The organism is Pseudomonas sp. GW821-FHT02H06 (assembly GCF_059421525.1).
In genome coordinates this window covers 57,459-101,301 of the sequence record NZ_JBWKVD010000019.1, presented here as the reverse complement: position 1 = coordinate 101,301, position 43,843 = coordinate 57,459, and the positions used below count along the sequence as shown (strand labels likewise).

At 58.4% G+C, this 43,843-nt stretch carries 47 protein-coding genes, 3 tRNA genes and 3 pseudogenes (1 of these 53 running past the window's edge); 29 read left to right on the top strand and 24 right to left on the bottom strand.

Features of this window, described 5'->3' with window-relative positions; translation table 11 throughout:
* Window positions 1–560: 560 nt before the first annotated feature.
* The gene (locus AC07VF_RS23485) at window positions 561–878 is read right to left on the bottom strand and encodes a hypothetical protein (protein ID WP_495009965.1); all 318 of its coding nucleotides are present in this window, start codon (window positions 876–878) and stop codon (window positions 561–563) included.
* Window positions 879–1,642: 764 nt separating this feature from the next.
* Between AC07VF_RS23485 and AC07VF_RS23480 the strand changes: the two genes are divergently transcribed.
* Together AC07VF_RS23480 and AC07VF_RS23475 are read left to right on the top strand one after the other, a co-directional pair.
* Complete coding sequence (locus tag AC07VF_RS23480) at window positions 1,643–1,906, top strand: hypothetical protein (protein WP_495009966.1); 264 nt, start codon at window positions 1,643–1,645, stop codon at window positions 1,904–1,906.
* Between the two features lie 261 nt (window positions 1,907–2,167).
* Window positions 2,168–2,899, top strand: a complete 732-nt coding sequence (locus AC07VF_RS23475; protein WP_495009967.1) for a hypothetical protein — start codon at window positions 2,168–2,170, stop codon at window positions 2,897–2,899.
* 321 nt (window positions 2,900–3,220) lie between these two features.
* On the opposite strand, the gene AC07VF_RS23470 is transcribed toward AC07VF_RS23475, so the two are convergent.
* The 3 genes from AC07VF_RS23470 to AC07VF_RS23460 all read right to left on the bottom strand — a co-directional run bounded on the left by AC07VF_RS23470 (window position 3,221) and on the right by AC07VF_RS23460 (window position 5,665).
* Window positions 3,221–4,681, bottom strand: a complete 1,461-nt coding sequence (locus AC07VF_RS23470) for a hypothetical protein (RefSeq protein ID WP_495009968.1) — start codon at window positions 4,679–4,681, stop codon at window positions 3,221–3,223.
* A gap of 344 nt (window positions 4,682–5,025) precedes the next feature.
* Window positions 5,026–5,364, bottom strand: a complete 339-nt coding sequence (locus tag AC07VF_RS23465; RefSeq protein ID WP_495009999.1) for a LexA family protein — start codon at window positions 5,362–5,364, stop codon at window positions 5,026–5,028.
* A gap of 4 nt (window positions 5,365–5,368) precedes the next feature.
* Entirely contained in the window at window positions 5,369–5,665 is a 297-nt protein-coding gene (locus AC07VF_RS23460; RefSeq protein WP_495009969.1) for a hypothetical protein, read from the bottom strand.
* Between the two features lie 98 nt (window positions 5,666–5,763).
* On the opposite strand from AC07VF_RS23460, the gene AC07VF_RS23455 reads away from it, so the two are divergent.
* Together AC07VF_RS23455 and AC07VF_RS23450 are read left to right on the top strand one after the other, a co-directional pair.
* Window positions 5,764–6,468 (top strand): SOS response-associated peptidase, encoded by a 705-nt coding sequence (locus tag AC07VF_RS23455; RefSeq protein ID WP_495009970.1) that lies wholly within the window; start codon window positions 5,764–5,766, stop codon window positions 6,466–6,468.
* Entirely contained in the window at window positions 6,468–7,475 is a 1,008-nt protein-coding gene (locus tag AC07VF_RS23450) for a hypothetical protein (RefSeq protein WP_495009971.1), read from the top strand. The genes AC07VF_RS23455 and AC07VF_RS23450 overlap by 1 nt, the downstream gene beginning before the upstream one ends.
* Window positions 7,476–7,611: 136 nt before the next feature.
* Here AC07VF_RS23450 and AC07VF_RS23445 read toward each other — a convergent pair.
* Window positions 7,612–8,163: pseudogene (locus tag AC07VF_RS23445) on the bottom strand (SGNH/GDSL hydrolase family protein); the annotation flags it as partial.
* A 133-nt stretch (window positions 8,164–8,296) separates the two neighbouring features.
* Window positions 8,297–8,620: a hypothetical protein gene (locus AC07VF_RS23440; RefSeq protein WP_495009972.1), complete on the bottom strand. Its 324-nt coding sequence runs from the start codon at window positions 8,618–8,620 to the stop codon at window positions 8,297–8,299.
* Window positions 8,621–9,062: 442 nt separating this feature from the next.
* Between AC07VF_RS23440 and AC07VF_RS23435 the strand changes: the two genes are divergently transcribed.
* From AC07VF_RS23435 to AC07VF_RS23420, 4 genes are all read left to right on the top strand, one after another.
* Window positions 9,063–9,266 carry a hypothetical protein gene (locus AC07VF_RS23435; protein ID WP_495009973.1) on the top strand — a complete coding sequence of 68 codons (204 nt, stop codon included), beginning with the start codon at window positions 9,063–9,065 and terminating at the stop codon, window positions 9,264–9,266.
* An 80-nt stretch (window positions 9,267–9,346) separates the two neighbouring features.
* The gene (locus AC07VF_RS23430) at window positions 9,347–9,661 is read left to right on the top strand and encodes a hypothetical protein (protein ID WP_495009974.1); all 315 of its coding nucleotides are present in this window, start codon (window positions 9,347–9,349) and stop codon (window positions 9,659–9,661) included.
* Between the two features lie 94 nt (window positions 9,662–9,755).
* On the top strand, window positions 9,756–10,103 hold the full coding sequence (locus AC07VF_RS23425; RefSeq protein ID WP_495009975.1) for a YfdP family phage-associated protein: 348 nt from the start codon (window positions 9,756–9,758) through the stop codon (window positions 10,101–10,103).
* 37 nt (window positions 10,104–10,140) lie between these two features.
* On the top strand, window positions 10,141–10,953 hold the full coding sequence (locus AC07VF_RS23420; protein ID WP_495009976.1) for a DUF2303 family protein: 813 nt from the start codon (window positions 10,141–10,143) through the stop codon (window positions 10,951–10,953).
* 42 nt (window positions 10,954–10,995) lie between these two features.
* Here the strand turns inward: AC07VF_RS23420 and AC07VF_RS23415 are convergent, their stop codons facing one another.
* Window positions 10,996–11,313 carry a hypothetical protein gene (locus AC07VF_RS23415; protein ID WP_495009977.1) on the bottom strand — a complete coding sequence of 106 codons (318 nt, stop codon included), beginning with the start codon at window positions 11,311–11,313 and terminating at the stop codon, window positions 10,996–10,998.
* A 113-nt stretch (window positions 11,314–11,426) separates the two neighbouring features.
* On the opposite strand from AC07VF_RS23415, the gene AC07VF_RS23410 reads away from it, so the two are divergent.
* Entirely contained in the window at window positions 11,427–12,176 is a 750-nt protein-coding gene (locus AC07VF_RS23410; protein WP_495009978.1) for a hypothetical protein, read from the top strand.
* Here the strand turns inward: AC07VF_RS23410 and AC07VF_RS23405 are convergent, their stop codons facing one another.
* Window positions 12,177–12,371, bottom strand: coding sequence for a hypothetical protein (locus AC07VF_RS23405; protein ID WP_495009979.1), 195 nt, complete (start codon window positions 12,369–12,371; stop codon window positions 12,177–12,179). It abuts the gene before it with no gap.
* A 127-nt stretch (window positions 12,372–12,498) separates the two neighbouring features.
* Between AC07VF_RS23405 and AC07VF_RS23400 the strand changes: the two are divergent.
* Window positions 12,499–13,355: pseudogene (locus tag AC07VF_RS23400) on the top strand (DNA adenine methylase).
* Between the two features lie 11 nt (window positions 13,356–13,366).
* On the opposite strand, the gene AC07VF_RS23395 reads toward AC07VF_RS23400, so the two are convergent.
* Both AC07VF_RS23395 and AC07VF_RS23390 read right to left on the bottom strand, forming a co-directional pair.
* Window positions 13,367–13,954 carry a hypothetical protein gene (locus AC07VF_RS23395; protein WP_495009980.1) on the bottom strand — a complete coding sequence of 196 codons (588 nt, stop codon included), beginning with the start codon at window positions 13,952–13,954 and terminating at the stop codon, window positions 13,367–13,369.
* 172 nt (window positions 13,955–14,126) lie between these two features.
* Window positions 14,127–14,309, bottom strand: a complete 183-nt coding sequence (locus AC07VF_RS23390) for a hypothetical protein (protein WP_495009981.1) — start codon at window positions 14,307–14,309, stop codon at window positions 14,127–14,129.
* 68 nt (window positions 14,310–14,377) lie between these two features.
* Here AC07VF_RS23390 and AC07VF_RS23385 point away from each other — a divergent pair, with 68 nt between their 5' ends.
* From AC07VF_RS23385 to AC07VF_RS23375, 3 genes and pseudogenes are all read left to right on the top strand, one after another.
* Window positions 14,378–14,914, top strand: a complete 537-nt coding sequence (locus AC07VF_RS23385; protein ID WP_495009982.1) for a hypothetical protein — start codon at window positions 14,378–14,380, stop codon at window positions 14,912–14,914.
* Window positions 14,836–15,150, top strand: a complete 315-nt coding sequence (locus AC07VF_RS23380) for a hypothetical protein (RefSeq protein ID WP_495031064.1) — start codon at window positions 14,836–14,838, stop codon at window positions 15,148–15,150. The genes AC07VF_RS23385 and AC07VF_RS23380 overlap by 79 nt, the downstream gene beginning before the upstream one ends.
* Window positions 15,151–15,192: 42 nt before the next feature.
* A pseudogene (locus tag AC07VF_RS23375) lies at window positions 15,193–17,389 on the top strand (DNA cytosine methyltransferase).
* Window positions 17,390–17,512: 123 nt separating this feature from the next.
* On the opposite strand, the gene AC07VF_RS23370 reads toward AC07VF_RS23375, so the two are convergent.
* Window positions 17,513–17,764, bottom strand: a complete 252-nt coding sequence (locus AC07VF_RS23370) for a hypothetical protein (RefSeq protein ID WP_495009983.1) — start codon at window positions 17,762–17,764, stop codon at window positions 17,513–17,515.
* Between the two features lie 578 nt (window positions 17,765–18,342).
* Here AC07VF_RS23370 and AC07VF_RS23365 point away from each other — a divergent pair.
* Both AC07VF_RS23365 and AC07VF_RS23360 read left to right on the top strand, forming a co-directional pair.
* Complete coding sequence (locus tag AC07VF_RS23365; protein ID WP_495009984.1) at window positions 18,343–18,552, top strand: DUF4224 domain-containing protein; 210 nt, start codon at window positions 18,343–18,345, stop codon at window positions 18,550–18,552.
* Window positions 18,552–19,583: a tyrosine-type recombinase/integrase gene (locus AC07VF_RS23360; RefSeq protein ID WP_495009985.1), complete on the top strand. Its 1,032-nt coding sequence runs from the start codon at window positions 18,552–18,554 to the stop codon at window positions 19,581–19,583. Before AC07VF_RS23365 ends, AC07VF_RS23360 begins: the two co-directional genes overlap by 1 nt.
* 81 nt (window positions 19,584–19,664) lie before the next feature.
* On the opposite strand, the gene AC07VF_RS23355 is transcribed toward AC07VF_RS23360, so the two are convergent.
* Window positions 19,665–19,751, bottom strand: a tRNA-Leu gene (locus AC07VF_RS23355).
* Window positions 19,752–19,981: 230 nt separating this feature from the next.
* On the opposite strand from AC07VF_RS23355, the gene sodC reads away from it, so the two are divergent.
* Window positions 19,982–20,500, top strand: coding sequence for a superoxide dismutase [Cu-Zn] SodC (gene sodC / locus AC07VF_RS23350; RefSeq protein ID WP_495009986.1), 519 nt, complete (start codon window positions 19,982–19,984; stop codon window positions 20,498–20,500).
* 175 nt (window positions 20,501–20,675) lie between these two features.
* Here sodC and AC07VF_RS23345 read toward each other — a convergent pair.
* The 6 genes from AC07VF_RS23345 to AC07VF_RS23320 form a co-directional block, all read right to left on the bottom strand.
* Window positions 20,676–20,749 (bottom strand) — tRNA-Cys (locus tag AC07VF_RS23345).
* 45 nt (window positions 20,750–20,794) lie between these two features.
* Window positions 20,795–20,870, bottom strand: a tRNA-Gly gene (locus AC07VF_RS23340).
* A gap of 61 nt (window positions 20,871–20,931) precedes the next feature.
* Window positions 20,932–21,492, bottom strand: a complete 561-nt coding sequence (pgsA, locus tag AC07VF_RS23335) for a CDP-diacylglycerol--glycerol-3-phosphate 3-phosphatidyltransferase (RefSeq protein WP_037009848.1) — start codon at window positions 21,490–21,492, stop codon at window positions 20,932–20,934.
* Window positions 21,493–21,524: 32 nt separating this feature from the next.
* Window positions 21,525–23,348, bottom strand: a complete 1,824-nt coding sequence (uvrC, locus tag AC07VF_RS23330) for an excinuclease ABC subunit UvrC (protein ID WP_495009987.1) — start codon at window positions 23,346–23,348, stop codon at window positions 21,525–21,527.
* Window positions 23,349–23,993, bottom strand: a complete 645-nt coding sequence (gacA, locus tag AC07VF_RS23325; RefSeq protein ID WP_065990451.1) for a response regulator transcription factor GacA — start codon at window positions 23,991–23,993, stop codon at window positions 23,349–23,351. It lies immediately after the preceding gene.
* Between the two features lie 191 nt (window positions 23,994–24,184).
* A complete protein-coding gene (locus tag AC07VF_RS23320) occupies window positions 24,185–24,535 on the bottom strand; it encodes a helix-turn-helix domain-containing protein (protein ID WP_192173960.1) in 351 nt (116 codons plus the stop codon).
* An 81-nt stretch (window positions 24,536–24,616) separates the two neighbouring features.
* Between AC07VF_RS23320 and AC07VF_RS23315 the strand changes: the two genes are divergently transcribed.
* From AC07VF_RS23315 to AC07VF_RS23260, 12 genes are all read left to right on the top strand, one after another.
* Window positions 24,617–24,847 carry a DNA-binding protein gene (locus AC07VF_RS23315; protein WP_495009988.1) on the top strand — a complete coding sequence of 77 codons (231 nt, stop codon included), beginning with the start codon at window positions 24,617–24,619 and terminating at the stop codon, window positions 24,845–24,847.
* Between the two features lie 395 nt (window positions 24,848–25,242).
* Complete coding sequence (locus tag AC07VF_RS23310; RefSeq protein WP_463581770.1) at window positions 25,243–25,395, top strand: hypothetical protein; 153 nt, start codon at window positions 25,243–25,245, stop codon at window positions 25,393–25,395.
* Between the two features lie 38 nt (window positions 25,396–25,433).
* Window positions 25,434–26,519 carry a 3-deoxy-7-phosphoheptulonate synthase gene (locus tag AC07VF_RS23305; RefSeq protein ID WP_495009989.1) on the top strand — a complete coding sequence of 362 codons (1,086 nt, stop codon included), beginning with the start codon at window positions 25,434–25,436 and terminating at the stop codon, window positions 26,517–26,519.
* A gap of 301 nt (window positions 26,520–26,820) precedes the next feature.
* Window positions 26,821–27,702 (top strand): esterase/lipase family protein, encoded by an 882-nt coding sequence (locus tag AC07VF_RS23300; protein WP_495009990.1) that lies wholly within the window; start codon window positions 26,821–26,823, stop codon window positions 27,700–27,702.
* Between the two features lie 108 nt (window positions 27,703–27,810).
* On the top strand, window positions 27,811–28,092 hold the full coding sequence (locus AC07VF_RS23295; protein ID WP_122624576.1) for a peptidylprolyl isomerase: 282 nt from the start codon (window positions 27,811–27,813) through the stop codon (window positions 28,090–28,092).
* Between the two features lie 212 nt (window positions 28,093–28,304).
* The gene (locus AC07VF_RS23290; protein WP_495009991.1) at window positions 28,305–30,173 is read left to right on the top strand and encodes an extracellular solute-binding protein; all 1,869 of its coding nucleotides are present in this window, start codon (window positions 28,305–28,307) and stop codon (window positions 30,171–30,173) included.
* Window positions 30,173–31,237: a microcin C ABC transporter permease YejB gene (locus tag AC07VF_RS23285; RefSeq protein WP_192131888.1), complete on the top strand. Its 1,065-nt coding sequence runs from the start codon at window positions 30,173–30,175 to the stop codon at window positions 31,235–31,237. The genes AC07VF_RS23290 and AC07VF_RS23285 overlap by 1 nt, the downstream gene beginning before the upstream one ends.
* Window positions 31,237–32,259, top strand: a complete 1,023-nt coding sequence (locus AC07VF_RS23280) for an ABC transporter permease (RefSeq protein ID WP_192173966.1) — start codon at window positions 31,237–31,239, stop codon at window positions 32,257–32,259. Before AC07VF_RS23285 ends, AC07VF_RS23280 begins: the two co-directional genes overlap by 1 nt.
* Window position 32,260: 1 nt before the next feature.
* Window positions 32,261–33,844 (top strand): ABC transporter ATP-binding protein, encoded by a 1,584-nt coding sequence (locus AC07VF_RS23275; RefSeq protein WP_495009992.1) that lies wholly within the window; start codon window positions 32,261–32,263, stop codon window positions 33,842–33,844.
* Between the two features lie 63 nt (window positions 33,845–33,907).
* A complete protein-coding gene (locus AC07VF_RS23270) occupies window positions 33,908–35,323 on the top strand; it encodes a sigma-54 interaction domain-containing protein (protein WP_346625944.1) in 1,416 nt (471 codons plus the stop codon).
* 257 nt (window positions 35,324–35,580) lie between these two features.
* Complete coding sequence (locus AC07VF_RS23265) at window positions 35,581–36,972, top strand: GntP family permease (protein ID WP_346625943.1); 1,392 nt, start codon at window positions 35,581–35,583, stop codon at window positions 36,970–36,972.
* A gap of 10 nt (window positions 36,973–36,982) precedes the next feature.
* Entirely contained in the window at window positions 36,983–37,753 is a 771-nt protein-coding gene (locus AC07VF_RS23260) for a 3-hydroxybutyrate dehydrogenase (RefSeq protein ID WP_282372223.1), read from the top strand.
* Between the two features lie 266 nt (window positions 37,754–38,019).
* Here the strand turns inward: AC07VF_RS23260 and AC07VF_RS23255 are convergent, their stop codons facing one another.
* Window positions 38,020–39,186, bottom strand: coding sequence for a PilT/PilU family type 4a pilus ATPase (locus tag AC07VF_RS23255; protein ID WP_495009993.1), 1,167 nt, complete (start codon window positions 39,184–39,186; stop codon window positions 38,020–38,022).
* Between the two features lie 232 nt (window positions 39,187–39,418).
* Between AC07VF_RS23255 and AC07VF_RS23250 the strand changes: the two genes are divergently transcribed.
* Entirely contained in the window at window positions 39,419–39,694 is a 276-nt protein-coding gene (locus tag AC07VF_RS23250; RefSeq protein ID WP_037009819.1) for a peptidylprolyl isomerase, read from the top strand.
* Between the two features lie 89 nt (window positions 39,695–39,783).
* Here AC07VF_RS23250 and kdgK read toward each other — a convergent pair whose 3' ends face one another.
* The 5 genes from kdgK to AC07VF_RS23225 form a co-directional block, all read right to left on the bottom strand.
* Window positions 39,784–40,725: a 2-dehydro-3-deoxygluconokinase gene (kdgK, locus tag AC07VF_RS23245; protein ID WP_495009994.1), complete on the bottom strand. Its 942-nt coding sequence runs from the start codon at window positions 40,723–40,725 to the stop codon at window positions 39,784–39,786.
* A 12-nt stretch (window positions 40,726–40,737) separates the two neighbouring features.
* Window positions 40,738–41,943 (bottom strand): amino acid deaminase, encoded by a 1,206-nt coding sequence (locus tag AC07VF_RS23240; RefSeq protein WP_495009995.1) that lies wholly within the window; start codon window positions 41,941–41,943, stop codon window positions 40,738–40,740.
* Window positions 41,944–41,988: 45 nt separating this feature from the next.
* Window positions 41,989–42,750 carry an IclR family transcriptional regulator gene (locus tag AC07VF_RS23235; protein ID WP_495009996.1) on the bottom strand — a complete coding sequence of 254 codons (762 nt, stop codon included), beginning with the start codon at window positions 42,748–42,750 and terminating at the stop codon, window positions 41,989–41,991.
* A 152-nt stretch (window positions 42,751–42,902) separates the two neighbouring features.
* Window positions 42,903–43,289 carry a RidA family protein gene (locus tag AC07VF_RS23230; protein ID WP_074883073.1) on the bottom strand — a complete coding sequence of 129 codons (387 nt, stop codon included), beginning with the start codon at window positions 43,287–43,289 and terminating at the stop codon, window positions 42,903–42,905.
* 24 nt (window positions 43,290–43,313) lie between these two features.
* Window positions 43,314–43,843 carry the 3' portion of an amino acid ABC transporter ATP-binding protein gene (locus tag AC07VF_RS23225; RefSeq protein WP_495009997.1) on the bottom strand. Its footprint extends 262 nt past the window's final position, so 530 of the gene's 792 nt are visible here — the last part of the coding sequence; the start codon falls outside the window, past its right edge; its stop codon occupies window positions 43,314–43,316.

The following is a 43,843-nucleotide window of genomic DNA, read 5'->3' as shown; positions in this document are numbered from 1 at the left end:
TGCCACCGACCGTTTACGAACGGACGATGGCCTTGAAACCACCTATCGAGGTGTCCGGAATTAGTTGACCACTACATTGCCCTCAAGTGCCTTTTTTCTGAATGGTGCCCCGAGCCGGAGTCGAACCGGCACATCCTTTCGGACGACGGATTTTAAGTCCGAAATCAAATCCATATTCTTCAACAGGTTAGCAAAGTTTTCGTTCCTCAATTCGGCGTTTTCTTCGTCCGTTCAGCCCTTTGTTTTCAAGGGGTGCAGACGAATTGCGGAAGGATTTTATCTTCCCTTTCTAGCCGCCCTGCCGTCCCAATCGTCCCTTTTATCTAGGGCGCTCTTCTATAACAGTACGGATGTATCGTCCCGTAGGGGTACGGAGATTAGAACACTCGCCCCTAGCACCCCATGCTTGGTGATATTCCTAAGCTGTTAATTCTATTGGAACTTTACAGGCGCTCGCTGCAAACGATGCCGTACTGATCCGCACCGAATACGCTAATCCCCGAAAATCCCCACGCTGTTTTCTTGCGGCGTCGTGGCGCTGCCTCTCCAATCGCATGCATTCACCCTGGACTTATCCAAGTGGCAGCCGCCTGTAGAAGAATTGAGATACCCACCAGAGCTGCTGCCCACCTAAGGAGGGCGCCATTACGATTTTCATCATTGGCCTTGCCCAATTCTAAAAGCTTGTTCTCAGCGTCGCTTGGGGTCCTAGGCCTGTCGTCTCTCGCGGACAGGTAAATCTCGGTCAGATAATCAACGGGAAGATCTTCTTCCGCTTTTCTGAGAGCAAGCGCACTGGTATCGACCCGTGTGGCAAGCCAGAGCGCGATCAACTGCACCGCGTACGAGAGTAAATTCAAAGCTTTTGCAGTAACCATGGGGACCTTGATTGCAGCCAACGGACGGTATTTTAAGGCCAGCCGCACTTGCAACCTAGCGACTGCTCGCCGCGCAGTGTACGCACTGTGGCTCACATTTTCCTCACGTGATTGTTACCTCCTCGGCGTCCTGCCGGTCACCTAAATTTATCCAGTCACCTCGACCAAGATTGCTGGCTCTATTCCGAGCGGGCTCGTACGCACCGATGACCAGATCGCAGCGCGAACGAAAGCAAAACGCGTTACAGGCGTTCCGCCAACGCCCCCCTTACCGAGTAAACTCGGATTTCAAGACCGTTATGGAAAAACCAGCGGGGCGCCACTTTGAGGGTAATTTGCGTTCCGATTCTTTTCCAAAACCACTGGGCTACAGACCGCATTCCACGCGGGGTGCGCTTTGAGTTTCGGAACTGATTTCCCCCACTCACAGATGCCCACTCCACCCCTCCGGGTTTGCACTAAGGCGGCTTCGTTTCGAGGCGAGCAGACGGCTCCCAAAGTAAAGTCGCGCGCATTGCGCACTTAGCACCCCATGCTGGAGACTATATCGACCTAACCTATTGATTTAAATAGGATACAACCCATTTCGAACGTGGCAAAACATCCGCTCCTTTGTGCTTACGCAAACGGAAACACGCGGCCTCCAGAGGAGGTATTGCGCAGCCTGTCACTGTGTGATGCCAAAAGCTATTGCAAATCCCGGTGCATTAATAACAACCTTGGCAGGGCGCGGAATCCTCTGGGCGCCTCAACAAGGAGTGAACATGTCTGTAATCACAAAGAGTGATTTGGCCTACAAATACACATGGAAGGCCGATGAAGGAGACAACCCTAATTACACGGGGAAGCTTGACCGTGACAAAGTCGATCGGGACGAAGGCTACGAGGTGCTGTACTTTCTGAACAGCATCTGCAAATCCAAAGAACAAGCTCTCCACGCTGAGAAATTGATCAAAACCAAGCTGCCTGGAACCGTGCAGAACAGAGACGCCGTTCTGAAGTGGCTGATAGATAATTGGCAAAAATAGCGTAAGCGCGCTGGGGGTCGCGAGCTTTCGAGCGGCCCTTCAGCACCGCCAAGCCACAGTGGCCGGGCAGAAAGTACCAGCACGCAAGACCTTCTGAAGCACGACACCTCGAAGCCACGGCGCAGACGGTCGCCTCGCCTGCAACGGCGAAGGTGGTCTGGACAGAGTCCAAAGACCTATGATGCCGTCACGCCTAATAGAAAGGCGCTCGATTATGCAGCAGGCTCGCGACTGGAATCGTCATGTTTATGAGGAGTTGATATGGTGCGTAAATCGAACAAAAGGAGGTTTTTTGATCAACCTCAACCAGTCATTAGGCGATGGGTTGCAATTAACGCTCTAAGAATCTCTCGCCCTTACATAGAGAGAATTTTCCGCTACTATCTTCGCATCAAGCTAATAATCCTTGAACGAAGGCGCTCAGCAGCTTTGACAAATGCGCTCAAAGTGACTGCGGAGAACTTCAAAAAAAGCAGGAGCGCGGTACATTTCGAACCGCTGAGTATATTCTTCAATCTGTCCCTGTTTTTCCTTTTGGCCGAAAAGGATATTCAAGCTGTCAAGATTGATGCATTGACACACCCCGATATTTGGAAAAGAAACCTCTCTCTGCGAATTATTTTGCTGATCATCCATGAGTGGGATATGGCTAAAGCTGCACCCGCAAGCAAACTGAAAGAAGCTTATAAGTTAGCCGGGATAAGCGATGATCTAATCAATGAAATGAATCTGGCTTTCCGGACTATTAACAAGGCGCACGTCAAAGCAAAGCATCTGCTATCTACAGCTAGGAATTCTACAATCGCTCATAGAGACCAAGACGCGATGCTTCAATATGAAATGATTATAAATCTTGACCAAGAATCAACGATGGCGGCGGCTTCAATGTTCTACGAAGGAGCTGATCTATTCGTTAAGGTCCTGCCTAAGCTCATGCTTGCGGCAAGCAGCACTAATTCATTACTTAAGCAATTTCGTGGATCTACCCAGTAAGGTTCTGGCGCTAGCTTGGCAGCGGGTAATAGCGACATAATTCCGAATGCGTCGATCCCAGTAGACTAGGGCAATGATCCCCGGGGGTTTGCTTACCCGGATCAACCCGCCTTTACCGGCTCTTACGCAACAGATGGTACAAAAGTGGTACGAGATCTTTAATCCCGCTGTAATCAGAAGCGAGAGCTTCCTCCCCTCCCAGACCCTCTGGCGAATGAGATCAGCAATGTCACCGGTGATATAATCACCGCGGGCTAACGATCACAGTTTTTGAAACACAGGCGGCTGGAGCTTCGAATTGAGTTAGCCAGCCTATCCCAATCAATTTACGAAGGCCCAGGACTTAAGCGCTACCCAGTTTCTGTAAGCTATATTCGTTTTTAGCCCTTCGCCAGTCCAATCCAAGACCGCAACCGAGATACCAATTTGAACCAGTACAAAAAAGAAAACCACCTTAGAGTAACGCCGCGTCCAGTTTAGATTTTTGTACTCAATTTCGGACGTGAGCAAGCTCCGACGTTTTTCAATGGCCTCTCTAACCAGCAAATTCTCCGACCTCTGCGCCGCTATCTCAGAGTTAGTATGGGAGTGATGGCGGTTATCAACAAAATACCAACCACGCTTAATAGCATCAAGCTCTTCATTGAGCCTGTCGATATCCATTGAACCTTTGTAAAGAGACCGCATAGTTTTTTTATTTATCTTCACACTCAATAGATACGGCGTAATCTGCTGAGTTATGTGCTGATGCCTCTGTCGAGTCTCAATCAACATTGACAGATGAACAGGAGATGACAAAGAATCTGCGCTGTAGCCGAGCTCATTTCTACTTGCCGGCTCTTGGGACACCATATATAGGGCGTCCAACGATAGCTGCTGACTAGTGTGATCCTTCGCGAAACACTCAAACCTGTTACTGCCGATCCTTTGTTGAAGGCCGCCGAAGTTATGTCGACTTAAAAGACTGTAGTAGGGAAGCACACCCTGAGCGGGCTTTTTGTCCCCTAGATCAAGCCGCACACAATCCTCGGCTCTGCTCTCGTGCTCAAACCAAGGCACCTCATCAGGACAAAAAGCATTTGCAACAGTTATGCACTCCGGCGCCGTTTTTCCGACACCGCACTCATTGAGAATTGCTAGCGCAGTTTTTTTGGTCTCTAGCACTATGCGCTTAACTCTTCGAATTAGGATATCATCGCATTGCGACGATGGAGAGTGAATAGTGTATAACTGAAAACGCTTAAACGGGTTCAGGCTTTCAAATACATAGCGAGCTCTCAACTCACTCGTCGAAATACCCTTGAGGCTTTCACGCGCTGATTCTGAAACTTCAAAATTCAAAGTCACGTAGCAAACGCCCGCTGACATATGCATGATTGAAACATGCAAACCGCTGTTGACGTCACTCACCACGTCTAAACGTCTATGCCCTGTACGATTGTCAGAATTGATCGGTATCCATCCTGAGTGGGACGACCTGCCTGGAGCGCTGAAATTATCAATCGCTGCGGGAGGTCTGCTGCCCCCCCTGAGATCTCTACCGTGAAGCCATTTCCTTATGGCGGAACTCTCTTTACCGTTAATCCTCACCGTCACATCTGTCGTAACCCATACAGTGCCATTCTCGAAGACTCCAGCTGATGCAGGCATACGGGGCTCATTCCATCTGCCCACCTCCGAATCTAATTTTCGGAATTTATCTTTAAGCCTTGTACTAAACATATATGGAAATTTGCTCACCAGTTGCAAAAATACAGCGGTGGCGATGACGCGGATGTTCATGAAACCAATCCTTAAACATTTTTGGCTTTTATGCTTGCGCATCGGGTTATCCCAGAGCTAAGGGTCCGTGGCAGAGGTCCTGCCTTTGAGGGCGTCGGTGCTGGTACCACCCATCTTACGCCCCTGAGAAACACCCCATTGCATTCAACGTGCAAAAACCATCACTCGTCTGCCCGCGGCACTAAGGCTTCACGCATTGCTGGAAGACGGCCTAAGCCTACCCGATGCAGGGCCTTGGCGTGGCCGTACAACCCCGTGCCCAATGATTAATCGCACACTCGCGCCGAGTCTCATGCTCGAACAGGTCGTTCCAGATGTCAGTTCGCGAGCTTTGACGTCCATGCTCAGTTTCTCCAATGATCCCGAATGCTGTGGGTAACAACGCCCCAGATTTCGAAGTCGTCCCCTTCCATGATGAAGCGGTCGGGATATTTTCGGTTCGCCGAGCGCAATACCGCGTGGCAGCCCACAAAGGCCAGGTACTTGACCAGCGGTTGCTGGTTCACCACGCCGATGATGACCTGGCCTGCCTTGGCGTCGATCCCCTTGTCTACGATGAGCAGAGCACCACAGAAGATACCCGCACCCTCCATGCTGTCGCCTTCAACCTTCACCAGGTAGGTGCTAGGCGCGCGAATGTTCAGGAGCTGGTCCAGTGAAATATCCAGGTGGTCTGGAGCCATGCCGTCATTCAAAGCGGCACCACCACGACTGGAAGTAGAACGCCTCTTCGATCTGCTCGATGCCAGAAATAATCAGGCCCTGGGTACCCATGCTCGTCACGCTGGCATCGAGAAGCCTTGGCAAAGCATCCCGCGCGTGGCCAACGCTGTTCAGGATGAAGGCTTCCCGGGTAATGCGGCCCAGCGCGGAGCACTGAGACTCAACAATCTGCACGTCGCCTTTGAACGGCGGGAGCTTGCTGAGCTGGTCTTTCGGTACGGCGACGCCCAGCTGGCGGCGTGGAGTGATAAGGACGTACATGGGAAGGGTTCGCTTGCTGATACTGTATATGCGTACAGTTAACTAAGCGGGACGATTGCGGTCAACACTGTATAAGCCGATTTACGACAGGTGACCTCATGTGCGGACGCTACTCGATCTACGAGCCAATGGACCACTACCTCAAGACGCTTGCTCCAGAGCAGTTGGTCATCAATGGATACGACCTTTGGCTGATCGAGCGCTACAACGTCGCGCCAACGACTCGCGTCGAGATCATCAGGCCGACCGAGGAAGGATTGAGCGTGGACAAGGTGCGTTGGGGATGGTCGCCGTTCTGGGCAAAAGGTGAAGGGAAGCGCCCTGGCCCGATCAATGCCAGGGTCGAAACGGTGATGACAGGGAAGTACTTCAAGCAGCTCTGGCCGAACGGCCTTGCGCTCGCTCCGGCGAACGGCTGGTTTGAATGGGTCAAGGATCCGAGCGACCCGAAGAGGAAGCAGCCCTACTCCATCAGGCTGAAAGAGGAAGGCCCGATGTTCTTCGCCGCGTTGGCGGAAGTGCATCAGGGGCTAGAGCCCGACCCGCAAGACGGCTTCGTGATCATCACCGCCGACAGCGATCAAGGGATGGTCGACATTCACGATCGGCGACCGGTAGTGCTGAGCCCAGAGCACGCCCGGGAATGGGTGGACCCCGGAACGACACTGGAGCGCGCCGCCGAGATCGCAAAGGAGTGCTGCAGGCCGACTGACGAATTCACCTGGTTCGAGGTTACCAAGGATGTCGGGAACGTGCGGAATCAAGGGCCACGCTTGATCGAGCGAAAAAAAAGGGCGGCATAATGCAGCCGTTTCTTACTGCTGATACAGTCACCACAACGGATGAGGATGCGCCAAGAATGACGAAAACCAGCCGAGTTATAGCCGTTGAAGCCCAAATCAACATCAAGCTATTATCAGACCATAATAAATATGAGGGCGAGCTAGACTTTGAAACTACTGACTCGCTGGGGCAAATTTTGTTCGTATCTATCTCGCTGGTCGATGAAATAGTCACCGTCAGGAACCCTGAACTGCGAATTGATGAAGACCTTTACGATGAGCTTAACAGAACGCTAGAGCCGTCATATTTTCTTGACGAGTTAAACAGCCAAAGTGTCCGTGCTATGTTCAGCGGTATGCACAGCGCGGCAGACAAGGTGCTGTCCACAATCAAGTATCATCTTAAGCACTATTCCATTCCTGAATCCTCCGGTTCATTCCGATCTATGAGATGGGGAGAGTCGCTGGAAAAGCTTAACATTGTGAGAGGACTATCCTTTGGGAAGCTAACCTTCATAATGGAGAACTTTTCTCACCGCCGGATAGACAAGGAGTGGCAGACGCTGGTACAGGCCTCTTTAGACTCAAAGATTGAGCCCTTACTCGCGATGAGGCATCTTCACCGAGCCAAAAATGAGGCTCGCCCTCACTACAAATGGATTGACGCGACCATAGCTGCCGAGCTGGCAGTCAAGGAAATATTAATCCGAAAATGTCCATATCTTGCAGAGATCCTTTTGGAAGTGCCGTCTCCACCGCTATCTAAACTATACGGAAAGCTAAGCGCGCGTTACTTAGGGGAAAGGTCGCCGTACGTCAATAAGTTACAGGAGGGTCAAACCGTACGTAATGAGCTAGTGCACCGTCCTGCTACGAAGTCGATAGATCCGCAAAAAGCTAACGACTACGTTGAGATGGTAAGCGACGCAATCTTCCATCTGATGTTCCTTGTATATCCTGAGGACATGCTGATACGGCATTCAGCGCCACCTGTTAATTCGCCAAACGAACCTCAAGAGGGTCAATGAGACAAGCGGACCGGATGTACATCTGCACTGCACTAAGAGCAGCTCGATCAGCAATGCTTCCGGCGCGAATATTGAAAGCGGATCGTCCAGGGGGCGCAGGGATTCCGATGGTTGCTACATCGCCAAGCCTAGCAGTTCAAATCTTTCTAATCCCGAATTGAGCAACCTTTACCTTGGAATCCTGCGCGATCCCGGTGGCCAGGTACAGCCCCATGCGCGAGGTGACGACGGTCTCGGTGACGTCGCCTGTGTACCGCTGCGTTTCAAGCGCGCCTTTCCAGTTCGCAGGCAGCGTGAACGGCTCCTGGCACTTGTCCATCGAGCGGTAATAGATGGTGGTGGACGTACCTGCCACCGGTTTGGTGATCATCAGCTCTGCTTCCCAGCCGAGGATGCCCCTGCTGTTGCCGACGATCTCCGGCGCAGAAACCATCTTGATGACGTCCCCTGCCAAGAGATTCGACAGCGTCACGTTCGCCGCTGGCTGCAGATAAATGTACCCGCCCGCGGCAGCCATGGTCCCGGCCAACTCGATACACTGCGCCTCGCCGGATGTCGCGAGCTCTTTGTACCAGCGAGTAGTGATGCCGGTCAGGCCAGAGCCAGAGGCTTTGTAGTTGTCCGCCAGCACCGATCCGGCGACCGGGTTGACCGATGCTTTGATGACCCCAGTGGTGCCGGTCATCAGATTGCATAATGACGGCCTTGGCAGAGGCCTAATCAAGGCTTGCCCAACGCATCCAGTTCATCTAGGTCCTAGATGTTTGAGCTGGGGCAACTCACGCAAAAAAAGGCGCCGTAGCGCCTTTTTTGCAGAGGAGCTACTTAGCTTTAGTGAACGTTTCAATCCCGTTGCGCAGATGGCTGGTGATCTTGCCGTCGTCCCCCAGCTGTAAGGCTATCTGCTTCTCTTTCGTCACAAGAAGCTTGTCGGACTCAGGATACAAAAAGACTTCCACGTCCATATAGCCGTGTTCGTCTTTATCAATGTGCGCCAGAGCACGATAGCCATCATCAGCCTTGGTAACTGTGAGTGTTTCGGACAACTTATCGGAATATTTCCAGACTCCAACAAAGTCCTTGCCCTTGTCACTGCAACCCACCAAGGCGGTGCAGGTCATGAGTGCGAAAACCAGATTTCTCATTTCATTTCTCCTTTTTGCAAATCTATTTCGTCCTTAGGGTTCAGCTTTTGCCACTCTTTCAGGACCCAGTCACTGGCACCACACCTATCTACGCTTGATTAGTGCTGTGCAGTGAGCCGGTGCAGATCATACAGGAAACGTTCATATGTCAGCGCCCGCCGTCTCCATCCCACTCAACAGGTAGCTACTGCCTTCCCAGTGAGCGAGCAACGAAGGATGAACGCCATGAAGTAACAGATAACTACCGGCCTACCGCATCAGGCGGCGCCGGCAAGCAAGGTTCACGTACGGAGGCGTTGTGAACAAGCAGATGTGAAAGCCCTGCACCGTCAGGGCTTTTCTTCACCCAGCGTTTACCCGTCAGCGCTCTCCCCTGCGCGCACTCGGCCTATGTCAAGCGGCCAGAGTGCTGACGAGTACACGCACAGAACGAGGAAAAGACATGCACCCACAAATTCAACAACGCGTGGATGGCCTCAACGCCATGCGCGCCCGCACTCATCTCGCCGTCGCGGAGTTCTACGCCATGATCGGTAAGAAGCCGCCTGCGCAGAAGACTCGCTACCAGGCCGTCGCAAAGAGCGCCAACGCTTGGCACATCGTGGAGATCAGCACCGGCAAGGTCGTTGGCTTCCGCTTTAGCTAAAGGGAGGCGGCCTATTACACCCATCAGCTGGAGTCACACGCTGCTGGCGTGGTGGTCCAACTGTCGCAGGCGGTGCTGCAATGATCGGCGAGAGCGTACCGGACCAGCACAAGCAGGCGATCGCCAAACTCGCAGCCCAGATCGATCACTTCCTTGCCACTGGTCACAGGATCCAGCACATCGAACAAGGCGTCAGCGCCAACGCGCCTTTGCTGGGCACCACGAATCATCTGGAAACGCTCAAGGCCAAGCGCGCCAAGCGTGCCCCGCGTATTCGCGCCTTGGCCAAGTCGGGGCTCATCGCTCGCCAGATCGGCATGAAGATCGGCATTGATACCCGCACCGTCACTCTCACCGCCCAAGAACACGGCATCACCTTCACCGCGGCCACCTGATGCGGCGCGTAAACCAATCAGCGAACCACCGTCGCCGCCAAACCCAACACAAACTCCCACCAAGCGGGCTTCCGGCCCCATCGGAGAAACACGCATGTCCATTCCCACAGATACCGCCGAATTCCTCGAAGAGCTGAACGGCGGGGCGTTCGCCAGCCAGATTGGGCACGCCCTCTCCGAAGTAGCCGCCGGGGTCGTCGATCACGGCAAAGCCGGCAAGCTGGTGATCACCCTGGACTTCAGCCAGATCGGGGCATCACACCAGGTGAAGATCCAGCACAAGCTCGATTACAAGGTGCCAACCAAGCGCGGCACTCGCAGCGAGAACACCAGCCTCGACACGCCGATGCACGTTGATAGCGGCGGCCGCATTTCGTTGTTCCAGGAAAAGCAGGATCAGCTGTTTAACCGCGACGAAGCTCCAATCAAGCCGCGCACCTGATCGACCGCATCCCCCCTCCCCCATAGAGACCAGAAATATGTCCCTTACGAAAGAAGCTGTACAGCTGATCACGGATACTGCGCTGATCGCCTCCGCAAAGGCGCTGGAAACGAATACGCCGACAGTCGTGCTGCCTGAAGGCGCAAAGATTGCCAGCCTGGAACAGTTCGGCGCGGGCCGTAGCCGCTTCCGAGGCACCTTCTCCACCAACTCGCTGCTGGACTTCAGCAAGTACGTCGTCGACCGTAGCGTCGCGGATGCCCAGGGCTTTATCAATCAGGATGAGATGAGCTGCGCTGTGCTGTTCAACCTTGGTGACGTGCTCGCACCAGGCCATGCAGATGACCGCGCGGTATTGAAACTGAAGCCAACGGCGGGCTATCAGGCAGTGCAAGCAATCAACGGCCGGGCACTGTCGCAGAAGGACATGAGCGACTGGATCGAGGACTGGCACAGCACTTTGTCGGCAGTTGGTAAGGACCTGCAGGCCATCAGCCTGGTCAAAGCCATCGCTGCGGTGCGCACCATTTCCATTAAGGCCACTTCGGAAAGCGACCACACCGTCAGCGAGACGCGCGCCAGCCGCAGCGCAATGGATGCCATTGAGGCGACTAGCAAAGAAACGCTGCCCACATCGCTGATCTTCTCAGTGGTGCCGTTCGGAGGCCTGTCGCTGCGCGAGATCATCCTGCGTATCTCGGTCATCACCAGTGGCGCGCAACCGGCACTCAAGCTGCGCTGGGTAGGTGAAGAGGTGCAGCGCGAGGAGATTGCTCAGGAGTTCAAGTCGGTGCTTGATCGCCAGATCGGTGAAGCAGCCAGGCTGGCCCTCGGCACGTTCACGGCCTAATCAGAGAAGGCGCAACTCATACGTTGCGCCCACTCCCACCGGTCACAACTCTAGGTAATCCAGCTCAGCGTCTATGATCGCTTCGGACTCCCTAGCAGCCGTGGTTGCGTACCGATAGTAGATATGCAGATCAAGGTCTGTGATTGAGCTGTCGCCATTATGAAACTGTAGACATCTCTGAAGAGCTAGCTTGAGCATACCGTCGTGCATGACGTTGCGTACCACATCAGCGCCATCTGAGGACTCAATCTTCGCCGAGATATATTCAACCTGCTCCAGTTTGTCTTGGGTAGCAGTGAGGCCTAGATGGCCACGCTCCGTGATGTTGGTCCACATGTGATCAATCATTGGCGTCTTCATTTCGTATCTCCTTGATCCGGCTCCATGCCGATCACACGTAATACCCCACCTCAATCCAAATAGCCACTATGTCGCATCCGGTCACGGAGGGCGGCGCACACATGGAGATCACCATGGACGACAGATACGAAACTAAACGCCGCGCCGCGATCGCGCAGCGCAAGGAAACCGAGCAGGACTATCGGGACCGGGCCGCAGAAAACATGGTTGATCACGAATACACTTGCATCGTCGATCAGAAAGACGCGGTGATCTGGCGCTGCAAAGCCGCAAAGAACACCTTCTACGCCTTCGACATCATGATGAGTCGTTTCGGGATTGCGGTCGTAGGTGACATCGACAACCTGACCTTCAGCGTGGGCCTGGGCTACGGCATTGAGTTTTTGGCCGGTGACGACGTGACTTACTACCTGCACACGAAACTCAGTGAGGTATGCAAGAACCGCAGTTTCAGCGAGCACCTATTCCGCGAAGTGCTGATGCGCAATATCGCCCAGGCTCTGCATGAAGAGTGCGAGGAAGATATGTTCGAATCGCTTCCTGACTGGCTTCAGGATCCTGATCGGGTTGACCCGGTCCACTGGCCTGAATTTCGACAGCTTGTACTCGCGAAGCGGCGAGACATGAGCCACACCGATGACCGCTGGATGCACTGGGACGACGCCCTCGATGCAGCGAAAGAAATCACTTTCACTGAAGAAGCAATGATCTTCATGCGCGATAACAGCGAGGCGCTTTACCTGGGTGATGAGTGGTACGAAAACCGAGTAGACGAGCCATCACGACGCCTGGTCCAGTGCCTGTACATGATTAACCACGCCGCCAAAGCGATCATGGCGCAGAAGGCTCAAGCTGCCGCCTGATCACCACAACGCATCAACCGCCACCTCAATAGCCAAAGCCGCTTTCCCACCGAAAGCAGGATCGAACGATAGGTCTCCAGGTATAGCTTCGATGGCCGCCTCGCTGAACTCATCCACATCCAGCCCGGTTTTTCGTGCCGCGAGCAGCACAGAACGCAAGGCCAGCTTTAGCACGTAAACACTGTCTTCAATCATCGCCGAACCCTTCTTGTTTGCCTAATGCCCTCATTTTCCCGCACGCCTCCTGACGAGGTAAACATGACCACCTGTTCAAAGGGCTGGTTCGGATGTAGTCCATTTCCCAACCGCATGGAATCGAACCATGACCATTACCGCACCGGTAATCCGCTACCACGGTGCCAAGTTCAGACTTGCGCCGTGGGTACTGCAACATTTCACGCCGCACACTTGCTACGTCGAATCGTTCGGCGGCGCCGCTGGCGTCCTCATGCAGAAGCCGCGCTCGTATGCCGAGGTTTACAACGACCTCGATGGTGACATCGTCAACTTGTTCCGGACGCTACAGGACACAACCACGCGAGAAGCGCTGACCGAGCGCCTGTTGCTGACGCCCTACTCTCGGGCAGAGTTCGAGCTTTCTTGGGAGTCGACTGACGATCCAGTTGAGCGCGCCAGGCGGACGATCATGCGGGCGCAGATGGGGTTCGGCTCTGCAGGCGCGACAAAGGGAGCCACAGGATTTCGAATTGACACGAAACGGCAGTACGGCACTGCCCAGTCACTATGGGCCGAATATCCCGACTCGCTCGCGGAAGTGGGGCGGCGGCTGGCGGGGGTGTTGATTGAGAACCGGCCGGCGATCGAGGTCATCACCGCACATGATGCGCCGACCACGCTTCATTACGTTGATCCACCCTACGTGCATGACACCAGGTACAGGGGCGCATCGAGTGGGCGGTATTACCGACATGAGATGGACGACACCGAACACCGAAAGCTGCTGAGCGTGTTGCTCGAGCTAGAAGGAATGGTCGTCCTTTCCGGGTACCCCAGCGAGCTTTATAGCGAGCTGCTTTTTCGGACTGGAGCTGTTACAGCACGTCGGCACGCATCTCCGCAGCGCGCGGCACTGCGAACCGCACCGAATGTATCTGGCTGAACCCCACCTGTGTCGATCGAGTAAGTCAGATCGGACTAGATCTCGGCGAACACGCCTGAGTTTTTATATTCTACGGAATCGGCTCATCAACCCAGCGGTAGGTAAATGATCCGCTCCCCAATGTGCTGAAAGGATGCCCTCCTAGTCCTGCTCGTTCGTGCACTGTTTCGATTAAAGACTGAACACTTTCCAAACCTCGTCTCGCATTGTGGATTTCGCAGAACCTCATCCAAGAAGGGTATTGCTGCTCCGAAGCAACATGCGGAACTTCATTCTCCGCTAGGACTTCATTCACCAAAACGGACTCTGTTCGTCCATGTGCCATGGCATTGCGAAATTTTAGTATCTCTGCGACATGTGGGTAGGCATCTTCAAGCTTAGTCGGGCTCATATTTAACGCATTGGCAATCGCCTCGAATTTCTCCCACACGCTAGGCCGGCCCTTTTTAAAAGAGATGTCCATTCCATGATCTTCTGGCCCCTCCAACAGATGGTTGATGTAGGCTTCGACAGTAAATGCTTGAAGTATAAGGCAATTCATTACTGGATAGAGCTGACCTTGAACTTCAGCTTCTGCCAATTCAAGGGCCCGCCGTGCGCCAGAGAACAAGTAAGAAAATGTCTTGGTTGTATTTATTCCAGTGTACTGCCCCGCCATGATCCGATCCTTTCCTGACGCTTAGACCGATGGATGCTATTAAGAAAAAACTGCAATCGCCATTATTCACGCGTTCACAAAAGCTATCCGAAGGTGAGCTTCCTGTTGGCGGTAACCGTAGACCATTTTCCTTGAATTACGCTTCACCAACGCACGTTGCGGAAGGCCGACGTTACCGCCTACTATTAAGAGCATCCTCCACAGCGCCGACACGACCACTTGCTGACTCCGCCTCAGAATAAGCGTCATCTGCGTCACCCTTAGCCTCCATCGCCAAGTAGAACGCCGATCCCGCAAGGACCAACGTCAAGAAGTTGGTCACAACCAGCGCCTTCAATAATTTATTTGTATCCATACCGCCTCCATTCTAAGCCTGCACAAATAACCTAAATCCCGGTATCACGCCACTGGCGAGGATCAGCAATGTCTTCAGACCATCCGCGCATAGTCTGCCAGTTTAGCTGCGGCGCCGCTTCGGCGGTGGCGACCAAGCTGGCGATCGCCGAATACGGCAGCACGCACGACGTGCACATCATCAACGCATTCCTTGCCAACGAGCACGAAGACAGCCGGCGCTTCCTGGCTGACTGCGAAGCGTGGTTCGGCAAACCGGTTACCGAGCTGCGCGATACCAAATACGGCGCAGACATCTTCGAAGTCTTCCGGCGTGAGCGGTATATGAAAAATCAATATGGCGCTCCCTGCACCAACCTGCTCAAGCGCCGGCTACTGGATACATGGAAGCAGCCAGGTGACGTCATGGTCTTCGGTTATACTGCCGAAGAGCAGGATCGGCTCGACACCTTCCGCGAGCGGAACCCTGATCGCCCTGTCACTGCACCGCTAATTGATCGCGGTCTGGGAAAGGAAGATGCAAAGCCATGGTGGAGCGCGCCGGTATTGAACTCCCCTTCATGTACCGCCTTGGGTACGACAACGCCAACTGCATCGGCTGCGTAAAGGGCGGCGAGGGATACTTCCGGGCCATTCGCGAAGACTTCCCTGCGCAGTTCGAAACGCTTTGCAAAGTGCAGGATCTGCTTGGCCCAGGCTCATACCTCCATCGGAACCGCACCACCAACGAGCGTTTCTCGCTGCGAAACCTCGGCGAAGGCCCGGTCCGCCGTAACGAGACAATCCCTGCATGCTCGTTTTTCTGCGAGATAGCCGAAGCGGACATTATCGCAAGCGCGTAACACCCACCTCCCACACCTTCACGCCACCGGCGAGGATCCCCTATGTCCGCACATCAGAAGAAACACCCGTTCGATTTCAAACCGCAGTACGGCCTTGGCTTTGATCCGCAAGACGATGAGATCGTCGTGGACTTCTTCTGCGGCGGTGGCGGCGCCGGTACCGGGCTGGAAATGGGCCTCGGTCGCAAGGTCAGCGTGGCGAAGAATCACAGCGCCAAAGCGATCAGCATGCACAGTATCAACCACCCGGGCGCCAAGCACTTCACCACCGACGTGTTCGACGGTGACCCGGACGCCGAGTGCGGCGGCAAAGCAGTCGGCTGGTTCCACATGTCGCCGGACTGCACACACCACACCCAGGCCGCCGGCGGACAGCCGCGCAAGCGCGAGATCCGCAACTTGTCGTGGATCGGTTTGAAGTGGGCAGGCAAGAAGCGGCCTCGAGTCATCAGCCTGGAAAACGTAAAGCAGATCCTGCAATGGGGTCCGCTGATCGCCAAGCGCGACAAAGCGACCGGCCGCATAGTCAAGCTGGTGCCAGGCTTGAACAAAAAGGGCAAAGAAGTCCTGGTGAAGGTGGTTGCCGCGCCCAGCGAGATCGTTCCGGTGACCCAGCAGTTCCTCGTCCCAAACCCAAAGCGCAAAGGCAGCACCTGGAAACGTTTTGTGGAGCTGCTGGAGCAGCACGGTTACGTCGTCGAATGGCGAGTAATCAAAGCGTGCGACTTCGGCGCGCCCACCAGCCGCGAACGCCTGTTCATGATCGCTCGATGCGACGGACTGCCGATCGTCTGGCCGGAGCCGACCCACGCGAAGAAGCCCGGCAAGGGCCAGCTGAAGTACCGCACCGCCGCCGAGTGCATCGGCTTCAGCAACTTGGGTAAGAGCATTTTCGACCGCAAAGATGAGCTAGCCGATGCCACCAAACGCCGAGTCGCCAAGGGGATGAAGAAGTTCGTCATCGACCACCCTGCCCCGTTTATTGTGCCGATCGCGAACTGGTCGACTGAGACGGTGCAGTCGCTGAACGATCCGCTGCGCACCGTGACGTCTTACCCCAAAGGTGGCGCATTCTCGGTGGTGAGCCCAATCATCGCACCAGCCACGCATCAGGGCAGCGACCGTATCAACGATCCACGTGAGCCGCTGCCGACGGTGACCTGCGCCAACCGCGGCGAACTGACATTGATCAGCCCTACGCTGGTTCAAACCGGTTATGGGGAGCGCGATGGCCAGCAACCGCGCGTGCCAGGTTTGGATCAACCGCTGGGGATCGTTGTCGCTGGAGGCGTAAAGCACGCGCTCGCCTCTGCGCACCTGGTGAAGTTCAGGCTTAACGACGAAGGCAAAGCGTTGGACGAGCCGCTGCCGACCATCACCAGCGGCGGCAACTACCAGCGCCCGGCTGGCGCGGCGCACGCCATGGGCATCGCCACCGCGTTCATGGCGCAGATGAACGGCGGCTTCAACACCACCGTCGCGAAAAGCCTCGAAGACCCGGTAACCACAGTGACGAACACTGGCAGCCAACAGCAGCTGGTAACGGCGACGCTGGTCACCAACACGACCGGCCACGCCCCGTCAGATATCGAAGGACCGGTACCGACGCTCACGACCGGGCAACACCAGATGCTCACCACGGCACATCTTCTGCACCTGCGCGGCAACTGCGACTCCCGGACCGCCACCGATCCACTCCACACGGACAGCGCCGGCGAGACACACCACGGACTCCTCACCGCTTTCATGGAGCGTCAGTTTGGCGCCAGTGTTGGCCAACACCTGGATGAACCCGCGCCGACCATCACGGCCGGCGGCGGAGGCAAGAGTTCGTTGGTCAGTTTAGAGTTGTCGCCGGAGCACGAAGAAGGCGCGTTGCGCGTTGCGCGTTGCCGCATTCCTGATCAGTTACTACGGCACGGAGAACATGAGCAGCTGCGACCAGCCCGCTCCGACGATTACCACAAAGGATCGCCTCGGCTTGGTCACCGTGATGGTGAAGGGCACGCCATATGTGATCGTCGACATTCGGCTGCGGATGCTGCAACCGGCCGAGCTATACCGGGCGCAGGGCTTGCCGCCGGACTACATCATCACGCACGGCGCCGACGGCAAGCCGTTCACGAAGACCGAGCAGGTTCACATGTGTGGGAACAGCGTTAGCCCGCCGCCGATGGCGGCGCTCGCGCGCGCTAATGATCCCTGGCGCGCGGCGCAACTCCAAGCTGTCGCGGCCTGACCAGTCGGAAGCCAAGATCGATGCTTGCTCCTTCTAGCGTGCTAGAGAGCTTCACGAGATCTAGCGACAGTCAGGGTCATGGGTTGAACTGCTTGAGGGACAGGATCCGGCTATACCGCCCTACTACGCTCCAGGCTTCGCTGAGTTTCCTTGGAAAACTTTTACGTACGTGAAATAACCGATCGCGATTTCAGCGATTGCCATAAGGCCAAATACGGCGCCGAACATAAACGAAGCCGCAGTGAAACCGATTGCAGCCACAGCAAGAAGCCCTTGGAGGACTTGCAGCGTTTTTGGATCAAGAGAAATTTTCCCGCTCAAAACTAGTCCTGCGGCCAGGCCGATCAATAGACCTACAACTATTCTCGCAAACATCTAATCAACTCCGTTGCTATTCAAGAATGGGGCGTTGTTTGCCAACTTAAGGTAGCGAAAAAACTCAGCTGACAACTCGACCTTGAGGATCCACGACTCTCGCAAAGGGATACTTTTCTCGAAGCCGAGCAAGCTCTTGCATGCAGCCCATTTCAGAACCGTAGGTTTTCGTTTGCCATTGCTGAGTGGCAGAGGACTTGTACTGCGCCTGGTAATTCGTAGACATGTGAACCTCCATGAAAAAATCTCATATAGCACAGCGCCACTACAAAGTAACCCTTCCTGATTCATTGACAAGCCTGCCGGTGTACGGCGGGCGGGAGACACCTGCATGTTCATATGTGCATCAACCAGCCTAAGGAGTTGCAAATCCCTAGGTGATCAAGTCCGTGTGAAAGCGCTTCGCCTGGGCGGCGGATGGGCCGAGGCCCGCGAAAATCTGGCAACAGAAGCCGAGCACTGGTTCGGGCGGGACCCAGTAGCAAATATCGACGACTGGAAAGCCGTAAAGAATGAAGTATTCAGAACCGAATGATCCTTCCACCAAACACCGCATCGCCCCCCGAAGGAGGTAGCACGTGAGCACAATCGAGTTCCTGACCCATGCGCAGGTGTGTGAGCTGACCGGCGCTCGCACCAAGGCTGGGCAAATCGCGGTGCTGGCACGTAACGGCATCCGCCATACCGTTAAACGTAATGGGTGGCCATGCGTAACAACCTCGGCCCTTATTGGAGCCAAAGAGCAACTGAAGCAGCACAGCGGCTGGCAGCCGCGTAAGGCTGGGTGATGGGAAGACGTCCAACCGAACCGGGAGCCATCACCAGGCTCAGGAAGAGAAAGCGCGGGAAGTTGACCTATTACTACTACGATCTCGGCGGGTCGCCACGCAGGGAGATATCGCTGGGCAAAGACTACGGCCTCGCCATTCTGGAATACGCAAAACTTGAGAAGGATCGGACGGCGACGGCGCATGTGAAGTCGGTCGTGACGTTCGCCTACGTGGCGAGCCGATACCTCGTCGAAATTCTCCCAACGAAAGCGGCGCGGACGCAGAAAGACAATCTGGCAGAGCTGAAGCAACTGCTGGCGTTCTTCGACGATCCGCCCGCCCCACTCGACGAAATCGAGCCTCAGCACATCAAGCAGTACCTGCGCGATCGAGGTAAGAAGGCGCCGATCAGGGCGAATCGCGAGAAAGCCCTGATGAGTGCCATCTGGAACTTCGCTAGGGAGTACGGCTACACGAGTTTGGCCAACCCATGCGCCGGCGTTAAGGGTCACAAGGAAACTGGCCGGGGGGTTTACATTGAGGATGACGTTTTTGCCAGCGTCTACGAGAAGGGTTGCGCGCCGCTGCGCGACACCATGGACCTGGCTTATCTAACTGGGCAGCGGATGGCTGACGTGCTGAAGATGGACGAGCGAGACATCGCCGGTGGCTACCTGTCAATCCGGCAGAATAAAACGGCGGCGATGCAGCGTATGGAGGTGGCAGGTCAGTTGAAGGTGGTGCTGAAGCGCATTTCAGCTCGCAAAGCTGCGCTAAAGGTCAGGTCGAAAAAGTTGATCGTCACCGTTGAAGGCGCGGCAATGACCAGCGCCATCCTCCGCAAGCGTTTCGATGATGCCAGGGAAGCTGCGGGCGTGCCAAAGGCTGACTTCCAGATGAGGGATCTTCGCGCCAAAGCAGGCACGGACAAGGCAGAAAGCAGTGGTGACATCCTGCAGGCGAAAGACCAGCTGGGACACACCACCGTCGCCATGACGGAGCATTACATCAGGAAGCGGAAAGGCAAGAAAATCACCTCCACAAAGTGAATTGCGGAAAGAATTCTCGATTGCGGAAATTTGGAGACAAAAAAGGCGCTTCGGAATACCCCGTAAGCGCCTGATTTTAAATGGTGCCCCGAGCCGGAGTCGAACCGGCACATCCTTTCGGACGACGGATTTTAAGTCCGGTGTGTCTACCAATTTCACCATCAGGGCGGTAGCACATATCAACCTTGACCTCCGCGTGCTGTGTAGCGAGGCCAGCTGATAAGAGTGGGGAATATATACACCCGCAGCCCTGGAGGCAAGTTCAAAGCTTTCGGATTCAATTGGTTACGTTTGTTTACCGTCGCAAGCTCGATACCTTGTCTATGCTCTCTCCCAGCGAAGGGTGACACGCTGGCGCAGCTGTCTTCCCTTCTTTTGACAAACTGAATGAGGTGTCTATGAAATCCGCTTTGTGGCTTGGCCTGATTGGAGCATTTTCGGTGAGCGCTCAGGCGGCGTCGCTCAATGTCCCAATGAACCTGGTGAGCGCCGATGGCGCCCCACAGCCTGTTGGCGAGGTCAATATCAGCGAGACAGCTTATGGGCTGGTATTCACCCCCGAGCTGAAATCCCTACCCGCCGGCATTCACGGTTTTCATGTTCACGAAAAAGCGAGTTGCGATTCGGGCATGAAAGACGGCAAAAAAGTCGCGGCACTGGCAGCAGGCGGCCACTTCGACCCGGAGCGCACCGGCAAGCACCTGGGCCCCTATGGCGAGGGCCACTTGGGTGACCTGCCGGCGGTCTATGTCAACGCCGATGGGGTAGCCAATTATCCCGTGCTCGCACCACGCTTGAAGAAGATTTCCGACATCAAGGGTCACGCGCTCATGATCCATGTGGGCGGCGACAACCATTCGGATATGCCGATGCCATTGGGCGGTGGCGGTGATCGCATGGCCTGCGGTGTTATCTGATCGAGCTCAAATCGCGCTTGGCTTCCGCCGAACCGGTAACGGAGAAGAGTGGCTTGGGATGTGGGCGATCGTTTCTTGGCGTGTTGCGGAAACGATGGTCAGAGTTGCGGAGACTCTGGCCATTATGCCACCCACAAAAAAGCCCGTAAGACGTTGATCTTACGGGCTTTAAATGTGGAGGCCGAGGTCGGAATCGAACCGGCGTAAGCGGATTTGCAATCCGCGGCATAACCATTTTGCTACTCGGCCTCAAACGCTCAACGATCTAACCACTACCGCTAAACGCATACAAACTGGAGCGGGAAACGAGACTCGAACTCGCGACCCCGACCTTGGCAAGGTCGTGCTCTACCAACTGAGCTATTCCCGCTTTGTGTGGGCGCCATTCTATACACTCAAATGACCCCGTCAACCCCTTGATTTAAAAATACTTATTTTTCATCCGTGGTCGTCCGCAGATGCGGCCATGCCGCGCGCAGGTATTGCACCATCGACCACAGTGTAAGGCCCGCCGCCACCATCAACAGCACGTAACCCAACACCACCCAGAAGGTAAACGCAGGCGGGTTGGCCAGCAGGATGACCAGCGCAAGCATCTGCGCAGCGGTTTTCCATTTGCCCAGGTTCGACACGGCTACCTGTGCCCGCGCCCCCAGCTCGGCCATCCACTCGCGAAGCGCCGAGATGACGATCTCGCGGCCGATGATCACAGCGGCGGGCAGCGTGAGCCAAAGGTTGGCGTGGGCTTGTACCAGCAACACCAGCGCAACGGCCACCATCAATTTGTCAGCCACCGGATCGAGAAACGCCCCGAACGGTGTGCTCTGCTCCAGGCGTCGTGCCAGGTATCCGTCCAGCCAGTCGGTCGCGGCTGCCAGGGCAAATACCGAACTGGCGGCCATGTAGCTCCAGTGGTACGGCAGATAGAACAACAGAATGAAGATCGGAATCAGCAGGACACGTAATACGGTGATCAGATTAGGGATATTCATCGGCACAACTGGCTACGAGGTGAGCGAGCATTCTACTCGCTGTGCAGGTTTGCATAAATCGACTCTGCGAGCTTTTTGCTGATTCCCGGCGCCTTGGCGATTTCTTCGATGCTGGCCCGGGACAATTCCTGAAGACCGCCGAAATGCTTGAGCAGATCGCGACGGCGCGTCGGGCCCACGCCTGCAACGCCTTCCAGGGTTGAAGTACGACGGGTTTTACCGCGTCGCGCACGGTGCCCGGTGATGGCAAACCGGTGAGCTTCGTCGCGGATTTGCTGGATCAAATGCAGCGCGGGGGAATCGCCCTTGAGGGTGAACTCATGGGCCGCATCGTTCAAGTACAGCGTCTCGAACCCAGCCTTGCGTGTAGCGCCCTTGGCGACGCCCAGCAAAATCAGGTCGGGGATCGCCAACTCGTTCATCACGTCGCGGGCCATGCTCAACTGGCCCTTGCCGCCGTCCACCAGCAGGATGTCCGGCAGTTTTCCCTCGCCGTCCTTGATTTTGCTGAAGCGACGGGTAAGGGCCTGGTGCATGGCGGCGTAGTCGTCCCCCGCCGTGATGCCTTCAATGTTGTAACGGCGGTAATCCGATTTGATCGGCCCCTCGGGACCGAACACCACGCACGACGCCACCGTCGCTTCACCACTGGAATGGCTGATGTCATAGCATTCCAGACGCTGCGGCGGCTCCTCGAGTTTGAGCACTTGGGCCAACGCTTCAAAACGCGCAGTGACGTGCTGCCGGTTGGCAAGCCGCGCCATCAGTGCCTGCTCGGCATTGGTCACGGCGAGTTGCTGCCAGCGCGCACGGGTGCCACGCACCCGATGGCTGATGATGATTTCGCGGCCGCGTGACGCATCGATGGCGTCGATCAGCGCAGGGAAATCCTCGCTGACCACGTTGACGATAACTTCGCCGGGCAATTCGCGCTCGCCACCGCCCAGGAAATACTGGGCCAGGAAGGCGGACATCACCTCGCCCACCTCCTCCTCGATCCCGACCTGAGGGAAGAAATTCTTGCTGCCCAACACCCGCCCGCCACGCACGCTGATCAGATGGACGCAGGCGCCGCCCGGATTGACGAACGCCGCCACGACGTCAACGTCGCCGTTCCCGCCGTCCATGCTCTGCTGATCCTGAACACGGCGCAGCAGCCCGATCTGATCTCGCAGCTCGGCGGCGTGCTCGAAATCCAGGTTCATTGCCGACTTTTCCATCAGCGCATTGAGTTCGTCGGTGAGGGCATTACTGCGGCCTTCCAGGAACATCACCGAGTGACGCACGTCCTCGTTGTAGATCTGCGGCTCGACCAGGTTCACGCACGGCGCCTTGCAGCGCTTGATCTGGTACTGCAGGCAAGGCCGCGTGCGGTTCTTGTAGAAGCTGTCTTCGCACTGACGAACGTGAAAAGTCTTCTGCAGAATGCTTAGGCTTTCGCGAATGGCGCCGGCGCTGGGGTAAGGCCCGAAGTAGCGGCCCTTGGCCTTTTTAGCGCCACGATGGATGCTCAACCGCGGAAATTCGCCGTCGGACAGGTGCACGTAGGGGTAGGATTTGTCGTCGCGCAGCAGGATGTTGTACGGCGGGCGCGACTCCTTGATCAGGGTTTGTTCCAGCAGCAGCGCCTCGGTTTCGTTGGCGGTGATGGTGGTTTCAACCTGAGCGATCCGCGCGACCAATGCGCCTGTTTTCGGGGCGTGGCCGGTCTTGCGGAAATAGCTGGCGAGGCGTTTCTTTAAATTCTTGGCCTTGCCGACGTACAGCAGCTTGCCGTCGATATCGAACATCCGATATACGCCGGGGCGGCCACTGCAGGTGGACAGAAAAGCACTGGGATCAAACGGCTGGGTCATTTATGCGCTGGCGTCGACCATGCCATGACGAACGGCCAGCAGGGCCAGCTCAACGTCACTGCTGATCGACAGCTTCTCGAATATGCGGTACCGGTAGGTATTCACGGTTTTGGGGGACAGGCAAAGCTTGTCGGAAATCGTCTGCACTTTCTGGCAGCCGACAATCATAAGGGCAATCTGGATTTCCCGCTCGGACAAGAGATCGAACGGCGAATTGCTGGTCTGCGGCTGGAACGATTTGAGTGCCAGTTGCTGGGCGATCTGCGGGCTGATGTAGCGCTGCCCCGCGAACACCAGGCGAATGGCCTGAACCATCTCGGTCAGACCGGCGCCCTTGGTCATGTATCCCGCCGCGCCGGCCTGCAGCAGCCGTGTGGGAAACGGATCTTCTTCGCACACCGTCACCGCCACCACCTTCATGTCGGGGTGGCTGCGGATGAGCTTGCGCGTGGCTTCCAGTCCGCCGATGCCAGGCATCTTCACGTCCATCAGCACGACGTCGGGTTTCAGCTCACGGGCCTTCTGCAACGACTCTTCACCGGACTCGGCCTGCCCCACCACCTGCAAGCCTTCGATATCGGCCAACATGCGCGTGATACCTGTCCGAACCAGATCGTGGTCATCGACAACCAGCACCCTAATCAAGCAGACACCTCACCGAACGATTCATGGCGGCTACCCGCCACGTTAGCAAAAGAAAGTACGCGACCCGCTCTGGAGCACTGCTCGTGCATATGTGCCAGATGATCTACAACGATGCCGACAAACTATCATCATCGACCGCAAAACTTGATAAAAATCTTCAAACATACGACCGCTGAATCCCTCGCAAAGTATTAAGGCTTCCTATCCGGAGCATAGCTGCTCTGGTATTCAGCCAGGGTAGTCGTCAGCCGGCAGATGGCATCCTGCTCTTCCTTGCCGAGGGTGCGGTAACTGCCCACCATCCACTCCTCGTTTTCACTCAGGCTGACGATGGGCACGGGGGTGCGCGACCCCGTCAGCACGTACAACACATCAACACCGCGAAGGGCGACCCGGGCCAGGTAATCGGCCTTGGGCGTGCGCTCGCCGTTTTCATACTTGCCCTGTGCATTGGCTTCCACGCCGCCGATTTCACCGAATGCGCGTTGTGAAAGCCCCAAGCGCTCACGCTCTTCCCTAATTCGGGCACTTATTCCACTCATTTGAATGTATAGCCTTGTTGACATCACTCTTTTGAGTGATAGAATCGAAATAATTTGAACGAACTTGAACGGTTTTGAACTATGCCCGGAATCCGTACTGCCGCACAAGCCAAGGCTTGGCTGGAACAGCAAGGCAAATCGGTTCAAGAGTTTGCCAGGGAGCACAACGTGGACCCGGCGACGACCTATCAAGTGCTGTCCGGGCGAAAGAAGGGACGGCGGGGCGAGTCGCACAAAGTCGCGGTGCTGCTGGGAATGAAGATCGGCGTGATACCGCTTGAAGGCGGCCCTGCGAAAGTGCCTGAGAACTGAATCGGCATTTTGCCGTTTTAACTGCTTCTTGGTAAGCAGCCGGCCTCAATCACCCCGATTGCAATTTCCAATTGAAGAATCCGACGGGTCTGAAGTAAGCTCGGCGGCATTCCACGGAGACAGACCATGTTGCCTTCCCCTTTCACCCAGTTGTTCGCCGCCGACGGTTCACGTCTGGCCGAGCGTGCGGCTGCCTGGAATGCGACAGCATCTATCGCTCCTGCATCTTATTTTTATGGGTATTGGTTTAGCCACTGGCGCGCCTGATACCCACACGGCGCCCTGAACTTCGGGACGCCCACCAGAGATAACTCTCACCCCCGGTCGGCTTCCCGACCGGGGGTTTTGTTTTTCTGGGCCACCCATTTTTGACCGATTGATTTGAGGAACTGCACATGAACCACACCCACTATTACCGCTACGACACCGACTTCGCCTGGCGATTTAGCAACCTCCGCTCGGGACAGCCTGCCGCCTCCGATCGGTCACTGACAGGTGGCATCGCCCTGCTCACAGCCAATCCGGCCAATTGTCGAACACCCCAGTAGGTCCGCGCGGGAACGCCCGCCGACCAGGAAGCCAGCACATGAATTCGCCCGTAGTCCGCAACACCCTCATCGATCTGCCGTCCAGCGCCGTCACCCTGAATGACAGCTGCCCTGCCCCGAAACGCCTGCCCACGCCGTTCGCGCTGAAACATCAGCTGCCGCTGGACGCTGCCATGACCGCACAGGTCGCCGCCCACCGTCAGTCGATTCGCGCCATTCTCAATGGTGAAGATTCGCGCCTGCTGGTCGTGGTCGGCCCGTGCTCGATCCACGATCCCCATGCCGCCCTTGAATACGCCGAGCGCCTGGCCCGTCTGGCTGCCGAAGTCAGCGACCAGATGCTGCTGGTGATGCGCGCCTACGTCGAGAAGCCCCGCACCACGGTGGGCTGGAAAGGCCTGGCGTACGATCCCTCGCTGGATGGCAGTGACGACATGGCCGAGGGCCTGGTCCTGTCACGGCAGTTGATGCGTGAAATGGTCCGCCTCGGCCTGCCTATCGCCACAGAGCTGCTGCAGCCGATGGCGGCGGGTTACTTCGATGACGTCCTGAGTTGGGTGGCGATTGGCGCAAGAACGACCGAATCGCAGATCCACCGGGAAATGGCCAGCGGCCTCGGCGTGCCCACGGGCTTCAAGAACGGCACCGACGGCGGCATTTCCGTCGCCTGCGACGCCATTCGCTCGGCGGCCCACGCGCACCGGCATTTCGGCATGGATTCCCAGGGCCACCCGGCGATTATCGAGACGTCGGGCAATCCCGACACTCACATCGTGCTGCGCGGCGGTCACGGCGGTCCCAACTATGACGCGGCCAGTGTCGCCGCGGTGAATGCCAGCCTGGCGAAGCACCGCATGGCCGCGCGCATCATGGTCGATTGCAGTCACGCCAACAGCGGCAAGGATCCGCTGCGTCAGCCGGCCGTATTCAACGATGTGCTGCAGCAACGACTGGCCGGCGACCGAACACTGATCGGCATGATGCTGGAAAGTCACTTGTTCGAAGGCTGCCAGCCCTTGAGTGCTTCACTCAAATACGGCGTGTCAGTGACGGACGCGTGCCTGGGCTGGGAGTCCACCGAGCGCCTGCTGCGCGAGGGCGTGAACAGACTGCGCTACAGGTAACATTTGCAAACGGGAAGCCGGTGCCAGCCATGCGTCCGGCTTCCCTCCGCGGCGTCGTCGTTGTCAGCCACCGCCCGTCACAGCTAAGACGCCGATCGTGGGAAAGCGCCCCACCCACCCGGCGGATTTGGGCCGAAACGGCTGCGCCTTTTCCAGCCTCCCAGGCAACCAAGGCCTGTAGCGGTCAAAGGCCCTCCACAACCTGCCTCGACCGGCGCATTGCCATGCACCGCCGCGCCCTTCCCCTATCACTTCCGCTGGTTAAGCTCGATACCTCTCCGCCATTCAAGGAATGATCGACATGTACCGGGAAGTCACCACCAAGTACCCCCTTCTACTGGTCCACGGCCTGTTCGGTTTTGACCGGATCGGCAAGGTGGACATGTTCCATGCCATCCCCGAGGCGCTGGAGAAAGCCGGCTGCAGGGTTCATGTGCCGGCGCTGTCCGGCGTCCATGACAACGAAACCCGCGGCGAGCAGTTGATTGACCAGATCGAACGCTTCCTGCGCCGCACCGGTTACCTGAAGGTCAACCTGATCGGACACAGCCAGGGCGCGCTGACCTCCCGCTATGCCGCCGCGCTGCGCCCCGACATCGTGGCGTCGGTCACCTCGGTGAGCGGACCCAATCACGGCTCGGAAGTGGCCGATCGGGTACGTCGGGCGCTGACGCCCGGGGCGATGCCTGAAGCAGTCGCATCACGGATGGCCGCAGGTTTCGCGCATTTTCTTGCGCTGTTGAGCGGCAACGCGGACTTGCCCCAGCACCCGATTCAGGCGCTGGATGCGCTGACCACCGAGGGCGTAGCAGCGTTCAACCGCAAGTATTCCCAAGGGCTGCCATCGACGTGGGGCGGCGAAGGCGCCGAACGGGTCAACGGCGTTCACTATTACTCGTGGAGCGGCTGCATCGACGGATCGCTGTTGTCCGAAGGCCGCAATGCCATGGACCCGCTGCACCTGGCATTGCGCAGTTACGCGCTGCTGTTCGAGAAGGAAGCTGCATCCAATGACGGGCTGGTGGGCCGCTTCAGCTCCCACCTGGGCAAGGTGATCCGCTCCGACTACCCGATGGACCATGTGGACTCAATCAATCAGAGCGCCGGTCTGGTCCGCAAGCAGGTCGATCCGGTAAAGCTGTACGTGGACCATGCCGGTCTGCTGTTCAGCAAAGGTCTTTGAGCGACGATGTCGTCTGTCACGGCAAGACAAAGGCGCCTGAACTTTCTCGGGAAACGCGGCCCTTATTCCGGTACGCTCGTTTCTTTTTTTTTCACAGGAGTCATCAAAATGGCCAAAGCCACTGCCCGCCACATCCTCGTATCCAGCGAAGAGAAGTGCAACGAACTCAAAGCTCAGATCGAAGGCGGCGCTGATTTCGCCGAAGTCGCCAAAGAGAACTCCAGCTGCCCGTCCAGCCGTCAAGGCGGCGACCTCGGCTCCTTCGGGCCGGGTCAAATGGTCAAGGAATTCGACACCGTGGTGTTCAGCGCACCGGTGAACGTCGTCCAGGGCCCGGTGAAAACACAGTTCGGTTATCACCTGCTGGAAGTGACCAGCCGCCAGGACTGATCCTCCGCGCTGCTGCACGAACGGCCCGCCCTTGAAAGCGGGCCGTTTGTTTATCGGATCCCTGCTCCAGCGCTGTATTGTCCGGTTACAAAGGCTTCGGCTTTGCGGTACCTTGCCACCGGGGTAACCAATAAAAAAACCGGAACGGCCAGCCGCGCCGTCATGACCTTCAACCCTGATATTGGTCACCAATGTCAGTCAGGATTCGTGCAATGCGTTTTGTTTTGTCATCGCTGATGGTTGCAACACTCGTCCTCGTTTCAGGTTTTCAGGTTCTGTCCGCCGCCCCTCAACACGCGTTGACCGTTTACGGCGAGGCGCCACGCTATCCGGCGAATTTCGAACACTTCGATTACGTGAATGCCGCCGCTCCGAAAGGCGGGAGCATGCGCCGCTCGGCGCAGGAAATCGGCCAGTTCGATCACATCATGCCGTACCTCGACAAAGGCACCGGCGTCTCCCAGGTCAACGGCTTGCTTTACTCGCCCCTGGCAGTCAAGTCGCTGGACGAGCCCTACACCGTGTATGGCCTGATCGCAGAGAAAATGGAGCGCGCTGCCGACGGCATGTCATTGCGTTTCTACCTGAGCCCCAAGGCGAAATTCTCCGACGGCTCGCCCATCACCGCCGAAGACGTGCGCTACACCTACAACCTGCTGATGACCCAGGGCAGCCTGTCGTACCGCACCGAGTTTCAAGACGTCAAAGGCCTCGAAGTCGAGTCGCCGACGCAGATCCGCTTTGATTTCAAAAGCAGCGAAAGCCGCACCCTGCCGCTGGATCTGGCCTCGCTGCCAGTGTTTCCCGAACATTGGTGGAAGGACCGCGACTTTGCCAACGGCGGCGGCTTCGAGATCCCGGTGGGCAGCGGCCCGTATCGCATCGGCAAGGTCGACCCCGGTCGCAGTGTCACCTTCGAGCGCAACCCCGACTGGTGGGGCAAGGACTTGCCGGTCAATCGCGGCCAGTACAACTTCGATCATTTCAGCGTCGAGTATTTCGGCGACACCGACGTCGCCCGTCAGGTGTTGCGCGGTGGCGGTTACGACTACAACCGCGAATATTCCGCCACCGGTTATTCGATCGGCTATGACAGCCCGGCCTTGACCGAAGGCCGTCTGCAGCGGGCGCACCTGGCCAAGGGCGCGGTGCAGAGCTCACAGGGTTTTATCTTCAATCTGGACCGTCCGAAGTTTCAGGACCGTCGCGTGCGTCAGGCGCTGGCGATGCTGTGGGATTTTGAGTGGACCAACAAACAGATGATGCGCAACGTCTATGTGCGCCAGAACAGTTACTTCTCCAACAGTGATCTGGCGGCGACAGCGCTGCCCACCGAGTCCGAGCTGAAGATTCTTGAGCCGTTGCGCGGTCAGGTGCCGCCGGAAGTCTTTACCACGGTGTTCCAGACGCCGAAAACCGATGGCAGCGGCTTCATTCGCGACAAACAGCTGCAAGCCCTGGCGTTGCTCGAAGAAGCAGGCTGGATGCCCCAGGGTGACAAGCTGGTCAACGCCCAAGGCGAACCGTTGAGTTTTACTTTTCTCAACGGCCAGAGCGGCTTCGAGAAAATCCTGCTGCCCTACAAGCGCAATCTGGCGCAGATCGGCATCGATTTCGAAATCCGCCGCATCGACTCGGCACAGTACCTGAACCGGGTCATGGCCCGGGATTACGACATGATCGTCACCGGCTATGGCGTTTCGACTTCTCCCGGCATGGAGCTGTACAACAACTTCGGCTCGAAAGTCGCCACCGATTCCGGCTCCAGCAACTACATGGTCCTGCGCGACCCGGCCGTGGACACGCTGATCGAGGGCCTGGCCAAGGCCGACAGCAAGCCCGCGATGATCGATTACGCCCATGCCCTGGACCGAGTGCTGCAGTGGGGTTTCTACTGGATTCCCAACTATTACCCGCCCGGCTCGTCCACGGTGTGGTGGAACCGATTCGGCATTCCCAAGGTGCAGGCCAGCAACAGTGAGGCCATCGACACCTGGTGGGAAGTCAGCCCCCAGGCACTGACCAACGAAGAGTTCGCCCGACAACGGGGCGCTTCGGCCATTCCCTCGGAGGTCAAGTAATGCTCGGCTACCTGATGAGGCGCCTGCTGCTGATCATTCCGACGCTGCTGTGCATTCTGTTGGTCAACTTCTTCATCGTGCAGGCCGCGCCCGGCGGGCCGGTCGAGCAAGCCATCGCCAAGCTGCAAGGGGTGGCCGGGGGCACGATTGGCGCCGGCCACACCGAAACCATGAACGCCGGCCAGTCCCGGGCCAGTCGCGGCCTCGATCCCAAGCTGATCAAGGAAATCGAGCATCAATACGGCTTCGACAAACCCTTGCATGAGCGCTTGTGGCTGATGCTGAAGAACTACGCGCAGCTGGATTTCGGCAACAGCTTCTTTCGCGGCGCCAAGGTGACGGACCTGATCCTGCAGAAAATGCCCGTCTCTATCTCACTGGGGCTGTGGGCAACATTGATTACCTACCTGGTGTCGATCCCCCTGGGCATCCGCAAGGCGGTCAAGCACGGCAGCCACTTCGACATCTGGAGCAGCACGGCCATCATCATCGGTTACGCGATGCCGGCCTTTCTGTTCGCCATGCTGCTGGTGGTGCTGTTTGCCGGCGGCACGTCGCTGAGCTGGTTCCCGGTGCGCGGCCTGGTGTCCGAAAACTTTGATCAATTGAGCACCCTGGGCAAGATCGCCGACTACTTCTGGCACCTGGTATTGCCGGTGACGTCGCTGGTGATTGGCGGCTTCGCGACGCTGACCATTCTGACCAAGAACTCCTTCTTGAACGAAGTCACCCGCCAGTACGTGGTGACCGCCCGGGCCAAAGGCCTGAGTGAGCGGCGGGTGCTTTACGGCCACGTTTTCCGCAACGCGATGTTGCTGATCGTGGCCGGCATTCCCCAGGCGTTCATCAGTGTGTTCTTTGCCGGTTCGTTGATGATCGAAGTGATCTTCTCCCTCGACGGCCTCGGCCGCATGAGCTACGAAGCCGCGGTGTCCCGGGACTACCCGGTGGTGTTCGGTTCGCTGTTCATCTTCACGCTGTTCGGGTTGCTGATAAAGCTGGTCGGGGACATCTGCTACACCCTGGTCGACCCCCGAATCGACTTCAGCGCGAGGAATGCGTGATGCGCAGACTGTCTCCGGTGGCTCGCCGTCGCTTCGAGCGTTTTCGCAATAACCGCCGCGGCTGGTGGTCGCTGTGGCTGTTCTGCGGGCTGTTCGTGCTCAGCCTGTGCGGCGAACTCATCGCCAACGACAAACCCCTGGTGCTGAGTTATCAGCACGAACTGTATTTCCCCGCCTTCAAGCGCCACACCGAGCAGGAATTCGGCGGCCAGCTGCCGTTTCAGCCGGATTACCGCAGCGATTACGTGCGTCAGCTGATCAGCAAGGGCGACGGCTGGATGCTGTTTCCGCCGATCCCGTTCAGCGATGACACACCCAACTATGACCTGAACAAGCCTGCGCCGAGCCCGCCCTCCTCGATCAACTGGCTGGGCACCGACGATCAGGCCCGGGACGTGCTGGCCCGGGTGATTTTCGGCGCGCGGGTGTCGATTCTGTTTGCCTTGGCGCTGACCTTCATCAGTGCGCTGATTGGCATCGCTGCCGGCGCATTGCAGGGCTATTACGGCGGCTGGGTGGATTTGCTCGGCCAGCGCCTGCTGGAAGTCTGGTCCGGCCTGCCGGTGCTGTACCTGCTGATCATTCTGTCGGGCTTCGTCGAGCCGAATTTCTGGTGGCTGCTGGGGATCATGGCGCTCTTTTCATGGCTGGCGCTGGTGGACGTGGTGCGCGCCGAGTTCCTGCGCGGGCGCAATCTGGAATACGTCAAAGCGGCGCGCGCGCTGGGATTGAGTGATCGCAAGGTGATCCTGCGGCACATCCTGCCCAACGCGATGAACGCGACCCTGAGCTATCTGCCGTTCATTCTGACCGGGGCGATTTCCACGCTGACCGCGCTGGATTTCCTCGGCTTCGGCATGCCCGCCGGCAGCGCGTCCCTGGGCGAGCTGATCGCCCAGGGCAAACAGAACCTGCAGGCGCCATGGCTGGGCTTCACGGCATTTTTCACACTGGCGCTGATACTGTCGCTGCTGGTGTTTATTGGCGAGGCCCTGCGGGATGCCTTCGACCCGAGGTCCTGAGATGTCCGAAAACCTGATCGAAATCCGCGACCTCTCGGTGTCGTTCAACGGCCACACGGTGGTCAAGCACCTCAGCCTGGACATCCCGGCCGGCGAGTGCCTGGCATTGGTCGGCGAGTCGGGCTCGGGCAAATCGGTGACTGCCCACTCGATCCTGCAACTGCTGCCCCAGGCCGGCACACTGAGCACCGGCAGCATTCGTTATCGCGGCAAAGAGCTGGTCGGCGCCGATGGCAACGTCATGCGCGAGCTGCGGGGCAATCAGATCGCGATGATCTTTCAGGAGCCGATGACATCGCTGAACCCCTTGCACACCGTGTCCCGCCAGATCGGCGAAACCTTGTTGCTGCATAAGGGGATGGCCGGCAAGGCAGCCCAGGCGCGGATCATCGAGCTGCTGGAGCTGGTCGGCATTCAGCACCCGAAGAAGCGCCTGAAGGCCTACCCCCATGAGTTGTCCGGCGGTCAACGCCAGCGAGTGATGATCGCCATGGCGCTGGCCTGCGAGCCGGAACTGCTGATTGCCGATGAGCCGACCACGGCGCTGGACGTGACGGTGCAGCGCAAGATCCTGCTGCTGCTCAAACAGCTGCAGCAACGGCTGAACATGTCGCTGTTGCTGATCAGCCACGACCTGAATCTGGTGCACAGCATCGCCCAGCGGGTGTGCGTCATGCGCGCCGGGGAAATCGTCGAGGAGTCCAATTGCCAGCTGTTGTTCAAGAACCCGCAACACCCTTACAGCCGCTTGCTGCTGGACGCGGAACCGGCGGGCGAGCCGTTGCCCCGGGACACCCGCGAGAAGGTGCTGGAGGTCGACAACCTGCGCGTCTGGTTCTCCCTCGGCGGCGGGATTTTCAACCGGCACCACGAGTACCTGAAAGCCGTCGATGACATCAGCCTGAGCATCGAGCGCGGCAAAACCCTGGGCATCGTTGGCGAATCCGGCTCGGGCAAGTCGACACTTGGTCAGGCCATCCTGCGCTTGCTGGAATCCCGTGGCAGTATCCGCTTCAAGGGTCATGGGCTGGACAGCCTGAATCAGAAGCAGATGCGCCCATGGCGCAAGCAGATGCAGGTGGTGTTTCAGGACCCTTACGGCAGCCTCAGCCCGCGCATGTCGGTGGCACAGATCATCAGCGAGGGCCTGGAAGTTCACAGCGACCTGGACAAGGTCAGCTGTGAGGCCGAAGTGATTCGCGCGCTGGAGGAAGTCGGCATCGACCCGTCGAGCCGGCACCGCTACCCCCACGAGTTTTCCGGTGGGCAGCGGCAACGTATCGCCATTGCCCGCGCCCTTGTGCTTAAACCTGCCTTGATATTGCTCGACGAACCGACCTCTGCGCTGGATCGCACCGTGCAGAAGCAGGTCGTCGCGTTGTTGCGTCAGTTGCAGGAACGGCATGGCCTGACTTACCTGTTCATCAGTCACGACCTGGCGGTGGTCAAGGCGCTGGCCCATGACCTGATCGTGGTCAAGGACGGCAAGGTGGTCGAGCGCGGCGCGAGCCATGATGTGTTCGATGCGCCACAGCACCCCTACACCCGGGAATTGCTGGCGGCAGCACACCCCGGTTTCAACTGAAGCCATTTTGAATCTGTAGTCTGTGCGGCCAGATGCCGAGGAACAGGAAGGACGGAACCGCACATGAAAGACAGTGAGAGCCTGAAGGATTACCGACGCGTTCGGCGACTGGCGATTCGTTCGCTCTTCGAGATCATCGAGCAGTCCAGCGAAGGCACGGTCATCGTCGACCGCGACGCGCGCATCGTCTGGATCAATGAGCGCTACGCACGCCGCTTTGGCCTCGAAGACCCCAGCCGCGCGGTGGGTCAGCCCTGCGAACAGGTGATTCCCGGCAGCCTGCTGCGTCAGGTGGCGAGCAACGGTCAGCCGATTCTGCTGGACATGATGGACACGGCGAAGGATCCGCTGGTGGTCATGCGCCTGCCGATTCATGACGACGGCGGCGCGGTGATCGGCGCCATCGGTTTTGCGCTGTTCGATGAGCTGCACGCGCTGTCGCCGCTGCTCAAGCGCTATTCAAGCATGCAGCAGGAGCTGGCCTCGACCCGCTCCCTCCTGCGCGCCCGTCAGGCCAAATACAGTTTTGCCCACTTCATCGGCACCAGTGCCGCCAGCCTGGAAGTCAAACGCCGCGCCCGGCGCAGCGCCAGCACCGATTCGCCGGTGTTGCTGCTCGGTGAAACCGGAACCGGCAAGGAGCTGCTGGCCCACGCCGTGCACAATAGCTCGCCACGGGCGCACAAACCCTTCATCAGCATCAACAGCGCGGCCATCCCCGAAGCGTTGCTTGAGGCGGAGTTCTTTGGCACCGCCCCCGGCGCATTCACCGGCGCCGACCGCAAGGGGCGCCAGGGCAAATTGCACCTGGCCGAGGGCGGCACGCTATTTCTTGATGAGATCGGCGATATGCCCCTGCCGCTGCAGAGCAAGCTGCTGCGCGTACTGCAGGAAAAAGAGTACGAGCCGGTGGGTTCCAACGAAATGATCAAAAGCGATGTGCGCCTGATCGCGGCGACCTCTACGGATCTCGAAGCGGCGATCAAGCGTGGGGAGTTTCGCGCTGACCTGTATTACCGGTTGAGCGTGTTGCCCATCCAGGTGCCGCCGTTGCGCGAGCGTCTGGATGATATTCCGGCGTTAACCGAAGCGATTCTCGAGGACCTGCGCAGCCAGCACGAACTGGCGCCTGCAGCCATGACCGCCCTCGCACAGCATGCCTGGCCGGGCAACATTCGCGAGCTGCGCAACGTGCTCGAACGTGCGGCATTGCTCAGCGACGATCTGCAGCTCAATCCCGGCGACATCCGCGCGGCCATCGGCACACTGGTTCCCGTGACCAGTTCGCCGGCAACGGCCTCGTTGGCGTCCAATGATCAGACGTACAGCGAGGCGCGGCAGCATTTCGACCGGGAGCTGATTCAGGCGAAGCTGGCGCAGTGTGCGGGGAACGTGATCCTCGCGGCCCGGCAGCTGGGACTGGGGCGATCGACGCTGTACAAGAAAATGGCAGCGCTGGGGATCGCCGAGTCTCAATAGAGAGACTGGCTGTCCATGATGCTGGACTGATCGATGGAAGCCTTGATCCAGAGCTGTCGCCAGCAAGGGCAACGGGTTAGTCACATGCCGAATTCCACAGTCGTGGTCTCATTTCCTGGACGAATCCGACCCCTTGCCCTGACGCCAACGAGCAAATCTCTTAGGAATCAGCCAGTTAGCGCACTGGCATGAAAGTAGCTATACCTCCTGTTGCGCGGCCTCGCCGCACCCAAAACAAAAACAATAGGAGACACTCGATGAGTGTGATCATCGCTTTAGCGGCCCTTACGCTGCTGATGCTGGCTGCCTACCGGGGTTACAGCGTCATCCTCTTTGCCCCCATCGCGGCCCTCGGTGCCGTACTGCTCACCGACCCCTCTGCCGTGGCGCCCGCCTTCACCGGCGTGTTCATGGACAAGATGGTGGGCTTCGTCAAACTCTACTTTCCGGTGTTTCTGCTCGGTGCCGTGTTCGGCAAGCTGATCGAGCTGTCCGGTTTCTCGCGCTCCATCGTGGCGGCAGCCATTCGCCTGCTCGGCACCCGCCAGGCGATGCTGGTGATCGTGCTGGTCTGCGCGCTGCTGACCTATGGCGGCGTATCGCTGTTTGTGGTGGTGTTTGCGGTCTACCCGTTCGCCGCCGAGATGTTCCGCCAGAGCAACATTCCCAAACGGCTGATTCCGGCGACCATCGCCCTCGGTGCGTTTTCGTTCACCATGGACGCCCTGCCCGGCACCCCGCAGATCCAGAACATCATCCCCTCGACCTTCTTCAACACCACGGCGTGGGCGGCGCCGTGGCTGGGCCTGATCGGCACAGCGTTCGTGTTCAGCGTCGGCATGCTGTTTCTGCAGCGCCAGCGCAACAAGGCCCAGCGTGCCGGCGAAGGCTACGGCACTGAGTTGCGCAACGAGCCGGACACCCCGGACGACATCGCCCTGCCCAACCCGTGGATCGCACTGGCGCCGCTGTTGCTGGTGGGGATCATGAACCTGCTGTTCACCCAGTGGATTCCCCAGTGGTACGGCAAGACCCACACTTTGGCGCTGCCGGGCATGGCAACGCCGGTACAGACCGACATCGCCAAGATCACCGCGATCTGGGCCGTGGAAGCGGCGTTGCTGGTGGGGATTGTGTCTGTGCTGCTGTTCGCCTTCAAGACGGTGAAATCGAAGCTGGCCGAGGGCAGCAAGGGTGCGGTCAGCGGTGCACTGCTGGCGGCCATGAACACGGCCTCGGAATACGGTTTTGGCGCTGTGATTGCGTCGTTGCCCGGATTCCTGGTGCTGGCTGACGGGCTCAAAAGCATTCCCAATCCGCTGGTCAACGAAGCGATTACCGTGACCTTGCTGGCGGGGATCACCGGTTCGGCATCCGGGGGCATGAGCATTGCGCTGGCGGCGATGTCCGATAGCTTTATCGCGGCGGCCCACGCGGCGAACATTCCGCTGGAGGTGTTGCACCGCGTCGCGGCGATGGCCAGCGGCGGGATGGACACGCTGCCACACAACGGCGCGGTCATCACCCTGCTGGCGGTCACCGGGCTGACCCACCGCGAGGCGTACAAGGACATCTTCGGCATCACCCTCATCAAGACCCTGGCGGTGTTCGTAGTGATCGGCGTTTTCTATGCAACCGGCATCGTATGAGGAATTGAACATGAGTCTGCAAGGCAAAACCGCACTGGTCACCGGCTCCACCAGCGGCATCGGCCTGGGCATCGCGCTGACGCTGGCCAAGGCCGGCGCAAATCTGGTGCTCAATGGCTTCGGCGATGCATCGGCGGTGATCGAGCAGGTCAAGCAGTACGGCGGGAAAGTCGGCCACCACCCGGCGGACGTCAGCGATGTCGCGCAGATCGCCGACATGATTGCCTACGCCGAGCGGGAGTTTGGCGGCGTCGACATTCTGGTCAACAACGCGGGGATTCAGCACGTCGACGCGGTGGAGGATTTCCCGGTGGAGAGCTGGGACAAGATCATTGCCATCAACCTGTCGTCGGTGTTTCACAGCACGCGGCTGTGCCTGCCGGGCATGCGTGCCAAGGGCTGGGGGCGAATCGTGAACATCGCATCGGTGCATGGCCTGGTGGGGTCGACGGGCAAGGCGGCGTACGTGGCAGCCAAGCACGGCGTCATCGGGTTGACCAAGGTGGTCGGCCTGGAGACGGCGGCCAGCAATGTCACCTGCAACGCCATCTGCCCCGGGTGGGTGCTGACGCCACTGGTGCAGAAGCAGATCGATGATCGCGCTGCGCAGACCGGTGACCTGGAACAGGCCAAGCATGACCTGCTGGCGGAGAAGCAGCCGTCGCTGGAATTCGTGACCCCTTCGCAGCTGGGGGAGTTGACGTTGTTTCTCTGCAGCGAAGCGGGCGCGCAGGTGCGTGGCGCGGCGTGGAATATCGATGGCGGGTGGCTGGCGCGGTAGACAGGGCAAGCCCAGTAGGACTGGCTTTAGCCGGGAAAGCGTCGGTCGCTACACCTCGAAATGTATGGTGCTCAAACCGGCCCATTCCCGGCTGAAGCCGGTCCCACAAGGGTACGCGGACATCAGTGGGACTGGCTTTAGCCGGGAAAGCGTCGGTCGCTACACCTCTAAATGTGTGTTGCTCAAACCGGCCTATTCCCGGCTGAAGCCAGTCCTACAAGGGAAGGCGTCGGTGATGACACCGCAGAATCATAGACGAGGAAACCTCAACTCCCCGGCTCATCCCGCTCATCCACCAGCCCCCAGTCCTTCACATTCACCTGCGCAGCGGGCTGGGGCGCGCGCGGCGCGGTGGCGATGGTGGATGGCCCGTCTTCGCTGTGCAACTTCAAACGCAGGCGCACGTTGTTGGCAGAATCCGCATTCTTCAGGGCCTCGTCTTCGGTGATCGCGCCCTCCACCGCCAAGTCATACAGCGCATTGTCGAAGGTCTGCATGCCGAGGTTGGTGGATTTCTCCATGATGCCCTTGAGCTCGGTCAGCTCGTTGCGGTGGATCAGGTCTCGAATGGTCGGCGTGCCGAGCATCACCTCCACTGCCGCACGGCGCTTACCGTCGGTGGTCTTGACCAGTCGCTGCGAGACGAACGCCTTGAGGTTGTTGCCCAAGTCATGGAGTAACTGCGGGCGGCGCTCTTCGGGGAAGAAATTGATAATGCGGTCCAGCGCCTGGTTGGCGTTGTTGGCGTGCAGCGTCGAGATCGCCAGGTGGCCGGTGTCGGCAAAGGCCAACGCGTGCTCCATGGTCTCGCGGTCGCGGATTTCGCCGATCAGGATCACGTCCGGCGCCTGGCGCAGGGTGTTCTTCAGCGCCGCATGGAAGCTGCGCGTGTCGACGCCCACTTCGCGCTGATTGATGATCGAGCGCTTGTGCTTGTGGATGAACTCCACCGGGTCTTCGATGGTGATGATGTGGCCGCTGGCGTGGCGGTTGCGGTGATCGATCAGCGCGGCCAGCGAGGTCGATTTACCCGAACCGGTGGCGCCGACGAACAGCACCAGGCCGTGCTTCTCCATGATCACATCGAGCAGGATCGGCGGCAGGTGCAGGTCTTCGAATTTGGGGATGTCGAGCTTGATGTTGCGCGCCACGATGGACACTTCGTTGCGCTGCTTGAAGATGTTGATGCGGAAACGCCCGACACCGGACAGGGAAAACGCCAGGTTCATTTCCAGATCCCGTTCGAAATCCACGCGCTGCTCGGCGTCCATGATCGCGTTGGCGATCAGGCCGACGTCGCCGGGTTTGAACGCTTCCGTGCCCAGCGGCTTGAGCACGCCGTTGAACTTGGCGCAAGGGGGCGCGCCGGTGGACAGGTAAAGGTCCGATCCATCCTGGGTGGCAAGCACCTTCAACAACGCCGGAAAATCCATAAGGCAACACCGCACATGAGGTTTGAGGAGACTGCAGGCCTACAGTGTGTCGACCTTCGGCCGGTTTCAACGTTCGGGCTGTTTAACTGCCGGTCAGAGCTGTTTGAACAGCCGGGTCAGGCCTGTCTCAGCGCCGAGCCACACGTTCGTCCGGTCAAGGTGTGGGAAATTACCCGAAATCGCGCAGCAAAGGCATAATGCGCGGCTTTTTTATCGAGACGTCCGGACCATCATGAAAGCCCAAGCCCGTCACATTCTGGTCAAGACCGCTGAAGAAGCCGAGCAACTGAAGCAGCGCATCGCCAAGGGCGAGGCGTTCGACGTGCTGGCGAAGAAGTATTCGACCTGCCCGAGCGGAAAGCGCGGCGGCGATCTGGGTGAGGTGCGACCGGGCCAGATGGTCGGCGCGATTGACCAGGTGATTTTCAAAAAGCCGTTGCGGACCGTGCATGGTCCGGTCAAAAGCAAATTCGGGTATCACCTGGTGCAGGTGTTTTATCGGGATTGAGGGGCTGTCTCTGCAATTTTGTGGTGATCAGACTGGCCCCTTCCCGGCTGAAGCCGGTCCCACAGAGTGCGCGAACCCAGCGGCCTGCCTCAGACCGGCATCACGCTGCGCGGTATCAAAGCGCCCGGGTGCTGAATCACCAGGCTCGCCAACTGATGCCCGGCGTTGGCCGCATCTTTTGGACCCCCGCCGCGCAAACGCCGAGCCAGATACGCGGCGCTGAATGAATCCCCCGCCGCCGTGGTGTCGATGACTTTCTGCACGGCATGCGCAGGCACTTCATAACGCCGGTCATCGACGCTGACCAGACAGCTCTGCGCCCCGCGCTTGACCACCACCTCGCTGACCCCCATGGCCCGATAGGTCTGCAGAATCTGATCGCCGTCGGCGTAGTCGAACAGCGCCTGCTCGTCGTCCTCGGTCAACAGCGCCAGATCCACCTCGTGCATGACCGCGCGATAGGCCTGCCGCGCCTGTTCGACGCTGCGCCACAAGCGCGGCCGGTAATTGTTGTCGAACACCACCCTCGCCCCTCGGTCCCGGGCATCGCCAAGGGTCGAGAGCAGCCGCGCCCTGCCCGTTTCACCCAGCACCGCCAGGGTGATGCCGCTGAAATACAGCACGTCGTAATCCGGCAGCGCGGCCAGCACCGGCTCGGCCGCCGGCGTGGTGAAGCATTCGCGCACCGCCGCCTCGTTGCGCCAGTAGAGAAAACGTCGCTCCCCGTTGGCGTCGGTCTGAATGCAATACAGCCCCGGCAGCCTCCCCGGCAGACGCTGCACCCGACTCAGACCAATGCCCTCATCCTTCCAGACCTGGCACATGGCGTCGCTGAAACTGTAATCGCCCAGCGCCGTGACGTAATCCACCTGCGCCGCCGAACCCAGCAGGCGCGACAGGTACACCGCGGTGTTCAGCGTGTCTCCGCCGAAGCTCTGCTTGAGCGTGCCGTTGGCGTGCTGTTGCAACTCGATCATGCATTCGCCGATCAGCGCGACGCGCGGATAGCTGTGACTGACCATTTCACTCATCGCAGACTCCTGTCAGAAGCAGGTATCGAAGGATTCGATGACGCACAGATCATCACCCACCAGGCAACCCGTGCGCCATTTGTCGAAGGTCAGGCACGGGTGCGAGGTGCCGAACGAAATGATATCGCCCACTTTCAATTCGCAACCGGGGGCGACGGTCATGAACGCGTGCTGGTCCATCACAGCAGTGACTTTGCAGGCGCTGACGTCCTCGCCAATCGCCGGCACCGCCCCCGGCGCATAGCGTTTGATCGGGTTGGGCATGCCGGCATCGAACGCCACGTCGCGTTTGCCCATGGCGATCACCGCAAAACCCGGCTCCGGCATCGATTGCACATGGGCCCAGACTTCCATCGCTGGCTGCAAGCCCTCGCTCAGGTCGTGACGTCGATCGAGCACGCAGCATTGCGCGTCTTTGTAGATGCCGTGGTCGTGGACCACGTAACTGCCGGGGCGCAACACGCTCAGGAAACGCTCGCGCACCTGCTGTTTGTCGAATTCTTCGGCGATCAGGTCGTACCAGGCCGAGCCCGAGGCTGTGACGATCGGGCGATCCAGCGCAAACGCGCCCTTGTCCTGCAGCGTCACGGCCAGCCGCACCAGCGACGTGGCGAACGCGCGAATGCCGCTCACCGCTTGGTCACCATGAATCACGCCTTCGTAGCCTTCGATCCCGGTCAGCTTCAGCGCCGGTTGTGCAGCGATGGCGTCGGCCAGGGTCATGACCTCGGCTTCACTGCGGCAGCCGCAACGTCCACCGACCACGCCGTACTCGATCATCACATTCAAGTTCAGGCCCCTGGCGGCGAAGAACTCGCCCAGCGCCTTGACGTTGTCCGGATGATCGACCATGCAGTGAAAGTCGAACATGGAGTCAGTGAGCATCTCGGCGATGATCGCCATGTTCGGCGCGCCGACCAGCTGGTTGGCCATCAGCACGCGACGCACGCCGTGGGCGTAGGCCGCGCGGGTCTGCACCGCCGTGGCGAGGGTCATGCCCCACGCGCCGTGCTGCAACTGCCGCAGAAACAGCGCCGGGACCATGCTGGTCTTGCCGTGGGGCGCGAGCTCGGCGCCGCTGTCACTCACGAACTTCTGCATCCAGCGCAGGTTGTGCTCCAGCGCCGTGTCGTGGATCACCAGCGCGGGCAGGCTGACGTCGCGCACCAGGTGGTCGCCGGGTTGCGTGGCGCCTTTTTCAATCGCGGCAATGCTCATCTCTGTTCTCCTGAATTTTTTGTTCGAGTGTACGTAAGGCCAACGTTATTCGATGACGCGCCGGGCCAGACCGTTGGCGCTGTCGATCAACACGCGCCGGTAATGATCGTAGTGGGCAGTGGCGTCGGCGCGCGGGGCGACAATGCACAGGGTCGCGATGCAGATGCCCTGTTTGTCCCGCACCGGCGCGGCGAAGCAATGGGTGAATGTGTCGGCGATGCTGTCGAAGGAAAAGAAGCCGTCGTCGTGGGCCTTGCGGATCTCGGCGAGAAACGTCTCGATCGGCAGGCGCTGGCCGTCCGGAAGGATGAAGTCCTCGTCGTCGATCAGGTCGATGATCGCCTGATCGGTGAGGTGCCCGAGCAGCAGCCGCCCCGAGGCGGTCCACGGGATCGGCGCGTCCTCGCCGATGTCCGACGAAATACGAAAATGCCGCGCGCCTTCTTTCATCAGCGCGACGGTGTATTTGCGGCCGTTGAGCAGGCACATCTGCGCGGTTTCCCGGGTCTGCTCGACGATTTCACCCAAGCTGACTTCGGCCTCGCGAGTGAAGTCGAAGTGACGCAGATGCGCCTGCCCAAGGAAGTACAACTGCCGGCCCAGGTACACATGGCCATCCTTGCCGACGGTCTCGAGGATGCGCCGCTCCAGCAGCGAACTGACCAGCTCATAGACCGTCGATTTCGGGCTGCCGATGCCGCTGGCGATCTCGTTGGGCCGCATCGGCGTGCCGGTTTCCTTGAGAAAATCGAGAATATCGAACGCTCGGTCTAAACCACGGGCCCGGCGTTTGATGTCTTCGGTCATAAGAGCAGCTCCAGGCTAAAGGGCGCGGATGCAAAAAGCGCCTTCAGCCTTTAAAAATGGGGTAGGCAATTGAGCTGCAAGCTTCAAGCGGCACGTGTTGCATCAGCGCTCTACCGACTTGCAGCTTGCAGCTTAAAGCTTGCCGCTGCTCCTTACTTTTTCTTGTAGGCAATGCAATCGATCTCGACCTTGCAGTCGACCATCATGTTGGCCTGCACGCAGGCGCGGGCCGGGGCATGTTCCGGGGAGAAGTACTCGCCGAAGACCTTGTTGAAGCTCCAGAAATCACGGGGGTCTTCCAGCCACACGCCAACGCGCACCACGTCTTCCAGGCCGTAACCGGCCTCGGTCAGGATGGCCACCAGGTTCTGCATGGTTTTATGGGTCTGCTCGACGATCCCGCCGTTGATGATCTCACCGTTTTCGGCCGGCACCTGCCCCGACACATGCAGCCAGCCATCGGCTTCGACGGCGCGGGCGAATGGACGTGGCTGGCCGCCACCTGCGGTGCTGCCAGCACCGTAACGAGTAATGCTCATGAAAATCTCCTTTGATTGAGCGTCTTAAAAACGAATGTTCTTGAGAAATTCAGCCAGACGCGCTGACTTGGGTTGTTCGAATAAGGCCTTGGGCGGGCCCTGCTCTTCGATGCGGCCCTGGTTCATGAACACGATCTGATCGGACACCTCGTAAGCGAAGCGCATCTCGTGGGTCACCAGCAGCATGGTCATGCCCTCTTCCGCCAGGCCCTTGATCACGCTGAGCACCTCGCCCACCAGCTCCGGGTCCAATGCCGACGTAACCTCGTCGAACAGCATCAGGCTCGGGTTCATGGCAATGGCGCGGGCAATCGCCACGCGCTGCTGCTGGCCGCCGGACAACTGGCCGGGAAAGTGATTGCGCCGCTCCAGCAGGCCCACGCGCTCCAGCCACTTTTCGGCCAGCGCAACGGCCTGGTCCTTGGGCAGCTTTTTTACTTTGAGCAGGCCGAGGGTAACGTTCTGCAGCGCGGTCAAGTGCGGGAACAGGTTGAACTGCTGAAACGCCATGCCGGTCATCGCCCGGTGCTGCGCGATGAGTTTTTCCGGATGAC

Excerpts from the sequence above, each read along its gene's own strand:
- AC07VF_RS23255 (WP_495009993.1), bottom strand. The coding sequence starts at position 39,186 with ATGGATTTTCCGGCGTTGTTGAAGGTGCTTGCCACCCAGGATGGATCG.
- AC07VF_RS23475 (WP_495009967.1), top strand. The coding sequence starts at position 2,168 with ATGGTGCGTAAATCGAACAAAAGGAGGTTTTTTGATCAACCTCAACCA.
- AC07VF_RS23425 (WP_495009975.1), top strand. The coding sequence starts at position 9,756 with ATGTCCATTCCCACAGATACCGCCGAATTCCTCGAAGAGCTGAACGGC.
- AC07VF_RS23235 (WP_495009996.1), bottom strand. The coding sequence starts at position 42,750 with ATGACCGAAGACATCAAACGCCGGGCCCGTGGTTTAGACCGAGCGTTC.
- AC07VF_RS23300 (WP_495009990.1), top strand. The coding sequence starts at position 26,821 with ATGTACCGGGAAGTCACCACCAAGTACCCCCTTCTACTGGTCCACGGC.
- AC07VF_RS23430 (WP_495009974.1), top strand. The coding sequence starts at position 9,347 with ATGATCGGCGAGAGCGTACCGGACCAGCACAAGCAGGCGATCGCCAAA.
- pgsA (WP_037009848.1), bottom strand. The coding sequence starts at position 21,492 with ATGAATATCCCTAATCTGATCACCGTATTACGTGTCCTGCTGATTCCG.
- AC07VF_RS23480 (WP_495009966.1), top strand. The coding sequence starts at position 1,643 with ATGTCTGTAATCACAAAGAGTGATTTGGCCTACAAATACACATGGAAG.
- AC07VF_RS23385 (WP_495009982.1), top strand. The coding sequence starts at position 14,378 with ATGTCTTCAGACCATCCGCGCATAGTCTGCCAGTTTAGCTGCGGCGCC.
- AC07VF_RS23230 (WP_074883073.1), bottom strand. The coding sequence starts at position 43,289 with ATGAGCATTACTCGTTACGGTGCTGGCAGCACCGCAGGTGGCGGCCAG.
- AC07VF_RS23370 (WP_495009983.1), bottom strand. The coding sequence starts at position 17,764 with ATGTTTGCGAGAATAGTTGTAGGTCTATTGATCGGCCTGGCCGCAGGA.
- AC07VF_RS23395 (WP_495009980.1), bottom strand. The coding sequence starts at position 13,954 with ATGGCGGGGCAGTACACTGGAATAAATACAACCAAGACATTTTCTTAC.
- AC07VF_RS23390 (WP_495009981.1), bottom strand. The coding sequence starts at position 14,309 with ATGGATACAAATAAATTATTGAAGGCGCTGGTTGTGACCAACTTCTTG.
- AC07VF_RS23260 (WP_282372223.1), top strand. The coding sequence starts at position 36,983 with ATGAGTCTGCAAGGCAAAACCGCACTGGTCACCGGCTCCACCAGCGGC.
- sodC (WP_495009986.1), top strand. The coding sequence starts at position 19,982 with ATGAAATCCGCTTTGTGGCTTGGCCTGATTGGAGCATTTTCGGTGAGC.
- AC07VF_RS23435 (WP_495009973.1), top strand. The coding sequence starts at position 9,063 with ATGCACCCACAAATTCAACAACGCGTGGATGGCCTCAACGCCATGCGC.
- AC07VF_RS23360 (WP_495009985.1), top strand. The coding sequence starts at position 18,552 with ATGGGAAGACGTCCAACCGAACCGGGAGCCATCACCAGGCTCAGGAAG.
- AC07VF_RS23270 (WP_346625944.1), top strand. The coding sequence starts at position 33,908 with ATGAAAGACAGTGAGAGCCTGAAGGATTACCGACGCGTTCGGCGACTG.
- AC07VF_RS23320 (WP_192173960.1), bottom strand. The coding sequence starts at position 24,535 with ATGAGTGGAATAAGTGCCCGAATTAGGGAAGAGCGTGAGCGCTTGGGG.
- AC07VF_RS23465 (WP_495009999.1), bottom strand. The coding sequence starts at position 5,364 with ATGGCTCCAGACCACCTGGATATTTCACTGGACCAGCTCCTGAACATT.
- AC07VF_RS23405 (WP_495009979.1), bottom strand. The coding sequence starts at position 12,371 with ATGATTGAAGACAGTGTTTACGTGCTAAAGCTGGCCTTGCGTTCTGTG.
- AC07VF_RS23315 (WP_495009988.1), top strand. The coding sequence starts at position 24,617 with ATGCCCGGAATCCGTACTGCCGCACAAGCCAAGGCTTGGCTGGAACAG.
- AC07VF_RS23470 (WP_495009968.1), bottom strand. The coding sequence starts at position 4,681 with ATGAACATCCGCGTCATCGCCACCGCTGTATTTTTGCAACTGGTGAGC.
- AC07VF_RS23450 (WP_495009971.1), top strand. The coding sequence starts at position 6,468 with ATGCAGCCGTTTCTTACTGCTGATACAGTCACCACAACGGATGAGGAT.
- AC07VF_RS23305 (WP_495009989.1), top strand. The coding sequence starts at position 25,434 with ATGAATTCGCCCGTAGTCCGCAACACCCTCATCGATCTGCCGTCCAGC.
- AC07VF_RS23290 (WP_495009991.1), top strand. The coding sequence starts at position 28,305 with ATGCGTTTTGTTTTGTCATCGCTGATGGTTGCAACACTCGTCCTCGTT.
- AC07VF_RS23420 (WP_495009976.1), top strand. The coding sequence starts at position 10,141 with ATGTCCCTTACGAAAGAAGCTGTACAGCTGATCACGGATACTGCGCTG.
- AC07VF_RS23410 (WP_495009978.1), top strand. The coding sequence starts at position 11,427 with ATGGACGACAGATACGAAACTAAACGCCGCGCCGCGATCGCGCAGCGC.
- AC07VF_RS23310 (WP_463581770.1), top strand. The coding sequence starts at position 25,243 with ATGAACCACACCCACTATTACCGCTACGACACCGACTTCGCCTGGCGA.
- AC07VF_RS23285 (WP_192131888.1), top strand. The coding sequence starts at position 30,173 with ATGCTCGGCTACCTGATGAGGCGCCTGCTGCTGATCATTCCGACGCTG.
- AC07VF_RS23240 (WP_495009995.1), bottom strand. The coding sequence starts at position 41,943 with ATGAGCATTGCCGCGATTGAAAAAGGCGCCACGCAACCCGGCGACCAC.
- AC07VF_RS23380 (WP_495031064.1), top strand. The coding sequence starts at position 14,836 with ATGGTGGAGCGCGCCGGTATTGAACTCCCCTTCATGTACCGCCTTGGG.
- AC07VF_RS23295 (WP_122624576.1), top strand. The coding sequence starts at position 27,811 with ATGGCCAAAGCCACTGCCCGCCACATCCTCGTATCCAGCGAAGAGAAG.
- AC07VF_RS23250 (WP_037009819.1), top strand. The coding sequence starts at position 39,419 with ATGAAAGCCCAAGCCCGTCACATTCTGGTCAAGACCGCTGAAGAAGCC.
- AC07VF_RS23485 (WP_495009965.1), bottom strand. The coding sequence starts at position 878 with ATGGTTACTGCAAAAGCTTTGAATTTACTCTCGTACGCGGTGCAGTTG.
- AC07VF_RS23265 (WP_346625943.1), top strand. The coding sequence starts at position 35,581 with ATGAGTGTGATCATCGCTTTAGCGGCCCTTACGCTGCTGATGCTGGCT.
- AC07VF_RS23275 (WP_495009992.1), top strand. The coding sequence starts at position 32,261 with ATGTCCGAAAACCTGATCGAAATCCGCGACCTCTCGGTGTCGTTCAAC.
- AC07VF_RS23455 (WP_495009970.1), top strand. The coding sequence starts at position 5,764 with ATGTGCGGACGCTACTCGATCTACGAGCCAATGGACCACTACCTCAAG.
- AC07VF_RS23460 (WP_495009969.1), bottom strand. The coding sequence starts at position 5,665 with ATGTACGTCCTTATCACTCCACGCCGCCAGCTGGGCGTCGCCGTACCG.
- AC07VF_RS23440 (WP_495009972.1), bottom strand. The coding sequence starts at position 8,620 with ATGAGAAATCTGGTTTTCGCACTCATGACCTGCACCGCCTTGGTGGGT.
- AC07VF_RS23415 (WP_495009977.1), bottom strand. The coding sequence starts at position 11,313 with ATGAAGACGCCAATGATTGATCACATGTGGACCAACATCACGGAGCGT.
- AC07VF_RS23280 (WP_192173966.1), top strand. The coding sequence starts at position 31,237 with ATGCGCAGACTGTCTCCGGTGGCTCGCCGTCGCTTCGAGCGTTTTCGC.
- kdgK (WP_495009994.1), bottom strand. The coding sequence starts at position 40,725 with ATGAGTGAAATGGTCAGTCACAGCTATCCGCGCGTCGCGCTGATCGGC.
- uvrC (WP_495009987.1), bottom strand. The coding sequence starts at position 23,348 with ATGACCCAGCCGTTTGATCCCAGTGCTTTTCTGTCCACCTGCAGTGGC.